At 67.2% G+C, this 57,671-nt stretch carries 50 protein-coding genes (1 of these 50 running past the window's edge); 41 read left to right on the top strand and 9 right to left on the bottom strand.

The window, feature by feature from the left end; genetic code table 11:
- The 6 genes from treY to glgX all read right to left on the bottom strand — a co-directional run.
- Positions 1–2,233 carry the 5' portion of a malto-oligosyltrehalose synthase gene (gene treY / locus BUC15_RS03720; protein ID WP_073186202.1) on the bottom strand. 305 nt of this gene lie to the left of the window's left edge, so only the first 2,233 of its 2,538 coding nucleotides appear in the window; its start codon is at positions 2,231–2,233; its stop codon lies off the left edge, out of view.
- Positions 2,234–2,253: 20 nt separating this feature from the next.
- A complete protein-coding gene (locus BUC15_RS03715) occupies positions 2,254–3,051 on the bottom strand; it encodes an NUDIX hydrolase (protein ID WP_073186201.1) in 798 nt (265 codons plus the stop codon).
- The gene (glgB, locus tag BUC15_RS03710; RefSeq protein WP_073186200.1) at positions 3,024–4,922 is read right to left on the bottom strand and encodes a 1,4-alpha-glucan branching protein GlgB; all 1,899 of its coding nucleotides are present in this window, start codon (positions 4,920–4,922) and stop codon (positions 3,024–3,026) included. The genes BUC15_RS03715 and glgB overlap by 28 nt, the downstream gene beginning before the upstream one ends.
- Positions 4,923–4,924: 2 nt before the next feature.
- Entirely contained in the window at positions 4,925–6,097 is a 1,173-nt protein-coding gene (locus tag BUC15_RS03705; protein ID WP_073186199.1) for a phosphotransferase, read from the bottom strand.
- On the bottom strand, positions 6,094–8,100 hold the full coding sequence (locus BUC15_RS03700; RefSeq protein ID WP_073186198.1) for an alpha-1,4-glucan--maltose-1-phosphate maltosyltransferase: 2,007 nt from the start codon (positions 8,098–8,100) through the stop codon (positions 6,094–6,096). The genes BUC15_RS03705 and BUC15_RS03700 overlap by 4 nt, the downstream gene beginning before the upstream one ends.
- A 91-nt stretch (positions 8,101–8,191) precedes the next feature.
- The gene (glgX, locus tag BUC15_RS03695; protein ID WP_073186197.1) at positions 8,192–10,339 is read right to left on the bottom strand and encodes a glycogen debranching protein GlgX; all 2,148 of its coding nucleotides are present in this window, start codon (positions 10,337–10,339) and stop codon (positions 8,192–8,194) included.
- Between the two features lie 87 nt (positions 10,340–10,426).
- On the opposite strand from glgX, the gene BUC15_RS03690 reads away from it, so the two are divergent.
- From BUC15_RS03690 to BUC15_RS03650, 9 genes are all read left to right on the top strand, one after another.
- Positions 10,427–11,542: a cysteine desulfurase family protein gene (locus BUC15_RS03690; RefSeq protein WP_073186196.1), complete on the top strand. Its 1,116-nt coding sequence runs from the start codon at positions 10,427–10,429 to the stop codon at positions 11,540–11,542.
- A 51-nt stretch (positions 11,543–11,593) separates the two neighbouring features.
- Positions 11,594–12,667, top strand: a complete 1,074-nt coding sequence (gene mnmA, locus BUC15_RS03685) for a tRNA 2-thiouridine(34) synthase MnmA (protein WP_217652100.1) — start codon at positions 11,594–11,596, stop codon at positions 12,665–12,667.
- Positions 12,664–13,617: a uroporphyrinogen decarboxylase/cobalamine-independent methonine synthase family protein gene (locus BUC15_RS03680; RefSeq protein ID WP_073186194.1), complete on the top strand. Its 954-nt coding sequence runs from the start codon at positions 12,664–12,666 to the stop codon at positions 13,615–13,617. Before mnmA ends, BUC15_RS03680 begins: the two co-directional genes overlap by 4 nt.
- Positions 13,618–13,634: 17 nt before the next feature.
- The gene (locus BUC15_RS03675) at positions 13,635–13,838 is read left to right on the top strand and encodes a hypothetical protein (RefSeq protein WP_139280080.1); all 204 of its coding nucleotides are present in this window, start codon (positions 13,635–13,637) and stop codon (positions 13,836–13,838) included.
- Positions 13,839–13,921: 83 nt separating this feature from the next.
- Positions 13,922–14,215: an Asp-tRNA(Asn)/Glu-tRNA(Gln) amidotransferase subunit GatC gene (gene gatC, locus BUC15_RS03670; protein ID WP_073186235.1), complete on the top strand. Its 294-nt coding sequence runs from the start codon at positions 13,922–13,924 to the stop codon at positions 14,213–14,215.
- 3 nt (positions 14,216–14,218) lie between these two features.
- Positions 14,219–15,727, top strand: a complete 1,509-nt coding sequence (gene gatA, locus BUC15_RS03665) for an Asp-tRNA(Asn)/Glu-tRNA(Gln) amidotransferase subunit GatA (RefSeq protein ID WP_073186193.1) — start codon at positions 14,219–14,221, stop codon at positions 15,725–15,727.
- Complete coding sequence (gene gatB, locus BUC15_RS03660) at positions 15,724–17,211, top strand: Asp-tRNA(Asn)/Glu-tRNA(Gln) amidotransferase subunit GatB (protein WP_073186192.1); 1,488 nt, start codon at positions 15,724–15,726, stop codon at positions 17,209–17,211. Before gatA ends, gatB begins: the two co-directional genes overlap by 4 nt.
- A gap of 41 nt (positions 17,212–17,252) precedes the next feature.
- Complete coding sequence (locus tag BUC15_RS03655; RefSeq protein ID WP_073186191.1) at positions 17,253–17,498, top strand: AbrB/MazE/SpoVT family DNA-binding domain-containing protein; 246 nt, start codon at positions 17,253–17,255, stop codon at positions 17,496–17,498.
- On the top strand, positions 17,495–17,860 hold the full coding sequence (locus tag BUC15_RS03650; RefSeq protein ID WP_073186190.1) for a type II toxin-antitoxin system VapC family toxin: 366 nt from the start codon (positions 17,495–17,497) through the stop codon (positions 17,858–17,860). The genes BUC15_RS03655 and BUC15_RS03650 overlap by 4 nt, the downstream gene beginning before the upstream one ends.
- A gap of 19 nt (positions 17,861–17,879) precedes the next feature.
- On the opposite strand, the gene trpB (BUC15_RS03645) is transcribed toward BUC15_RS03650, so the two are convergent.
- Both trpB (BUC15_RS03645) and BUC15_RS03640 read right to left on the bottom strand, forming a co-directional pair.
- Entirely contained in the window at positions 17,880–19,079 is a 1,200-nt protein-coding gene (trpB, locus tag BUC15_RS03645; protein ID WP_073186189.1) for a tryptophan synthase subunit beta, read from the bottom strand.
- 151 nt (positions 19,080–19,230) lie between these two features.
- Complete coding sequence (locus BUC15_RS03640; RefSeq protein ID WP_073186188.1) at positions 19,231–19,839, bottom strand: TIGR03085 family metal-binding protein; 609 nt, start codon at positions 19,837–19,839, stop codon at positions 19,231–19,233.
- A 125-nt stretch (positions 19,840–19,964) separates the two neighbouring features.
- Here BUC15_RS03640 and BUC15_RS03635 point away from each other — a divergent pair, with 125 nt between their 5' ends.
- From BUC15_RS03635 to rpiB, 12 genes are all read left to right on the top strand, one after another.
- Complete coding sequence (locus BUC15_RS03635) at positions 19,965–20,570, top strand: MOSC domain-containing protein (protein WP_217652099.1); 606 nt, start codon at positions 19,965–19,967, stop codon at positions 20,568–20,570.
- A 35-nt stretch (positions 20,571–20,605) separates the two neighbouring features.
- Positions 20,606–20,932, top strand: a complete 327-nt coding sequence (gene hisI / locus BUC15_RS03630; RefSeq protein WP_342741712.1) for a phosphoribosyl-AMP cyclohydrolase — start codon at positions 20,606–20,608, stop codon at positions 20,930–20,932.
- Positions 20,929–22,419, top strand: a complete 1,491-nt coding sequence (locus tag BUC15_RS03625; protein ID WP_073186185.1) for an anthranilate synthase component I — start codon at positions 20,929–20,931, stop codon at positions 22,417–22,419. Before hisI ends, BUC15_RS03625 begins: the two co-directional genes overlap by 4 nt.
- A complete protein-coding gene (locus tag BUC15_RS03620) occupies positions 22,416–22,817 on the top strand; it encodes a hypothetical protein (RefSeq protein WP_073186184.1) in 402 nt (133 codons plus the stop codon). Before BUC15_RS03625 ends, BUC15_RS03620 begins: the two co-directional genes overlap by 4 nt.
- A 44-nt stretch (positions 22,818–22,861) precedes the next feature.
- Entirely contained in the window at positions 22,862–23,068 is a 207-nt protein-coding gene (locus BUC15_RS03615; RefSeq protein ID WP_073186183.1) for an HGxxPAAW family protein, read from the top strand.
- Positions 23,065–23,850 (top strand): indole-3-glycerol phosphate synthase TrpC, encoded by a 786-nt coding sequence (trpC, locus tag BUC15_RS03610; protein WP_073186182.1) that lies wholly within the window; start codon positions 23,065–23,067, stop codon positions 23,848–23,850. The genes BUC15_RS03615 and trpC overlap by 4 nt, the downstream gene beginning before the upstream one ends.
- Before the next feature lie 10 nt (positions 23,851–23,860).
- Positions 23,861–25,096 (top strand): tryptophan synthase subunit beta, encoded by a 1,236-nt coding sequence (trpB, locus tag BUC15_RS03605; RefSeq protein ID WP_073186181.1) that lies wholly within the window; start codon positions 23,861–23,863, stop codon positions 25,094–25,096.
- Positions 25,093–25,941 carry a tryptophan synthase subunit alpha gene (trpA, locus tag BUC15_RS03600; protein ID WP_084189336.1) on the top strand — a complete coding sequence of 283 codons (849 nt, stop codon included), beginning with the start codon at positions 25,093–25,095 and terminating at the stop codon, positions 25,939–25,941. Before trpB (BUC15_RS03605) ends, trpA begins: the two co-directional genes overlap by 4 nt.
- The gene (locus BUC15_RS03595) at positions 25,938–26,561 is read left to right on the top strand and encodes an SCO family protein (protein WP_073186180.1); all 624 of its coding nucleotides are present in this window, start codon (positions 25,938–25,940) and stop codon (positions 26,559–26,561) included. The genes trpA and BUC15_RS03595 overlap by 4 nt, the downstream gene beginning before the upstream one ends.
- A 496-nt stretch (positions 26,562–27,057) precedes the next feature.
- On the top strand, positions 27,058–31,587 hold the full coding sequence (gene gltB, locus BUC15_RS03590) for a glutamate synthase large subunit (protein WP_073186179.1): 4,530 nt from the start codon (positions 27,058–27,060) through the stop codon (positions 31,585–31,587).
- Positions 31,580–33,046, top strand: a complete 1,467-nt coding sequence (locus tag BUC15_RS03585; RefSeq protein ID WP_073186178.1) for a glutamate synthase subunit beta — start codon at positions 31,580–31,582, stop codon at positions 33,044–33,046. The genes gltB and BUC15_RS03585 overlap by 8 nt, the downstream gene beginning before the upstream one ends.
- Before the next feature lie 58 nt (positions 33,047–33,104).
- On the top strand, positions 33,105–33,584 hold the full coding sequence (gene rpiB / locus BUC15_RS03580) for a ribose 5-phosphate isomerase B (protein WP_073186177.1): 480 nt from the start codon (positions 33,105–33,107) through the stop codon (positions 33,582–33,584).
- Positions 33,585–33,658: 74 nt separating this feature from the next.
- Here the strand turns inward: rpiB and phoA are convergent, their stop codons facing one another.
- Complete coding sequence (phoA, locus tag BUC15_RS03575) at positions 33,659–35,389, bottom strand: alkaline phosphatase (protein WP_281249251.1); 1,731 nt, start codon at positions 35,387–35,389, stop codon at positions 33,659–33,661.
- Between the two features lie 107 nt (positions 35,390–35,496).
- Between phoA and dnaE the strand changes: the two genes are divergently transcribed.
- The 20 genes from dnaE (at position 35,497) to BUC15_RS03475 (ending at position 57,523) form a co-directional block, all read left to right on the top strand.
- Positions 35,497–39,036, top strand: a complete 3,540-nt coding sequence (dnaE, locus tag BUC15_RS03570; RefSeq protein ID WP_073186175.1) for a DNA polymerase III subunit alpha — start codon at positions 35,497–35,499, stop codon at positions 39,034–39,036.
- Positions 39,033–39,602, top strand: coding sequence for a hypothetical protein (locus tag BUC15_RS03565; RefSeq protein ID WP_073186174.1), 570 nt, complete (start codon positions 39,033–39,035; stop codon positions 39,600–39,602). The genes dnaE and BUC15_RS03565 overlap by 4 nt, the downstream gene beginning before the upstream one ends.
- A 9-nt stretch (positions 39,603–39,611) precedes the next feature.
- Complete coding sequence (gene hisD, locus BUC15_RS03560) at positions 39,612–40,913, top strand: histidinol dehydrogenase (RefSeq protein ID WP_073186233.1); 1,302 nt, start codon at positions 39,612–39,614, stop codon at positions 40,911–40,913.
- The gene (locus BUC15_RS03555) at positions 40,910–42,001 is read left to right on the top strand and encodes a histidinol-phosphate transaminase (RefSeq protein WP_073186173.1); all 1,092 of its coding nucleotides are present in this window, start codon (positions 40,910–40,912) and stop codon (positions 41,999–42,001) included. The genes hisD and BUC15_RS03555 overlap by 4 nt, the downstream gene beginning before the upstream one ends.
- Positions 41,998–42,606, top strand: a complete 609-nt coding sequence (gene hisB, locus BUC15_RS03550; protein WP_073186172.1) for an imidazoleglycerol-phosphate dehydratase HisB — start codon at positions 41,998–42,000, stop codon at positions 42,604–42,606. The genes BUC15_RS03555 and hisB overlap by 4 nt, the downstream gene beginning before the upstream one ends.
- Before the next feature lie 8 nt (positions 42,607–42,614).
- Positions 42,615–43,217, top strand: a complete 603-nt coding sequence (gene hisH / locus BUC15_RS03545) for an imidazole glycerol phosphate synthase subunit HisH (RefSeq protein ID WP_084189332.1) — start codon at positions 42,615–42,617, stop codon at positions 43,215–43,217.
- 24 nt (positions 43,218–43,241) lie between these two features.
- On the top strand, positions 43,242–43,973 hold the full coding sequence (gene priA, locus BUC15_RS03540) for a bifunctional 1-(5-phosphoribosyl)-5-((5-phosphoribosylamino)methylideneamino)imidazole-4-carboxamide isomerase/phosphoribosylanthranilate isomerase PriA (RefSeq protein WP_073186170.1): 732 nt from the start codon (positions 43,242–43,244) through the stop codon (positions 43,971–43,973).
- Positions 43,973–46,318 (top strand): HAD-IB family phosphatase, encoded by a 2,346-nt coding sequence (locus BUC15_RS03535; protein ID WP_084189331.1) that lies wholly within the window; start codon positions 43,973–43,975, stop codon positions 46,316–46,318. The genes priA and BUC15_RS03535 overlap by 1 nt, the downstream gene beginning before the upstream one ends.
- Before the next feature lie 16 nt (positions 46,319–46,334).
- Positions 46,335–47,855: a lactate racemase domain-containing protein gene (locus tag BUC15_RS03530; protein WP_073186169.1), complete on the top strand. Its 1,521-nt coding sequence runs from the start codon at positions 46,335–46,337 to the stop codon at positions 47,853–47,855.
- Positions 47,852–48,643, top strand: coding sequence for a lysophospholipid acyltransferase family protein (locus tag BUC15_RS03525; RefSeq protein WP_073186168.1), 792 nt, complete (start codon positions 47,852–47,854; stop codon positions 48,641–48,643). The genes BUC15_RS03530 and BUC15_RS03525 overlap by 4 nt, the downstream gene beginning before the upstream one ends.
- Positions 48,640–49,599: a GNAT family N-acetyltransferase gene (locus tag BUC15_RS03520; RefSeq protein ID WP_073186167.1), complete on the top strand. Its 960-nt coding sequence runs from the start codon at positions 48,640–48,642 to the stop codon at positions 49,597–49,599. The genes BUC15_RS03525 and BUC15_RS03520 overlap by 4 nt, the downstream gene beginning before the upstream one ends.
- A 55-nt stretch (positions 49,600–49,654) precedes the next feature.
- Positions 49,655–50,428: a YebC/PmpR family DNA-binding transcriptional regulator gene (locus BUC15_RS03515; protein ID WP_073186166.1), complete on the top strand. Its 774-nt coding sequence runs from the start codon at positions 49,655–49,657 to the stop codon at positions 50,426–50,428.
- 18 nt (positions 50,429–50,446) lie between these two features.
- On the top strand, positions 50,447–50,959 hold the full coding sequence (gene ruvC, locus BUC15_RS03510; protein ID WP_217652101.1) for a crossover junction endodeoxyribonuclease RuvC: 513 nt from the start codon (positions 50,447–50,449) through the stop codon (positions 50,957–50,959).
- Positions 50,956–51,570 (top strand): Holliday junction branch migration protein RuvA, encoded by a 615-nt coding sequence (ruvA, locus tag BUC15_RS03505; protein WP_073186164.1) that lies wholly within the window; start codon positions 50,956–50,958, stop codon positions 51,568–51,570. The genes ruvC and ruvA overlap by 4 nt, the downstream gene beginning before the upstream one ends.
- 7 nt (positions 51,571–51,577) lie before the next feature.
- The gene (ruvB, locus tag BUC15_RS03500) at positions 51,578–52,606 is read left to right on the top strand and encodes a Holliday junction branch migration DNA helicase RuvB (RefSeq protein WP_073186163.1); all 1,029 of its coding nucleotides are present in this window, start codon (positions 51,578–51,580) and stop codon (positions 52,604–52,606) included.
- Positions 52,607–52,677: 71 nt separating this feature from the next.
- Positions 52,678–53,169 carry a preprotein translocase subunit YajC gene (gene yajC / locus BUC15_RS03495; RefSeq protein WP_073186162.1) on the top strand — a complete coding sequence of 164 codons (492 nt, stop codon included), beginning with the start codon at positions 52,678–52,680 and terminating at the stop codon, positions 53,167–53,169.
- A 41-nt stretch (positions 53,170–53,210) separates the two neighbouring features.
- Entirely contained in the window at positions 53,211–54,791 is a 1,581-nt protein-coding gene (gene secD / locus BUC15_RS03490; protein ID WP_073186161.1) for a protein translocase subunit SecD, read from the top strand.
- Positions 54,791–55,909, top strand: a complete 1,119-nt coding sequence (gene secF / locus BUC15_RS03485) for a protein translocase subunit SecF (RefSeq protein WP_084189330.1) — start codon at positions 54,791–54,793, stop codon at positions 55,907–55,909. The genes secD and secF overlap by 1 nt, the downstream gene beginning before the upstream one ends.
- Positions 55,906–56,433, top strand: a complete 528-nt coding sequence (locus tag BUC15_RS03480; RefSeq protein ID WP_073186159.1) for an adenine phosphoribosyltransferase — start codon at positions 55,906–55,908, stop codon at positions 56,431–56,433. Before secF ends, BUC15_RS03480 begins: the two co-directional genes overlap by 4 nt.
- A 4-nt stretch (positions 56,434–56,437) precedes the next feature.
- A complete protein-coding gene (locus BUC15_RS03475) occupies positions 56,438–57,523 on the top strand; it encodes a potassium channel family protein (RefSeq protein WP_073186158.1) in 1,086 nt (361 codons plus the stop codon).
- Positions 57,524–57,671: the final 148 nt, after the last annotated feature.

Genomic DNA, 57,671 nt, shown 5'->3' with positions numbered 1-57,671 from the left:
GGCGCAGTGCCAAGGCGTGGCGGACCACCAGCAGCTTCGCGTGGTCCAGGGGGAACTCGCCGGGATCGGCGACCACCCGGTGGCGGAGGCCGAAATCGACGGGGCGACGGTTGTCGGGGTCCACCAGCGACAGGTCGACGATCTCGTTGCCCTGGTAGACGTCCGGAATGCCAGGCATGGTCAGCTGGATCAGCTTGGAGGAGAGGATGACGCCCCTGGTGGCCTCCCACGAGGCCTCGACGAAGGCGTCGAGAGCCGCGGCGCACCCGGCATCGGTCAGAGCGGCGTCGCCGAGCGCCAGTACGGCCGCCTCATAGGCGTGGTTGGGGTCGGTCCACCTGGTGAACGTGCGGGCCTCGCGCATGGCCTTGGTTAGGTAGTCACGAAGCCGCGGCGCCGGAATCGGCTCACGCCCGGCCGCGGTGCCTGGAAGCCGCCAGGTGCCGAGCACCGTCTGCCAAAGCAGCAGTTCGGTGGGGCCGTCGACGAGCGGGGACCTGACTGACTCGGTGGCGCCACGCAATTCGCTGAGACAGGCCTGCCACTGTCTCGCGTGCTCGAGCATCGCGGTGAGCCGGGCCCGGACATCCTCTGACCGCTTGGTGTCGTGGGTAGACATGGTCGTCATGGTCGCAGGCCACGCGGTGCTGAGCTGGGCGCAGAAGTCGTGGAACGAATCGGTCGAGCCGCCGATCAGCGTCGGCTCCGAGCCGACCTCGTTGACAGCCAGGAACCTGTTCCAGCGGTAGAACGCGGTGTCCTCCTTCGCCTTTGCCATCACCGGGCCGCACGTCTGCGCGAACCGGATCATGAACTCGGCACGCAGCGAGTCGATCCGGTCGACCGTGGTGTCGCGGTGCTGCGCAGGAGTCGGCAGGCTCTCCGAGTCTTTGCCGTCGCCGGTGGGGGAGTCGCCGAGAACGAGCCGCACGATGAGGTCGAGCGTCGAGCGTTCGTCGTCGTCCAGTTCGGGGCGGACCCGCGCCGCGGCTTCCGCGATCACCTGCCGTTCGGCCTGTGGAGTGACACGCCCCGGCTCGACGTAGGCCCGGTAGCGGTCCATCCTCACCAGCAGCCCCGCGATGGTGCGACCCAGCTCACGCCGGGTGTGGTCGAAGAGCGCGAGATCCGATTCGCAGATGGCGACGGCGATGGAGGTCAGGTGGTTGACCTCGGTGAACAACAGGTCGCGCACCACCTCGCGCTTCGCGGCGAGTAGCGCCTGCGGGAATGCGCCCGCGTCGCCCCCTCCGCAGCCAGACCAGACTTCGTCCAGCGCAGGCAGCTGGTTCGGGTCGTGGAACAGCCCGGCGACCCGCATCAGGGCGTCGTATCCGGTGGTACCGGCGCACCGGGCACCCTCGGGTAACTGCTCATGGGGTTCGAGGATCTTCTCGACGACGACCCATGCGCCGCCGGTGGCGCGGTGGAGGCGCTGGAGGTAGCCGCGGGGGGTGGCCAGGCCATCGGGATGGTCGATCCGGAAGCCGTCGATCAGGCCGTCGCGGTAGAGGTCGAGCAGCAGGTCGTGAGTGGCATCGAACACATCGTCGTCCTCCACCCGGAGCGCCGCGAGGGTGTCGACGTCGAAGAAACGTCGGTAGTTCAGTTCCTCGTTGGCGACCTTCCAGTAGGCCAGCCGGTACCACTGCCGCTCGAGCAGGTCCGCGACCGGGAGGTGCTCCGTTCCGGGGCGGATGGGGAAGACGTGGTCGAAGTAGACGATCACGTGTTCGTGCCGACCGTCCAGGCGACGTTCCTCCACCCGGAGGTTGCCGGCCGCCAACTCGTCTCCGATGCGTCGCCCCAGCACTGGCATCACCACCGCCCTGGAAGAGGTGAGGTCGAGATCGAACCAGTTTGCGCAGGGCGACAGGTGGCCGTTGCGGAGCACGTCCCAGAGCGCCGCGTTGCGCCACAGCGGGGTCGGGACTGCCATGTGGTTCGGCACCACATCGACGATGACCCCGAGGCCGTGGCTGTGTGCGGTCTCCGCCAGCCGACGGAACCCGGCCTCGCCGCCGCACTCCGCGGAGATGCGGGAGTGATCGACCACGTCGTAGCCGTGCATCGACCCCGGGACGGCCTGCAGGATGGGAGAGCAGAACACATGGCTGACACCGAGTTGGGCCAGGTAGGGAACCTGCTTCGTGGCGTCGTCGAAGGTGAACTGCTGGTTGAGCTGGAGCCGGTAGGTTGAGGTGGGCAGGACGGGAGTGGGTCGTTGCTGCACTAAGCCACTCTAACGTGCGCTCAGAGCAGGTAGCCCGCCTCGGAGTAGCCGCGGCCGCCGGCCACCAGCAACGCCATCCGCCTGGCCGACAGCCCTGTCACGTGCTCACCGACCAGGGAGGGCTCGACCCAGTGCACCGCTCTGATCTCCCTGTCAGTGGGTATCAGACGGGTGGCCGTGTCCGGGTCGAGCACGCCGCCGTCGAAGATGAACTCGACAGCGTCGGACCAGCCGAGGTAGGGCGGCATCCAGTCGGCCAGCAGGGGTTGGCCGAGCGTCACGGCCAGGCCGATCTCCTCCAGGATCTCCCGTTCGGCAGCAACCTTCGGCGATTCGCCAGGCTCGACGACGCCGCCGGGTAGTTCCCAGTCGGGCTTGTAGGTCGTCTCGAGGAGCAGGATGCGGCCCCGCCGATCCCGGAAGAGAGCGTGCGCGATGATGCGCTTGGTGGGCAGGATCGAGTCGAGCACGCCGGTGGTGCCATGTCCACCGTAGACCGGGTCAACCGCCAGCCGAGCGTAGATCAGCGCGTCGTGGAACTCGTCGGGGGCCCGTTCGAGCGCTGCCCGCAGACGTCCCTCCAACCGGAAACCGCAGCGATGCAGCGCGGTGCGCGCCGCGGTGTCCCATTCGGGGATCTCCACCTGGAGGCGACGCAGGCCGCGGCCGACGAGCACGTCGTCGGCCGCCAGCGAGATCGCGCGTTGCAGAGTTTCGGTGTCAACCTGCTGCGCTTCCCAGCGCAGGATACCGACGGTGCCCGAGACGTCGACGTGGACCTCGAACTGCGTCACGAAACCTGATTGCGGCGCAACCAGATCGAGCCGAGCGGCGGAACGGTGACGCGGGCCCTCGCCGGGAAGTGACCCCAGGGCTCGGGTGTGGCCTGTACCTCACCGAGGTTGCCGAACTCACCGGACCCGTCGTAGATGGGGGAGTCGGTGTTGAGGATCTCCTCCCAGGCACCTGCTTGCGGCAGCCCGACCTCGTAGTCGTTGAGGGGCTCGGGGGAGAAGTTCGTGATGCAGGCGACGTGGTTTCCTTCCGAGTCGTTGCGCACCCATGCCAGGGTGTTGTGTGCACGGTCGTCGCCGTTGATCCAGGTGAACCCGGCCGGCTCACTGTCCAGCTCGTAGAGGGCCGAGTTGTCGCGGTAGATGTGGTTGAGGTCGCGGAACAGCCGCTGAAGCCCGCCGTGGCCCCAGAGCTCCGTCACCCACCATTCCAGGCTGACCGATTCGTTGAACTCGGGGCGCTGCCCGAACTCGCATCCCATGAACACAAGCTGCTTGCCGGGGAAGGACCACATGAAGGAGTAGTAGGCGCGCAGCGACGCGAACTTGCGCCAGTCGTCCTGAGGCACCTTGTTGACCATCGAGCCCTTGCCGTGCACGACCTCGTCGTGGCTGATCGGCAGCACGAAGTTCTCCGAGTACTGGTAAACCATCGCGAACGTGAGCAGGTTGTGCTCGTACTGGCGGTAGATCGGGTCCAGCTGAAGGTAGCGGAGAGTGTCGTTCATCCAGCCCATGTTCCACTTGAAGCCGAACCCGAGACCGCCCTCATGCACCGGCTTGGTGACCCCGGCGAAGCTGGTCGACTCCTCCGCGATCATCACCACACCGGGAGCGCGTTCGTAGAGATGACGGTTGACGTAGCGCAGGAAATCGATCGCCTCGAGGTTCTCGCGGCCTCCGTACTGGTTCGGGATCCACTCACCCTCTTCGCGGGAGTAGTCGAGGTAGAGCATTGAGGCGACCGCATCGACGCGCAGGCCGTCGATGTGGAACTCGTCGATCCAGTAGAGCGCGTTGCTGACGAGGAAGCTCTTCACCTCGTTGCGGCCGTAGTTGAAGATGTAGGTGCCCCAGTCGACATGCTCGCCCTGGCGAGGGTCGGCGTGCTCATACAGCGCCGTCCCGTCGAAGCGGCCCAGCGCCCATTCGTCCTTGGGGAAGTGGCCGGGCACCCAGTCCATGATCACCCCGATGCCTGCTTGGTGCAGTCGGTCGATCAGGTAACGCAGATCGTCGGGCTTGCCGAAGCGTGAAGTCGGCGAGAAGTAACCAGTCACCTGGTAGCCCCAGCTGGGTTCGAACGGGTGTTCGGCCAGGGGCATGAACTCAACGTGGGTGTAGCCCTGCCACTTGACGTAGCTGACCAGTTCCTCAGCGAGATCCAGGTAGCTCTTGCCGCGTCGCCACCCGCCGAGGTGGACTTCATAGACGCTCATCGGTTCGGCGTGCGCCCTGGCGGCGCGCCGCTGCTCGAGCCAATCATCGTCGGACCAGACGTACTTCGATTCGTAGACGATCGACGCGTTGGCCGGGGCCTGCTCACTGAACCGTGCCATCGGATCGACCTTCTCGATCCAGCGCCCGTCCTGCGTCTCGATCCGGTATTTGTAGAGGGTGCCCTCACCGAGGCCCTCGATGAATGCGCCCCACACCCCGCTGCCCGGGATGATGTGCATCGCATCGCCGGTCCACCAGTTGAAGTCGCCGATCACCTGCACCGACTTGGCGTTCGGGGCCCAGACCGCGAACCGGACCCCCGCGATGTCGCCGCGTTCGTCGTCGCTCTCGTGGACGACGTGGGAGCCGAGCCGTTTCCACAGTTCGGTGTCACCACCGTTGTGGAACCCTTCGAGGTCCCAGCCGGTGAGTTCTCCGAACTGGTCGTGTGCCATGGTCATGCTCCTTCAGGAAGTGTTGACAGAAAATCTAGCGGTACTCGGACAAGATGGGGTCGATAGGCGGACTCATACGCAACTTCGTAGCCCGCTTTGTCCGTTTCGTATCCCGCGAGCAGCGGATTCGGGGCTGTCGGATCGATGCCGTACCCGGAAAGGAACGCATGGCGGGCCGATCTCAGCCAGCCGGCGTCGGCGTCGCCTGCGGCCCGGGCGTAGCCGAATGAACGCAGCATCCCCGCCACGTCACGCAGCGGGGAATCGGGCATCCGGCGCTCGGCCAGCGACTTCAGCGGCTCACCCTCGAAATCGACGTAGAGCCATCGCCCCTGCGTCAGGAGCACCTGGCCGAGGTGACAGTCGCCGTGGACCCGTTGCACGGGGATCTCTGAATCGGCCACCTCGTCGAAGACGCGCTCGGCAGCGGCCCTGAACGGTCGTACCTGCGGGAACTCCGACGCCACGCCATCGAACCTTGCCCGCATCCCGTCGGCGACCTCGGCACCCAGTAGGAGCCCGGTGCCGAGTCGTTCGGCGAGGATGCGGTGAACGGTGGCCAGCGAGTCCCCAAGGGCGTGGGCCTGCCCCGAGAAGTCGCGACCCCCGGCGGCATATTCCGTGGCCAGCACGTAGCCGTCCGTCGGGTCGGGCAGTGTTTCGAGGAATACCGCCAGGTCGGTGCCGTCGACGCTCCACGAACCGTAGAGCTCGGCGACCACGCCGCTTCCCCGCAGGGCCCGATGGAGTTCTACATCGACGTTGCTGCCCGGTTCGATGCGGCGGAAGACCTTGGCGAGCAACGCGTCACCGAAGAAGATGCTCGTGTTGGACTGCTCCCCCGTGTAGCGGCGTGCCGGCAGGTTGTCGGGTACAGGACGCAACCGCTCAAACCCCGGTGCCCCGTCTCGCAGCAGGTCAAGCAGGATCCCGGCGTCGTCGCAGGCGTCGATGGGTGGGCCGTCGCCGCGGTACAGCAGCGGGATCAGGTAACGCTCCTGCCTGCCGTCTGGGAACTCCACCGCCAGGAAGGCGGGTCTGAGGCCGGGACCGGGCACGGGTGCCGAGGCCCAGTCGCCGAGTTCGACGCCGACGGGACGCCCGGCCCTGCCGGAGAACCAGCGCTGGCCCAGCGCCAGCGTCCAGAGTTCCCCGGTGAGGTCAGGTCGCGTCATGGAAGGGTGACGTGCATGATGTGCGCGGGCTTGCCCGGATAGAGCCTGAGGTACGCGGTGGGTTCCCAGAGGTACTCCTCGCCGGTCAGTTCGTCGCGGACCTGTAGCTGCTCGGCGCCCGGGAATCCCAGCGCTTGCGTGTCGAGGAACAGTTGCGACTCGACCGTGTTGTCCGGATCGAGCGAACACACGACCAGGACGGTGTCGTCACCGTCCGTCTTCGAGAAGGCGATCACCGAATCGTGGGGTGCGTGGTGGAAGTGGACGTCACGGAGCTGTTGCAGCGCGGGGTGGGCGTCCCGGATGGCGTTGAGGCTGCCCAGCAGCAGGTTCAGGTTCGGCTCCGCGTTGTAGTCCCGGGGGCGGAACTGGAACTTCTCGGAGTCGCGGTATTCCTCCTTGCCCGGGGCGAGGGGCTCATGCTCGAAGAGTTCGAAGCCCGAGTAGACGCCCCACGACGGCGACATGGTCGACGCCAGGATCGCCCGGATCGCGAAGGCCGCCTGGTTTCCAGACTGCAGGAAGAACGGGTTGATGTCCGGGGTGTTGACGAAGAAATTGGGTCGGTAATATGCGGCGGTCTCGGTGGACAACTCCGTCAGGTACTCCGTGAGCTCCCACTTCACGTTGCGCCACGTGAAGTACGTGTAACTCTGCTGGAAGCCGACCTTGCCGAGCGCCCCCATCATCTGGGGCTTGGTGAATGCCTCAGCCAGGAAGATCACCTCGGGGTGGGATTCGGCGACCCGGCTCATCAGCCAGTCCCAGAACTCCACCGGCTTGGTGTGCGGATTGTCGATGCGGAAGATGCTGACGCCGTGACCGATCCAGAACTCGATGATCCGCAACACTTCGTGGTAGATGCCGACCGGATCGTTGTCGAAGTTGATCGGGTAGATGTCCTGGTACTTCTTCGGGGGGTTCTCCGCGTAGGCGATCGTCCCGTCGAACCGCTTCGTGAACCACTCGGGGTGGTCCTCGACCCACGGGTGGTCGGGTGAGGCCTGCAAGGCGATGTCCAGGGCGATCTCCAGGTTCAGCGACCTGGCCTTCGCGACGAAATCGTCGAAGTCCTCGAACGTGCCGAGGTCGGGGTGGATGGCGTCGTGGCCGCCCTCCTCCGAGCCGATCGCCCAAGGCGATCCGGGGTCCTGAGGCCCTGGGGTTAGGGTGTTGTTCGGCCCCTTCCTGAAGGCTCGGCCGATGGGATGGATCGGTGGCAGGTAGACCACGTTGAAGCCCATGGCGGCCGCGGCTTCGAGGCGTTCATGGGACGCCGCGAAAGTGCCGGAATGCCAGTTGCCCTGGTCGTCGCACCAGGCGCCCTGCGAGCGGGGGAAGAACTCGTACCAGGAGGAATACAGTGCCCGTCGACGCTCCACGCGCACCGGATACTCGGGCGTCGGCGAGACCAGCTCCCGAGGGCCGAACCGGGCCATCGCGCGGGTGATCGGGGCGGAGTCGACCAGTTCCAAGAGTTCGTCGATCTCGACGCCCGGCGTGAGGGACTCGGCGGCGGCGTGCAGCAGCCCGGCCGCCCCCGAACTCTGCATCGCGTCGGCCTGCCTTGCGGCCCGCTCAAGCAGGTCGCGACCCTCAAGCCGGACCAGGTCGACGTCGACGCCTGCGGGCAGCTTCTTCTCGGCGTTGTGGGTCCAGGTATGCCACGGATCCGACCAGCCCTCGACCCGGAACGTCCAGTCGCCCGGCTCGGCCATCCGGACGTGGGCCTGCCAGATGTCGAGCCCGGCAGGCTCCACCTGGGCCATGTCGATGCGTCGCTGCGTGCCGTTCGGCGAGGTGAGGATCACTGAAGCGTTGACGGCGTCATGGCCCTCTCGGAAGACGTTGGCCTGCACGAGGAGCCGCTCGTGGGTGACCGCTTTCACGGGGTAGGCACCATTCTCAATCACCGGGGTCACCCCCGTGACGGGGATTCGGCCGAAGCCCCCTTCGGTGCGGACGATACGCCTATCGGCGCTGGCTGGGATCTGCTCGGTCACGGCCTCAGCCTAGCCGTCCGCGCGCCCCGAGTCAGAACGAACTGCGGTTTCCGGAGCCGCCGATTCGGAAATGCCGGAACGGGCCGACCTGTCAGGTCATGCCGGAGGACGGCGTCGGCCCGGCCTCCAATGCCCGTAGTTCCAGAAGTTCTGGGGCGCTCTTGGGCACATCCACGCGCATCACGGTGACGCTGCGGCCCGGTACCAGGAGTCGTGCCTTGGCTGGCAGCCGTACCCCGAGCGGCAGTTCCGACTCCTCGGCGCTGTGCCAGACGGTCTGGAATCCGTACCCCCAGGGCAGCCCCGGCAGCTTCACCGCGACAGAATCGGGCGACGAGTTGAACCAGGTGAGGAACGCCTCGTCCTCGTCCGAGACGTACATTCCCAGGAGTCGCCGGGAGCCGTCGTGCCAGGCGTCCTCGCCCATCTGGCCGTTGGTGCCGTCCATCCAGGTGAGATCGACGCGCTGCAGGTTCTCGCCGTTGGGGCCCAGCACCTCGGTGTGATACGCGAACTGGTCCAGGCGCAGCGTCGGGTGCTCGCGGCGCAGCGTGATGAGGGCGGCGACGCGCTCAAGTATCTGACTCCATTCGGGCGAGGCCGCCCAGTCGACCCACGAGATGGAGGAATCCTGGCAGTAGGCGTTGTTGTTGCCCCTCTGGGTACGGCCGAACTCATCGCCTGCCAGCAGCATCGGGGTGCCGGCCGCCAGTAGTTGTGTGGCCATCATGTTCAGCACCTGGCGGCGTCTAGTGGCGTTTATCTGCGGGTCGGTGGTCTCGCCCTCCCAGCCGTGGTTCCAGGACCGGTTGTTGTCGGAGCCGTCCCGGTTGGCCTCGCCGTTGGCCAGGTTGTGTTTGACGTCGTAGCTGACGAGGTCGCGCATGGTGAAACCATCGTGCGCGGTGACGAAGTTGATGCTGGCCTGCGGGGTCCGGCCAGGACGGTCGAACAGATCGGGGGATCCAGCCAGGCGGGTCGCGAGCTCCTGCACGCCATGGACCGAGCCGCGCCAGTAGTCGCGGACGTGGTCGCGGAACCGGTCGTTCCACTCGCTCCAGTCGGGTCCCCAGGCGCCCACCTGGTAACCGTAGGGGCCGATGTCCCATGGTTCGGCGATCATTTTGATCCCCTCGAATGCCGGATCGGAGGCCAAGGTCTGCTTGAACTGGTGTTGATGGTCGACGTTGTGATACCAGTCCCTGATGAGTGTCGTCGCGAGGTCGAACCGGAACCCGTCGACGCCCATCTCGCGCACCCAGTACCGCAGGGAATCGAGCACGAAGCGACGCACCATCGGGTGTGCCGTGTTGACCGAATTGCCGCAGCCCGTGACGTCGTAATCGTCACGGCGGTCGCTGGTGAGGCGGTAGTAGGCGTTCTGGTCGATGCCCCGCATGGATAGGGTGGGGCCCTCCTGGCCCCCCTCGCCGGTGTGGTTGTAGACCACATCCAGGATCACCTCAATGTCGGCCTCGTGCAGGGCCGAGACCATCTGCTTGAACTCCTCGACCTGGTTTCCGACGGTGCCGCGGGTGGCGTAGGCCGCGTGCGGCGCGAAAAAGCCGAGCGTGTTGTATCCCCAGTAGTTGCGCAGGCCCTTCTGCGCGATGAACGGCTCGCTCACGAAATGCTGCAATGGCAGGAACTGCACCGCGGTGACCCCGAGGCGGTGCAGGTGGTCGATGACCGCAGGCTCGGCCATGCCCAGGTACGAACCGAGCAACTCCTCGGGCACATCGGGGTGCAGTTTGGTGAAACCCCTCAGATGTGTCTCGTAGATGATCGTCTCTGACATCGGTCTGCGCCTGGCGATCGGAGTCGGCGGTGGGGTGTCCTCCACAACGACCGACACGGGGACCGCACCGAACGAATCCTCCATCGACATCACGTCGGGGCTGCCAGGCAGATGGTCGAGGATCGGGCCATGGAAGTCGATGCCGCCGGCGATGGCGCGCGCATACGGGTCGAGCAGCAACCTGGCCGGATTGAACCGCGAACCGTCGGAGGGGTCCCATTCGCCGTGTGCCCGGAATCCGTATTGCTGCCCGGCGCGGACGCCCGGCACCTCGATCGACCAGATGCCGTCGGCGTCCTTGGTCATGCGGAGGTTCTTCTGGGCGTTGCGCGAGTCGATGAGGACGAGGTCAACCCTGTCCGCACGTGGCGCCCACACTGCGAAGGCGGCGCCACGGGCTGTGACGTGGGCACCGAGGGCGCTTGTGTCGGGAGTGTGCATTTGGGCTCTCTGGGTCTGATCTGCGCGACAATTGTGCCACGACTTCGGCAGAAGTCCTGAAAGCGCGCCTGGCTAGACTCGAGATTCATGAGTGTCTACCTCGATCACGCCGCCTCGTCGCCCATGCGTCCGGAGGCGGTTGAGGCGTTCGTCGAGGCGTCCGCGGTGGTCGGGAACCCGGCGTCGTTGCACCGCTCGGGACAGCGGGCCCGCTCGGTGTTGGAGGAGGCCCGCGAGGGCTTGGCAGAGGCGCTCGGGGCGCAGCCGAGCGAGGTGATCTTCACCTCAGGCGGGTCTGAGGCCGACTCGATCGCCGTTCTGGGTGGGCTTGCGGCACGTGAGAGCGAGGGGCGACACCGAATGTTGGTGTCCGCGATCGAGCATCCCGCCGTGATCGGGGCCGTCGGGCACGGGGCCGAACTCCTCGCTGTCACCCGCGACGGCGTCGTGGACGCCACCGCGGCAGCCGGGATGATCGATGCGACGGTCGCGGTCGTGTCGGTGATGGCAGTGAACAACGAGACCGGGGTGCTCCAGCCCGTGGAGGAGATCCGCCGCCTGGCTGCGCGATCCGGCGCCTGGATGCACAGCGACGCGGTGCAGGCGCTCGGCCATGTGCCGGTCGACTTCGGGGCCAGCCACCTCGACCTGATGAGCTTGTCGGCTCACAAGATCGGTGGCCCGGTGGGCATCGGGGCGCTGCTTGCCGGCCGGGCGATCACGCCTGCCGCCATCGGGCTCGGAGGAGGCCAGGAGCGTGGAGTGCGCTCCGGCACGGCCGCGGTGGCGCTGGCAGCCTCCTTTGCGTGTGCGACGCGGCTGGCCGTGCAGGAGTTGGAGGCCGAAGCCTTGCGTCTCGGCGAGTTGAGGGACCGGGTCGCCGCTGCCGCAGTCGCGGCGGGTGCCCGGCTCAATTCCCGCGTCGATGGTGCCCCGCACATCGTCAACGCCACATTCGGCGGCATCCGCGCCGACGCACTGCTGTTCCTGCTCGACCAGCGGGGGGTGCACGCCTCCGTCGGGTCGGCGTGCCGGGCAGGGGTGCATCAGCCGAGCGAGGTACTGCTCGCCATGGGACGCACCGTCGATGAAGCGGGTCAGTCGCTCCGGTTCTCCCTCGGGCACACCACCACCGATCTGGACATCACCAGGCTGGAGTCTGTCCTGCCCCTCGCCGTTGAGCAGGCCCGCGCCGTCCGCTGAACGCTGAGATCGACATAGACTGGTCCGGCTCACGCATCAGAGGAGGACAACGTGCGGGTACTTGCGGCCATGTCGGGCGGCGTCGACTCCGCCGTCGCCGCGGCGCGCCTCGTGGCGCAGGGCCACGACGTTACAGGGGTCCATCTGGCGCTCTCGAAGAACCCGGCCTCTTACCGGACAGGTGCCCGCGGCTGCTGCTCGCTCGAAGATTCACACGACGCACGCCGAGTCGCAGACAAGTTGGACATCCCCTTCTACGTCTGGGACTTCGCCGAGGAGTTCCACGAGGCGGTCGTCGAGGACTTCGTCGCCGAGTACCGGGCCGGGCGCACCCCGAACCCGTGCCTGCGCTGCAACGAGAAGATCAAGTTCGCGGCCGTCCTCGACCGTGGTATCGCGCTCGGGTTCGACGCGGTGGCCACCGGCCACTACGCCGACCTACGGCGCCACGATGACGGCAGCGTCACGCTGCACCGAGCCGCCGACGGGGCAAAGGACCAGTCGTACGTGCTCGGCATGCTCGACCAGACCCAACTTTCCCACTGTCTGTTCCCGCTCTTCGACGTCGAGAAGCCTGTCGTGCGGGCTGAGGCCAGGGCGCTCGGGTTCGGGGTGGCGAAGAAGCCCGACTCGCACGACATCTGTTTCATCGCCGACGGCGACACCCAAGGCTTCCTGCAGCGCTACATCGACGATGCCCCAGGCGACATCGTCGACGCCGACGGCACGGTCCTCGGACGACATCGGGGGACGCACCGCTACACCGTCGGGCAGCGCAAGGGCCTCGACCTGCGCGTCCCCTCACCGTCGGGCGACCCCCGCTACGTGCTCAGCATCGAGCCGGTCTCGCACACCGTCGTGGTCGGGCCCCGCGACGACCTTGCGGTGCGTCGGCTCACCGGCATCCGGCCGACCTGGACCGGCTCGCCCGTGGAGGGTGCCTTCCGGGGCCGCGCGCAGTACCGCGCGCACGGCGCCGCCCAGGAGGCCACCATCGAGGCGCGTGACGGCGGACTCCTCGTGTCGCTGGACGAGCCGGCCTCCGGTGTCGCCCCAGGTCAGACGGTGGTCGTCTACGCAGGCGACAAGGTGCTGGGAAGTGCCGTCATCGCCTCGGCCGCATGAGGATCACCGCCGCCGGGTCGCTGCCCGGGGACGACTTCCGGGGGGCGCTCTCGGCGATGAGTGAGTTGCTGCCCGACGTGCTGCCTCTCCCCGAGCTTCCTGCTAGGGGAATCGTGTCTCAGATGGTCGGGCGGGCGCTCGGCCTGGTGGAAGGCCTGGGGTTCGACCTCCAGCCCGCAGGCTGGCGTCTGACACCTCATTCGACCGTCGAGCACCGCCGCGCCCGGGCGCAGTGGCGTCGAGACCTCGACGATGCCGAGGAACTGCTGCATGGCTTCGACCGGGTCCTCAAGGTGGGGCTGGCAGGTCCCTGGACGTTGGCAGCCGCGGTCGAACGGCCCACCGGTGACCGGCTGCTCGCCGACCACGGCGCACGGCGCGAACTCGCCCAGGCCCTCGCGGAGGGGGTCGCTGAGTTGCGTGCCGAGGTCGCCAGGCGACTGCCCGGGGCGCGCCTGCTGCTGCAGGTCGACGAGCCGGCCCTGAACGCCGTCGCACAGGGTGCGGTCCCGACCGCGTCCGGGTTCTCGCGGCACCGAGGCGTCGACTTGCCGGAACTGGTGGGCGCGCTGGTCCCCTTCGCCGACGGCGCCTGGCTGCACTGCTGCGCGCCCGGCCGTTGGCTGGACGTGGCCCGGCGGGCCGGATTCGCCGGTGTCGCCGTCGACTCGAGGCTCGTCGACCTCGACGAGTTGGCTCAGTGGTGCGACGAGTCGCGGGAAGTCGCGCTCGGGGTCGTGCGCACCGACGACCGGACGGCGCAGGGCGTCGACGACCTCGTCCGCGAGTCGCTGCGCGTCCTGCGCGCGATCCAGGCCGACCCGTATCCCGGGCTGGTGCTCGGCACCGCCTGCGGCCTGTCCGGTTGGCAGCTGAGAGACGTGAAGCCTCAGCTGACGGCCCTCGGGAGGGCGGCCAACCTGGTCGAGGAGGCGTTGGCGCGCGGCTGACGCATAGACTGGCGGCCATGCGCGTGTTCTCCGACCTCAACCTGGATGGCCAGGCGCCGACGCGGGCGCAGCCCGGGCGTGGCGGCTGGGGGGCGGCAGGCGTGCCGTCGACACGCTGGAAGAAGATCCAACGGATCATCGTTCCTGTCATCGTCATCGGGATCGCCGTGGCCCTGTTCTTCCTGGGCCGCATGTTCTACCTGCTGCTGACCGGCGCCTGAGGCGGTTGCGAGGCACCCGGGGAACGGGCCCTAAGATGGGCACCGCCGCCACCGCGGTGCGCAACCGACCAAGGAGCGAAGAAGTGGGTCTCACCGCCGACGACGTGGCTCGCCTGGCAGCCCTGGCACGAATCCAGCTCACCGAGCAGGATTGTGCGGAGCTTGCCCCAGAGCTGGACGTCATCCTGGAATCCGTAGCGAGTGTCTCGGAGGTCGCACGACCGGACGTGCCGCTCGCAACCCATGCGATCCCGATGAGCAACGTGTTCCGCGCGGATGTCGTGACCGCATCCCTCACCCAGACGCAGGCGCTCTCGGGCGCCCCTGAGGAAGAGGATGGCCGGTTCCGTGTCCCCCAGATCCTGAGTGAGGACTGAGCGATGAGCATCCTGACGCGTTCCGCCGCAGACCTCGGCCGCGCCATGGCGGCCGGTGAACTGACCTCGGAGCAGGTCACGCTGGCGTGCCTTGACCAGATCGCGGCCCTCAACCCCGTTCTCAATGCGTTCCTGAGCGTGGACGGCGACGCCGCGCTCGTGCAGGCCCGCGCCATCGACGCCCACCGCGCCGCGGGCGAGGAGCTCGGCCCCCTTGCGGGCATCCCGATCGGCGTGAAGGACAACTTCTGCACCACCGACTTCCCGACCACCTGCGGCTCCAGGATGCTCGACGGTTGGGTGCCACCCTATGACTCCACCGTCGTTGCCAGGCTCCGCGAGGCGGGACTGGTGATCGTCGGCAAGACCAACATGGACGAGTTCGCCATGGGCAGCTCGACCGAGACGTCGTTCTTCGGCCCGACCCGCAACCCATGGGACACCGACCGGATCCCCGGAGGCTCGGGTGGCGGCTCGGCGGCCGCGGTCGCCGCGTTCATGGTGCCGCTCGCCGTCGGCTCCGACACGGGCGGCTCGATCCGGCAGCCCGGCTCGGTAACCGGCACCGTCGGGGTGAAGCCCACCTACGGCGGCGTGTCACGCTACGGCCTGGTCGCCATGGCGTCCAGCCTCGATCAGCCCGGCCCGGTCGCTCGGAGCACGGAGGACGCCGCCCTGCTGCAGCAGGTGATCGGCGGCTACGACCGGCACGATTCCGCCTCTATCAACCAGCCGGTGCCCGACCTCGTCGAGGCGTCGCGCGCCACCGACCTGGCCGGGGTGCGTGTCGGTATCGTCTCCGAGTTCAAGGGCGAAGGCTACGAACCCGGGGTGCTCGACCGGTTCGAGGAGGCCGTCGAGGTCCTGCGCGGTGCAGGGGCCGAGATCGTAGAGGTCTCGTGCCCGTCGTTCACCTACGCCCTTCCCGCCTACTACCTGATCCAGCCGGCCGAGCTCAGCTCCAACCTGGCCCGCTTCGACGGCATGCGCTACGGGCTGCGCGCTGGCGATGACGGCACCAAGTCCGCCGAGCAGGTCATGAACCTCACCCGGGAGGAGGGCTTCGGGCGCGAGGCGAAACGGCGCATCATTATCGGCACCTACGCCCTGTCGGCCGGATACTACGACGCCTACTACGGCTCGGCCCAGAAGGTCCGCAGTCTCATCCAGCAGGACTTCGACAAGGCGTTCGAACAGGTCGACGTGCTGGTCTCGCCGACCACCCCCACCGTCGCGTTCCGGCTCGGGGAACGCACGGCCGACCCGATGAGCATGTACCTCGCCGACCTGTGTACCATCCCCAGCAACATGGCGGGCAACGCCGCGGCGTCATTCCCCGCCGGGCTGAGTGAGGGGCTACCTGTGGGGCTGCAGGTAATGGCGCCCCCGATGGAGGACGCCCGCCTCTACCGCGTCGGGGGTGTGCTCGAACGCACCCTCGAGGAACGGTGGGGCGGCCCACTCCTGGCCACGACGGAACGGCTCGACGGAACGAAGGCGGTGACCGCATGAGTGAGACGGTCGACTACGACGAACTGCTCACCCGCTACGAGCCGGCGCTCGGGCTCGAGGTGCACGTCGAGCTGAACACCAGCTCCAAGATGTTCTGTGGCTGCGTCAACGAGTTCGGCGGCGAGCCGAACACGCACGTCTGTCCGGTGTGCCTCGGCCTGCCGGGTTCGCTGCCGGTGATCAACGGCAAGGCGGTCGAATCCGCCATCCGGATCGGGCTGGCGCTCAACTGTTCGATCGCGCCGTGGTGCCGGATGGCGAGGAAGAACTATTTCTACCCGGACATGACGAAGAACTTCCAGACCTCGCAGTATGACGAACCGATCGCGTTCGACGGCTGGGTCGACCTGGAGGTGGACGGGCAGACCTACCGTGTCGAGGTAGAACGCGCCCACATGGAGGAGGACGCGGGCAAGGCCACGCATGTCGGCGGGTCGGGCCGCATCCAGGGCGCCGACTACTCGCTGATCGACTACAACCGGGCGGGCGTCCCGCTCATCGAGATCGTCACCAAACCCATCCGTGGTACCGGCGCGAAGGCGCCCGAGGTCGCCAGGGCATACGTCGCACACCTGCGGGAACTGATGAAGGCGCTGGGGGTCTCCGACGTGAAGATGGAGCAGGGGTCGCTGCGCTGCGACGCCAACATCTCGTTGGCGCCGCTCGGGTCCGAGACTCTCGGCACGCGCACCGAGACCAAGAACGTCAACTCGCTGCGATCCGTCGAGCGCGCAATCCGGTTCGAGATGACCCGCCAGGCCGCGGTCCTCGACGGCGGCGGCAAGATCAAGCAGGAGACGCGACACTTCCACGAGAGCGACGGCACCACCTCGGCGGGGCGCTCGAAGGAGGAGGCGGAGGACTACCGCTACTTCGCCGAACCCGACCTGATGCCGATTGCCCCTGGCAGGGCGTGGGTCGAGGAGCTCCGTGCCACCCTTCCCGAGCCTCCCGCCGAACGACGCGCGAGGCTGCAGAGCGAATGGGGCTTCACTGACATCGACTTCGCCGCGGTCGTCAACTCCGGCGCACTCGCACTGGTGGAGGAGACCGTGGCGGCAGGGGCGAGCCCGGCTGCTGCCCGCAAGTGGTGGGTAACCGAGCTGGCCAGGCGCGCGAACGAGGAGGGGGTCGACCTGGACGAGCTGGCGATCACGCCGTCCCAGGTCGCCGCCGTCCAGGCCCTGATCGACGCAGGCACCGTCAATGACAAGCTTGCCCGCCAGGTGATCGACGGGGTGCTCGCAGGGGAGGGTGAACCTGCAGAGGTCGTCGAGTCGCGCGGGCTGGTGGTCGTCTCCGACGAGGGGGCGTTGGGTGCCGCCGTCGATGAGGTGATCGCGGCCAACCCGGATGTCGCAGATAAGATCCGTGCGGGCAAGGTACAGGCCGCCGGGGCGCTGATCGGTCAGGTGATGAAGGCGATGCGTGGTCAGGCCGACGCGGGCAAGGTCCGCGAACTGATCCTCGCCAAGCTCACCTGACCTGAGGCCCACCGCGTACTGCGCGGTGGTACGTTGGTGGTATGAGTACCACGTTTTCCGCGCCGCTGGGGGACAGGGGACGCTTGGTGGTCCCGGCGGAGCTGCGGGCCAGGCAGGGGTGGAAGCAGGGGCAGCCGCTCCTCTTCGTGGAGACCCCGGATGGGGTCGTGGTGATGACGCGGGAACAGGCGAAGGCGTCGCTGCGGGCCCAGCTTGCGGGGGAGTCCCTTGTCGACGAACTCCTGGCCGAGCGTCGCGCGAACGCCCATCGTGAAGACGACGCGTGATCGTTCTTGACGCCTCGGCAGTTCTCGCGCTTCTCCAGGGCGAGCCTGGCGCGCCCCGGGTGGAAGAAGCCCTTGAGGAGGGCGTCATCGGCGCGGCGAACTGGTCCGAGGTGAGCCAGAAGGTCCTCTCCCGAGGTGCAGACTGGGGCCAGGCGAGGGAGCTGCTGCTCAGCTACGGCCTGCGCGTCGAGCCGGTCACGGAGGCAGATGCAGAGCTCGCGGCGTCGCTGTGGCGGCCCGGGGCCGGGCTGTCCCTCGGGGATCGGTTGTGCCTTGCGCTTGGGCGTCGGCTGGGGTGTTCGACCCTCACCGCCGATCGCGCGTGGGGTTCGACGGCGAGGGTTGAACAGCTTCGTGACTGAACTCGGCTCCGGCAGGGGCCTACTCCATCCCGAGGCGCTCCGCCACGAAGTCGATGTCCTTGTCGCCGCGGCCTGAAAGGTTGACGATGATCGTGTCGTCGGCTCCAAGCGTCGGGGCCAGTTTCATCGCGTAGGCGAGCGCGTGGCTTGACTCGATGGCCGGGATGATGCCCTCGGTGCGGCACAGCACCTGGAAGGCGTCGAGCGTCTCGTCGTCGGTGGCGGTCACGTAGTCGACCCGGCCCATGTCTTTCAGGTGGGCGTGCTGCGGACCGACGCCGGGGTAGTCGAGCCCGGAGGCGATCGAATGCACGGGCCACGGTTCACCGGCCTCGTCCTGCAGGACTATCGTGCGCATGCCGTGGATCGTGCCGGGGGTGCCGAGTGTCATGGTGGCCGCGTGGTCGCCCGGATTCTCCAGGCCCCGCCCCGCCGGCTCCACACCGTAGATGGCCACGGCGGCGTCCTCCAGGAAAGCCTGGAATAGGCCGAGGGAGTTCGAACCGCCGCCGACCGAGGCGACCAGTGCGGTGGGCAGCCTGCCCTCCTTCTCCAGAATTTGGCGGCGGGCCTCCCGTCCGACGACCGCCTGGAAGTCGCGCACCATCGATGGGAACGGATCCGGGCCGACCACCGAGCCGATCGCGAACATCGTCTCGCCGAAATCTGCGGCCCACACCGCGAAGGCGGAGTCGACGGCGTCCTTCAGGCAGCGTCCACCACTTTCCACCGGGACCACCTTGGCTCCGAGCAGCCGCATCCGCACCACGTTCGGGTGCTGCTTCTCGATGTCGATGGCGCCCATGTGGATCTCGCACTCGAGCCCGAGCAGAGCCGCGGCGGTGGCGAGCGCGACGCCGTGCTGACCGGCCCCGGTTTCGGCGATCACCTTCTTCTTGCCCATCCGCTGGGCGAGCAGGACTTCACCGAGGGTGTGGTTGATCTTGTGGGCACCCGTGTGGTTCAGGTCCTCGCGCTTCAGGTAGATCTTCGCGCCGCCGAGTTCCGCCGTCAGTCGCTGTGCGAGGAACAGGGGTGAGGGTCGGCCGACGTAGTCGGCGAGCAGGGCCTCGTACCTGGCTTGGAAGTCCGGGTCGTCCTTTGCATCGGCGTAGGCGGCGGCGACCTCGGCCATGGGGGCCTCAAGGTGCGGGGGAAGGATGCGTCCGCCGTGGGCTCCGAAGAATCCGGCCTCGTCGGCGTAGGTGAGCGATGTCATGGCCGGATGCTATCGGCCCCAGTGCCCCGGTGCCATCGGCGAGGGGCTGTGGTTGCGTCGGGCGTTGAGCACTATTCGGGGTTCGATGGGGATTTGAACGCGAAAACAGGCCATTTCGGCTATCGAGTCCGGGATAGTGCTCATGGCCGGGCTAGAGCGAAGCGACCGATCCCTCCCACCGGTCGAGGACCGGCGGGTCGGCGATCAGTTCGACGTCGGACTGCCTGCCGGTCAGGTGCAGGAGCAACTCCGACGGCAGACCCCGCAGGTGGGCGATCCTGCTCCCAGTCCCGATCTGCTTCTCTTCGCCCGTGTCGAGCCGACCGAGCCGGAGTTGGATGCCTGCCTTGGCCTGCACCCGCCGCGCCATCACGCCCACCAACGGCCACAACTCGGCCTGTTCCTTGGGCGTCAACCGCTGCGAACGTCCGTTGGCGCGCAGGACATCCTCGTGGTGGATGAACAGCTCACTCGTGTTGACCAGCTTGTCGAGCGGGCGCATGATCCAACCTGGGGTGCGGATCTCCCGGACCAGGTCCGGGTAGTCCATCGAGTGCAGCACCTCCTGTTGGATCTGATCGGTCTTGCCTGCGAACCGCTCAAGACCGATGCCGGGCAATGCGTCCAGCCGCCGTTCCCTGATGTAGAGGTGGGCCGCGAGATCCTGGGTCTGCCACCCGTCACACTCGGTGGGTGCAAAGGGGCCGAGTTCCTCCAGGAGGTCTGCCAGGGCGGCGCGCTGCCGAGATGCGAAGCTCATGGGACTCAGCTTGTCGCCGGGTAGCCTTGCGACCCGTGAACGCGACACTTGGGTCAATCGCCGGTCTACGGGTAGGTCGGGCGGTGACGCAACCATGGGCACCGAAAGGCGTGTCCAGTGCGGCCGTGAAGGAAGAAGTCGACGGTCGTATCCACCTCGGACCGCTCGGCCTGGCAGGCGACGAACAGGCAGACACCCTGAACCACGGCGGCCCCGACAAGGCCGTCCTTGTGTTTGCCAGGCACCGGTACGACGACTGGCGTCGGCTCGGCCTCGACCTCCCGGAAGGCGGGTTCTTCGAGAACGTGACCCTCGAAGCCCCGGGGGTCGATGAGTCGACCGTGGTGCTGGGCGAGACCTGGCGGCTGGGCGGTGCCGTGGTGCAGGTGACCCAGCCGCGAAGCCCCTGCTACAAACTCGCGAGACGTTGGGGAATCGACGACATGGTCCGGCGCGCCCAACAGACCGGATGGGTCGGCTGGTACCTGAGGGTCGTCGAACCTGGCGCCGTCGCCAGGGGAGACGATGTGGAGCTGCTCGAGCGCCCTTCCGATGCGCCGAGCGTCGGTGAGGTCTCCCGCGTGCTGAACCGTGACAAGCGCGACCTCGACGGTGCCCGCAGGCTGATCGACGCTCCCGGCATGCCAGCTCGCTGGGTGGCGAAGCTCGCGCGCCGCGTGGCCGGGAGCCTCGACTCGGATGAGGCTCGGCGGCTGGGCCCGGACGCCTGAACATGGGGCGCCACCGACTTGGCACAATGGGGGCCATGCTCGACATCGCCTACAACTCCGATGGGCTAGTGCCTGCCATTGCCCAGGACGAAGCATCCGGGGAGGTGCTCATGCTCGCCTGGATGAACGATGAGGCGCTGCGCCGCACCCTCGCCACCGGCCAGGCGACCTACTGGTCGAGGTCCAGGCAGGAGTATTGGGTAAAGGGGGAGACCTCGGGACATCACCAGCAGGTGGTCGGTGTCGCCGTCGACTGCGACGCGGACACGATCCTGCTAACCGTGAGGCAGACGGGTGCCGCCTGTCACACCGGCAACCGCACCTGCTTCTTCACCCAACTCACGGCTGAGAGTCTGTCGTGATCGTCGAACCCGGTCTCGAGGAGTTCGCCCGGCTGGCCGGGAACCGGCGCGTGATCAGCGTCTACGCCAGGTTGCGGGCCGACGACCTGACCCCGGTGAGCGTCTACCAGGCGCTTTGCGGGGGCCGCGAATCCACCTTCCTGTTCGAGTCCGCCGATGCCGGCGTGTGGTCCCGCTGGTCATTCATCGGGGTGCGCACCGCGTCGACCCTGACGGAGCGCGGCGGTCGCGCGGTATGGCTCGGACGCGAACTGGTAGGGGTGCCGGACGACGGCGACCCGCTCCAGGTGCTGAGCCAGACCCTCGCGGAACTGGCGACCGAGACGATGCCGGGGCTTCCCCCGTTCCACTCGGGCATGGTCGGCTACCTCGGCTACGACGTGGTGCGGCGCCTCGAAAGGCTGCCAAACTCGGTCGAGGACGACCTCCAGGTTCCCGAACTGGTGATGATGCTCGCCAGCGAGCTTGCCGTCTTCGACCACCACCGCGGTGAGCTGTGGCTGATCGCCAACGCGATCAACTTCGACGGCACTGACGAGGGAATTGAGCGGGCCTACCATGACGCCGCGGCCTCGATCGAGGCAATGGCCGCCCAGTTGGCCAAGCCGAGGGCCTCGTTGGCCTGCCAGGAGGGAGCGCAGTCGACACCCGAGATCATCCGGCAGCGCACCTCAGACGAGTACATGGCCATGGTCGAGGCCGCGAAAGAGGAGATTCGCTCGGGCGAGGCCTTCCAGATCGTGGTCTCGCAGCGTTTCGACATCCGCACCGATGTGGACGCCCTCGAGCTCTACCGGGCATTGCGCCTGACCAACCCGAGCCCGTACCTCTACCTGCTGCGGCTTCCCGGCTTCGCCATCGTCGGCTCGAGTCCCGAGGCCCTCGTGACGGTATCGGATGGAGTCGCGACCACGCGGCCGATCGCCGGGTCGCGCCCGCGCGGCGCCACGCCGGAAGAGGATCGGAGGTTGGCCGAGGAACTGGTCGCCGACCCGAAGGAGAAGGCCGAGCACCTGATGCTGGTCGACCTCGGGCGAAACGACCTCGGCAGGATCAGCACACCCGGCACCGTCACCGTCCACGAGTTCGCCAAGGTGGGCCGCTACTCGCACATCATGCACCTCGAGGCCGAGGTGTCGGGCCGAATCGCTCCGGGACACAGCGCGCTCGACGCGGTGCTCTCCTGCTTCCCGGCCGGCACTCTGTCAGGCGCCCCGAAGGTGCGCGCCATGCAGATCATCGACGACCTGGAGGCCACGCGCCGCGGCGTGTACGGCGGCGTGATCGGCTACTTCGATCTCGCAGGCAACGCCGATGTGGCGATCGCGATCCGCACGGCGGTCCTGAAGGACGGTGTGGCGCACGTGCAGGCCGGTGCCGGGATCGTCGCCGACTCGGATCCCGCCACCGAGGACGCCGAGTGCCAGCACAAGGCGCGCGCGGTGATCACCGCGGTCGCCCGGGCCGAGGGGATGACCGGACGGTGAAGGGACGCTGGCCGGTCACGCTGGCGGCCGCCTTCGGCGCGCTGTTGGCTGGCGGTGCGGCTCAGGTCGGCGGATCGCCGCTGGCCTCGCTCGGCTGGGCGCTCGCAGCAGGGGTGGGGTTGTCCCTCATGCTGCGGGGGTTCGGGTTGCGCATCGTCGGAGTGCTGCTGAGCGTCCTCGCGGTCGTCGGCGCCGGTTGGGCCATCCATGAGGGCCAGTGGGTCGCGTCGGGTGGATTCGTGCTCGTCGTGGTGGCGGCCCTCGGGATCCTCGTGTGGGGACCGAATTGGAGGCAGTCCCATTCCGGACGGGAAGCGGCGCGCGAAGACCCGTGGAAGGCGATGGACCGGGGTCTCGACCCGACCGCTGAACAGGTGCCATCAGTTGATGAGGATTGACGGTAGGCTTTGCCGGACTAGACCACTCCCGGAAGGCTGAACCAATGGCGCGAACCTCGAAGTTCTACCATCATGGGCGGAGCCCTGCCGCCTGGACGGGCTCGGTCATCGCGGCCGTCGGCTTCGTGCTGGGCGCCATCGGTTCCGTGACGGGCCCGAACTGGCCAATCGCTATCGCGGGCGGCGCCGTCGTGCTCGTCGGCCTGTTGACGACCATGGTCATGAAGGCCATGGGCCTCGGCCAGCCGTGAGCGTCCTCGACGACATCATCGCCGGAGTCCGACTCGACCTCGACCGCAGGACGGCCATTCGCGGCCTCGACCAGTTGATCGAGGCCGCCGCTTCTGCTCCGCTCGCGCTTGACCCCATGCCGCGGTTCAGGGCAGTTGAGTTGGCCGTCATCTCCGAGGTCAAGCGGAGGTCGCCGTCAAAGGGGCACCTGGCCGACATCGCCGATCCGGCGGAGTTGGCCTCGGCCTACGCGACCGGCGGGGCCGCCGCGATCTCGGTGCTTACCGAGGAACGACGCTTCAGCGGCACCCTGGAAGATCTCGACGCGGTGCGCGCCGCGGTCGATGTCCCGGTGCTGCGCAAGGACTTCATGGTCGAGGAGTACCAGTTCTACGAGGCCCGCGCGCACGGCGCCGACATCGTGCTGCTGATCGTCGCGGCGCTCGACGACGCCAAGCTGGGCCGGTTCCTGGAACTGACCTCCGACCTCGGAATGACCGCGTTGGTCGAGACCCACACCGCCCCTGAGGTCGACCGTGCACTTGGGCTTGGCGCACAACTGATCGGGGTCAACAACCGCAACCTGAAGACCCTTGAGGTTGATCTCGGCACCTTCGGGGCGCTCGCCGAACGCATCGGCGACCGGGCCGTCAAGGTAGCCGAGTCGGGAATCCTCGGCACCGCGGACGTCGCACGGGTCGCCGCCGAAGGGGCCGACGTCATCCTCGTAGGCGAGGCCCTCGTCAAGCACGGCGATCCCCGCTCTGCCATCGGCGACTTCATGTCCGCCGCAGAAAGGTAAAGAAGAAGGCATGGAACTGCCAGACTCGGCCGGACACTTCGGTCGCTTCGGGGGACGTTTCGTCCCAGAGGCGCTCCACGCGGCCCTCAGAGAACTCACCGACGCCTTCGACGAGGCGATGGCCGACCCGTCGTTCCACGCCGAGTTGGCCCGGCTGCAGCGCGACTACGCTGGCCGGCCGACGCCGATCACCGACGTGACCAGGTTCTCCGAGCGTTGCGGAAATGCCCGGGTGCTCCTCAAACGCGAGGATCTGAACCACACCGGCGCCCACAAGATCAACAATGTCCTCGGCCAGGCGCTGCTCACCAAACGGATGGGCAAGACCAGAGTGATCGCCGAGACGGGCGCAGGCCAGCACGGCGTCGCGACCGCGACCGCCGCCGCGCTGCTCGGGCTCGAATGCCGCGTCTACATGGGCGAGGTGGACACCAAGCGCCAGGCGCTCAACGTCGCCCGCATGCAGCTGCTCGGGGCCGAGGTCTACGCGGTCGCCGCCGGTTCGAGGACGCTGAAAGACGCCATGAACGAGGCGATGCGCGACTGGGTGACCACCGTCGAAAACACGCACTACCTGATCGGCACCGTCAGCGGCCCGCACCCGTTCCCCTACCTGGTGCGCGAACTGCAACGGATCATCTCAACCGAGGCCCGCCAGCAGATGCTCGACGCGTACGGCCAGTTGCCAGACTACGTGGCGGCCTGCGTTGGCGGCGGGTCCAACGCCATCGGCATGTTCGCCGACTTCGTGCCCGACGCCGACGTCGAACTCTACGGGTTCGAGGCCGCCGGAGAAGGGGTGGAGACCGGACGACACGCCGCCACCATCACAGCGGGATCCACGGGCGTGCTGCACGGCACCCGGACCTTCGTGCTGCAGGACGAGGACGGCCAGACCATCGAATCGCACTCGATCTCTGCGGGGCTCGACTATCCAGGGGTCGGGCCGGAGCACGCCTGGCTGGCCGAGACCGGACGCGCACACTACGAGCCGGTCACCGACGCCGAGGCGATGGACGCCTTCCAACTCCTCACCCGCACCGAAGGCATCATCCCCGCGATCGAATCCGCGCACGCGCTCGCCGGCGCGCGCCGCCTCGGGCTGCGGATCGCAGACGCCGACCCGGACGCACGGCCCACCATCCTGGTGTGCCTCTCAGGCCGCGGGGACAAGGACGTGGCAACCGCGTTCGAGTACTTCGGCCTCCCGGGCGAGCCTGACAAGACAGTCGGAGGGCTCCAATGAACACATTCACCGACCAGGAGCGTCTCGGCATCTCAGGCAGGGTCGTGGCCTCCTGTCTCGCCGCGGGGCGCCCGGCTCTCGTCGGATACCTTCCCGTCGGTTACCCGGATGTCAGCGGATCAGTCGAGGCCGTCCGTGCCATCACCGAGGGGATCGACGGTAACGGCGTCGACATCGTCGAGATCGGGATGCCGTACTCCGACCCGCTGATGGACGGCCTGGTCATCCAGCACGCGACCACCCGCGCCCGGGAGCGGGGGGTGCGCATCAGGGATGCGTTCACCGCGGTCGAGGCCGTCGCGGCGACCTCGGCCACCCCGATGGTGATGACCTATTGGAACCTGATTGAGGCCTACGGCCCCGACCGCTTCGCCCGCGACCTGGCCGCGGCTGGCGGGGCGGGCGTGATCACCCCCGATCTCCCGCCGGACGACTGCCCCGAGTGGTTCGAGGCGACCGACGCACATGGGCTCGACCGAGTCTTCCTGATCGCGCCGTCGTCGACGGATGAGCGGATCAAGCTCACCATGGAGTCATGTCGCGGCTGGGTGTACGCGTCGAGTGTCATGGGGGTGACGGGTACCCGATCCGACACCTCCGATGCGGCCCCCGTCATCGTGGAGCGCGCCCGCAAGGTCGACCCGGGGCTGCCGGTCGGGATCGGCCTTGGCGTCAGCAACGGGGCCCAGGCGGCCGAGATCGGTGCTTTCGCAGACCTCGTGATCGTCGGTTCCGCCCTGCTGAAGTGCCTCGATTCTGACGGTGCTGACCTGCCAGGCGACCTCGTGAGGCTCCGCACGTTGGCAGGTGAATTGGCCGACGGTGTGGCGAGGTCGCGCAGGTGATCCGGCGCCGGTCGTTCCTGAGCCTTGGCGCCATCGGCGTGCTTGCGGGCTGTGGGGCGCCGTCGCCAGGGCCCGCAGCCAGCGTCGGCACCTTGCAGGATGACTGGCACGGCACCTATCTCGAGGGTGGAGGGGCGCCCCTGCCCGACCTCACCCTCACCGACCAGGCAGGCCAGCCCTTCAACCTCGCAACCGACCCGACCACGAAGGCGGTCGCGCTCTTCTTCGGCTACACCAACTGCCCGGATGTGTGCCCAGGGATCATGGCGGACATGGCGACCGCGAAGCGGCGGTTGCCCCCCGACCTCGTCGACGACATCAGCCTCATCCTGGTCACGACCGACCCGGCGAGGGACACCCCCGAGGTGCTGCGGGACTATCTCGCGCGGATCGACGACGCCTTCATCGGGTTGACCGGCGACCTCGAGGCGATCAAGCCTGCTGCCCTCAGCCTCGGGATCGACATCGCGCAGGGCACTCAACTCCCATCCGGGGGTTATGAGGTTGACCACGGCACCTACGTCCTGGGATTCGGTGAGCCGCGCACCATGCAGGTGATCTGGAACGCCACCTCGGCCGGCGACATGAAGGACGACTTCGAACGTCTCATCGCCAGCTAGCTCAAGGCCGTCCGCGGGGGCTGTGGTCGCGTCGGGCCTTGAGCACTATTCGGGGTTCGATGGGGATTTGAACGTGACAACGGGTCTCTTGGGGCATCCAGTCCGGGATAGTGCTCAACGTCACGACCGCGCCGAGCGGCACGAGCCGGCGAGCGAGGTCGACGGCGCCGTCGACTCGGTGTTGCGAGCGGCTTTCGGTGCCACCCGCGGATCTCGTCGTCACCAGCGTTGTGCGGCGGTTACCAACGGTCAGTCTGGATACCTGCCGTATACCGCTGGTGTCGAGGGTTATCGCTGGTGACGGGGACATTCCGCTGGTGTCGAGGGTTATCGCTGGTGTCGCAGCGTGCTGGCCACGCTGGCCATGTTTCGGCCGCGTAACAATTGTGCGAAGAGATTTCGCACGCCGTGGAACTGGCTGGCGACGTCGATTCCACGACCGTACTGTTTTCCCCGCTGGCGCCCGTGCGCCCACAGATCACAGGAGGTCAAGCCGATGGCTAAGAGCGTCTTTCCGCACCGCGAACAGGTGGGGCTCTACGACCCTTCATACGAGCACGACGCCTGCGGTGTCGCCTTTATCGCACATCTCGACGGCAACCCGCGCCACGGGATCGTGGAGAAGGGCCTTGAGGCCCTGCGGAACCTCGACCACCGCGGTGCCACCGGTGCCGACGAGGCGGCTGGCGACGGCGCTGGCATCCTGATCCAGGTGCCCGACGCCTTCCTACGTGCCGTCGTCGATTCCAAGCTGCCGGATGCGGGAGAGTATGCGGCGGGAATGGCGTTCCTGCCGGTCGATGAGCAGGAACGTGCCCGGGTGAAGGCCGAGGTCGAGGCCATCGCCGACGAGGTCGACCTTGACGTGCTGGCCTGGCGTGACGTCCCAGTCGAGACCTCGACGCTTTCGCCCGTCTCCCTTGGTGCCATGCCGCATTTCGCGCACCTGGTGGTCGCGGGCAGGAACGGCCAGTCGGGCATCGATCTCGACCGGTTCGCCTTCGTCCTGCGCCGTCGCGCGCAGCACGAGGCGGGGCTCTATTTCGCCTCGCTCTCATCGCGCACCATGGTCTACAAGGGCATGCTCACCACCGCCCAGTTGGAGGAGGTGTTCCCCGAACTGCACGACGAGCGGGTCGAGTCCGCGCTCGCTCTGGTCCACTCGCGGTTCTCCACCAACACCTTCCCAGCCTGGGAACTGGCGCATCCCTACCGCATGATCGCCCACAACGGCGAGATCAACACCGTGCGCGGCAACCGCAACTGGATGCGCGCCCGTGAGGCGCTGCTGACCTCGAAGAAGTTCCCGGGAGCGCTGGAGAAGCTGTTTCCGATCTGTTCGCCGGGCGGCTCCGACTCGGCGTCGTTCGACGAGGTGCTCGAACTGTTGCACCTGGGCGGACGGTCACTGCCGCACGCGGTGCTCATGATGATCCCCGAGGCGTGGGAGGGCCATGCCGAGATGGATCCGAAGCGTCGGGCGTTCTACGAGTTCCACTCCATGATCATGGAGCCGTGGGACGGGCCGGCCTGCATGACGTTTACCGACGGCTCGCTCATCGGGGCCTGCCTCGACCGGAACGGGCTGCGCCCAGGCCGCTACTGGGTGACCCGCGACGGTCTCGTGGTGTTCGCCTCCGAAGCCGGGGTGTTGCCCGTGCCCGTCTCCGACGTGGTCACCAAGGGCCGACTTCAGCCGGGCCGCATGTTCCTGATCGATCTGGTCAAGCATCAGATCCTCTCCGACGACGAGGTCAAGGGCACGCTCGCCGCCCAACAGCCCTACGAGAGGTGGGTGGCCGAGCAGAAGATCGAACTCGACCAACTCCCTAGCCGGGCACACATCGTCCACTCGCACAGCTCAGTCACCCGGCGACAGCAGACCTTCGGGTACACGCACGAGGAACTGCGCCTGATCGTCGCCCCGATGGCCAACGACGGTGCCGAAGCGATCGGGTCGATGGGCACCGACACCCCGGAGGCGATCCTCTCCGCGCGGCCGAGGCTGATCTTCGACTACTTCAAGCAACTGTTCGCGCAGGTCACCAACCCGCCGCTCGACGCCATCCGGGAGCAGCTCGTCACCAGCCTCACGGCCAAGATCGGCCCGGAGCACAACCTGCTGGAACCCGGCCCGGAAGCGGCCAGGATGATCACCATGAGCGGCCCGATCCTCGACTCCGAGCAGCTGGCCAAGATCGTGCGGCTCAACCGCGACGGTGAGCTGCCGGGCTACTCGACCCACGTCGTCAAGGGGCTGTACAAGGTCGCCGGTGGTGGTCGGGCGCTCGCCTCCAAGCTCGAAGAGCTCTGCCAGGAGGTGTCCTCGGCGATCCGCGGCGGTGCGCGCGCCATCGTGCTTTCCGACCGGCACTCCACCGCGGAGTTGGCGCCGATCCCATCGCTGCTGCTGACCGCGGCGATCCACCACCACCTGGTTCGGGAGAAGACCCGCACCCAGGTCGGTCTCGTCGTGGAGGCGGGCGATGTCCGCGAGGTGCACCACGTCGCGCTGCTGCTCGGCTACGGCGCGGCCGCCGTCAACCCCTACCTGGTGTTCGAGTCGGCCGAGGACCTCGCAAGACGCGAGATGTATGTCGACGTGCCCCCGGAGAAGGCCATCGCCAACGTGGCGAAGGCGTTCAACAAGGGCGTGCTGAAGGTCATGAGCAAGATGGGGGTCTCCACCGTCGCCTCCTACACCGGTGCCCAGATCTTCGAGTGCGTCGGGTTGAGCGGGGACGTGGTCGATGCCTACTTCACGGGAACCTCGAGCCGGCTCGGTGGCCTGACGCTCAGCCAGTTGGCGGAGGAGATCAGCCAGCGACACCTGACCGCCTACCCGAGCGACGGTATCCCGCTGGCGCACCGCGATCTCATGGGCGGCGGCGAGTACCAGTGGCGCAGGGAGGGGGAACAACACCTGTTCGATCCTGAGACGGTGTTCCGGCTGCAGCACTCGACGCAGACCGGCGACTACCAGGCCTTCAAGAAATACAGTGCGCTCGTCAACGACAATTCGCGACGCGTCATGACACTTCGTTCCATGATGCAATTTGGTGAGCGGCAGCCCATTGACATCGATGAGGTCGAGCCTGCAACCGAGATCGTGAAGCGGTTCTCGACTGGTGCGATGAGCTACGGCTCGATCTCCATGGAGGCGCACCAGACCCTCGCCGTGGCCATGAACCGGATCGGTGGCAAGTCGAACACCGGTGAGGGTGGTGAGGACCCGGAGCGGCTGCACGACCCGGCCCGCCGCTCGGCGATCAAGCAGGTCGCCTCGGGACGCTTCGGGGTCACGTCGGAGTACCTGACCTACGCAGACGACATCCAGATCAAGATGGCTCAGGGAGCCAAGCCAGGCGAAGGGGGGCAGTTGCCGGGCCCGAAGGTGTATCCGTGGGTCGCACGGACCAGACACTCGACGCCGGGCGTCGGGCTCATTTCCCCGCCGCCTCACCACGACATCTATTCGATCGAAGACCTCAAGCAGCTCATCCACGACCTGAAGTGCGCAAATCCATCCGCGCGGGTCCACGTGAAGCTGGTCTCCGAGATCGGCGTCGGAACCGTGGCGGCCGGTGTCAGCAAGGCGAAGGCGGATGTCGTGCTCATCTCCGGGCACGACGGAGGCACCGGCGCCGCGCCTCTCACGTCGATCAAGCACGCGGGCACGCCGTGGGAACTCGGCCTCGCAGAGACGCAGCAGACGCTGCTTCTCAACGGGCTGCGCGACCGGATCGTCGTCCAGTGCGACGGCCAGCTCAAGACCGGCCGTGATGTCGTCGTCGCGGCGTTGCTCGGGGCCGAGGAGTTCGGTTTCGCGACCGCGCCGCTGGTCGTGTCCGGCTGCATCATGATGCGCGTGTGCCACAAGGACACGTGCCCGGTCGGGGTCGCCACGCAGAACCCGGAGCTGCGGGGCAAGTTCCACGGCGACCCGGACCACGTCGTCAACTTCTTTATGTTCATCGCCGAGGAGGTTCGCGAACTGCTGGCCCAACTCGGTTTCCGGACCCTGGAGGAGGCGGTGGGGCACGTCGAACTCCTGGACGTGAGCGAAGCGGTCGGCCACTGGAAGACCGGCGGGCTCGACCTGACTCCGATCCTCACCCGCGTGGAGGTGCCCGTCGGAGCCGAGCGCTTCCACACCACCACGCAGGACCACGGGTTGGCCGACAAGCTCGACGTCGAACTGATCCGGCTCGCGGAGCCCGCCCTTGCCCGGGGTGAGAAGGTGAGCCACACGCTGGAGGTGCGAAACGTCGACCGCACCGTCGGCACCATGCTCGGCCACGAGGTGACAAAGGTCACCGATGGCCGCGGCCTTGAGCCCGGCACGATCGAGTTCACCCTGAACGGAACCGGTGGGCAGAGCTTCGGGGCCTTCCTGCCCGGCGGCGTGACGCTCCGGCTGATCGGCGACTCGAACGACTACTTCGGCAAGGGACTCTCGGGCGGTCGACTCGTGGTCACCCCGCATCCCGAATCCGGGTTCGACCCGGCGACACAGATCGTGGCCGGCAACGTGATCGGCTACGGCGCGACGTCTGGCCAGATGTTCCTCCGGGGCCTCGTCGGCGAACGCTTCTGTGTGCGTAACTCGGGTGCCACCGCGGTCGTCGAGGGGGTCGGCGACCACGGAGCCGAGTACATGACCGGCGGTGAGGTGTTGGTCCTCGGCCCGACGGGCCGCAACTTCGCCGCAGGCATGTCCGGCGGGGTCGCGTGGGTCCTAGACCTGAACCCGCTGCGGTTGAACAACGAACTCGCCGACCCCGTCGAGATGACGCCCGGTGACCTGATCCGGGTTCGGGACCTGATGGGCGAGCACCGGGAGGAGACCGGGTCGCTCATCGCCGACGCGCTGCTGAAGCTGAACGATGAGGAACTCTCGCGTCGCTTCACCAAGGTGCTGCCGCGCGACTATGCCCGGGTGGTGGCCGTCCAGGAGATGTCCGCAGCCGACGGGCTCGAAGAGTTTGAAACCACCAAGCTGATGATGGAGGCCGCTCATGGCTGATCCGAAGGGGTTCATGACAACGCCGCGTGAGGTGGCGACCCGGCGACCCGTCGAAGAGCGGGTCCACGACTGGCGTGAGGTCTATCCCGGGACCCCCGGGCGTGCGCTGTTGCCCATCATCTCGAAGCAGGCGGGTCGGTGCATGGATTGCGGCATCCCGTTCTGCAACAACGGCTGCCCGCTCGGTAACCTCATCCCCGAATGGAACGACCTGGTCTGGCGAGGGGAGTGGCAACCGGCGTTGGAGAGGCTGCACGCCACCAACAACTTCCCCGAGTTCACCGGGCGGCTCTGCCCCGCGCCGTGCGAGACTGCGTGTGTCGTGGGCATCAACCGCGACCCGGTCACCATCAAGAACGTCGAGGTCTCGATCATCGACAAGGCGTGGGACGACTCCCGCGTCACGCCCCAGCAGCCCGCGTGGCACACCACGAAGACCGTGGCAGTCGTCGGCTCAGGCCCTGCGGGGCTGGCGGTGGCGCAGCAGCTGACCAGGGCCGGACACACCGTCGTCGTCTACGAACGGGCCGACGCGATCGGAGGGCTCCTGCGATACGGCATCCCCGAGTTCAAGATGGAAAAGGCGGTCCTGAACCGGCGCCTGAAGCAGATGGTGTTGGAGGGCACCCAGTTCAAGACCGGGGTTAACATCGGAGAGCACCTCACCGGAGAGGACCTGCGCGAGCAGTACGAGGCGGTGGTGCTGGCCATCGGGTCGACCCTGCCGAGGGACCTACCCGTTCCCGGGCGCGAGCTCGGCGGGATCCACCAGGCGATGGAGTTCCTGCCACAGGCAAACCGTGTCGCGCTCGGGGAGGAGGTCGTCGACCAGATCACAGCAGCGGGTAAGGACGTCGTGATCATCGGCGGCGGAGACACCGGGGCCGACTGCCTGGGGACCTCGATCCGTCAGGGTGCCCGTTCCATCACCCAACTGGAGATCATGCCGATGCCCCCCGAGGAGCGCCCGGGAGGCCAGCCATGGCCCACGTACCCGATGACCTTCAAGGTCACCTCGGCGCACGAGGAGGGCGGCGACCGGGTCTACGCAGTGTCCACCAACCGTTTCGTTGACGACGGCGAGGGCCGGGTCAAGGGGCTCGACATCGTCGAGGTCCGCTTCGAAGCGGGGCGGTTCACCCCGGTCGAAGGGAGTGAACGGCACATCCCGGCGCAACTGGTGCTGCTGGCGATGGGGTTCTCCGGGCCGCAGCGGGCCGGGCTGGTCGAGGAACTCGGTTGCGAGCTCGACGCCCGCGGCAACATCGCCCGCGACGACAACTTCGCCACGAGCGTGCCAGGCGTGTTCGCGTGCGGCGATGCGGGGCGTGGACAGTCGCTGATCGTGTGGGCGATCGCGGAGGGCCGCAGCTGCGCGCAGGGCGTCGACGCCTTCCTCAGCGGGGAGTCGAAGCTGCCAAGGCCGATCGGGCCAGAGGTGCGTCAGTTGCTGGCCTGACGGGGCCTCCTGCTTCCGGGTAAGGTAGCTGGCGGAACCATCTCCCGGAAGGAACGCCGTGCGAATCGTCATTGCCTCTGATCATGCCGCCATCGGGTTCCGGCGTGAACTCGCCGACGCGGTGCGGGCCCTCGGCCACGACGTCACAGACCTCGGTACGAACGATCCGGATCGGGCGGACTACCCGTATTTCGGGCAGCAGGCCGCTGAGGCCGTCGCCGCAGGCCGGTTCGACCGCGGGATCCTGATCTGCGGATCAGGCGTGGGCATCTCGATCGCGGCGAACAAGACGCACGGGATCCGCTGCGTGGTGTGCTCGGAGCCGTACTCGGCGGTGCTTTCGCGCAACCACAACGACACCAACATGCTTGCGCTCGGCGCCCGCGTCATCGGAGTCGAGTTGGGCAAGATGATCACCGCGATGTGGTTGGAGGCCGAGTTCGAAGGGGGGCGCCATCAGCGCCGCGTCAATCAATTGGGAGCCATCGACGACGGGATAGAGGTCGAGGACCAGGTCGACCCCGGGAGTCGTTGCTGAACAACCGGCCGAGCGGGCGCAGAACGCGGGATTCGGGGGCCGTCTTTCGACGGCCCCCGATTCTGCTTTATGGATCAGGCCAGCTTGAACAGGACCTGGTTGTTGAACACCCACTGCTTGCTGGTGGAGTACGTCCAGGCGCCCGCCGCGTTTCGCTCAGCCGCCACGACGTCGGTCTTGATGAAGCTGCGGCACGCGTTGGAGCCAGAGGATGCGGTGTCGCACTCGGTGCGCCACTGCCGACCTTCCGAGGTGAACTCGCCGGTGTTGGCGATCGGGTTGGTGCCCCACTGGGCCCTTGTCATCTCGGGAAGGTATGTCAGGTTGTTGAAGTGCCAACCGGTCACCTGCTTGTAGGCCGCACCGTCACGGACGACCACGGTGGACCAGATGTTGGTGAGGCACCTGGTGGTCTTCGAGTACGACTCACAGGTGGTCTGCCAGCGGCGGCCGTTGACATCGTGTGTGCCGGGCGTGGTGTAGACGTTCACGGTCGAAGGGGCAGTGGGTGTGGCAGTTGGCTCGACTGAGGCGCTGGGTGTGGCGGTCGCGCTGGGTTTCGTCCCATCCCAGTTGGTCATCGCGTCGGAGGCGACATAGAACAGGTCGGTCTGGTCGATCAGGCCGACGACGTTTGCAGCGCCGGGCCCGTAGGCCGCCACCCGGATCTGCGTGCCGGTGTGCTGCTGCGAACCGCCGGCCGCAGAGGTGTTGTAGCCGACAACCATCTCGGAGCCGTCGTGCGTGGTGACCCGGCTGTTGAGGCCGGGGCCTTCCGTGTCGATGATCTGTGAGGTGTGCGCGTGGTCTGCCGTGACGACGACCAGCGTGTTGCCATCCGCCTTGGCGAAGTCGAGGGCCGACTTCACGGCCTCGTCCATCTGCTCGGTCTCACCGATCTGGCCACACACGTCGGCGGCGTGGTCCTTCTTGTCGATGGAGGCCGATTCGACCTGCAGGAAGAATCCGTTCTTCTTGCCCGCCTTGCTTTCGGACAGCAGCTCGATGCTCTTGTCCGTCATCTCCTTCAGGGTGGGCACCTCGGCGAAGTCCGGGTTGACGGTGCACTCCTGCGTCGTCGCCTTTCCTGGCTGTGCGATGTACGGGTTGAACCGCACGGGCATGTTGCCTGTGGAGAAGAGGCCGAGCACTGGGCTGTCCTGGCTCGCGGCGGTGATCGAGTCGAGATCGGCCTTGTCCGTCAGGTACTGGAAGCCACGCTCCTTGGCCTGTGCTTCGAGGGTTTTGCCGGCCCAATCTCCGGCGGTCGCCTCCTCGGCGAAGGTCGCTGAGCCGCCCGCGAGGGTGACGTCGGGACGAGTCTCGATGAGCTGTTCGCTGATGGAGCCGGCGCCACCGTTCTCGAGGGCGTTGCCCGAGCACTGGGCCGTGGTCGTCGAAGGACCGTAGCAGCGACGGCTCGTCACGCTGGCGATCTGCACGGCGGGGGTGGCGTCCTGCACCTCGGAGGTGCTCACGTTACCGGTGGCGCGACCGGTCTCCTTCGCCACCTTCAGCAGCGACTTGAGCGGCTGGCCCGTGCGGTCGACCGAGATGGCCCCGTCGTAGGACTTGCTGCCGGTGGCCCAGGCGGTGCCGGTGGCGGCGGAGTCGGGCGTGTAGTCGGGCAGGCCGTTCTTCGTCACCGAGTAGGTGGTCATCTGGCCGGTGAGCGGAAGCGCGTCGAGGCCCTCAAGGAAGCCGCCCGCCCCCTTGAGGTAGTTGCGGGCGATGGTGATCTCGGAGTCGCCCATGCCGTCACCGATGACGATGATGACGTTGCGGCCCGCGCTCTCGGAGCTGATCGAGTTGGCGATGATAGTGCTTAGGCAACACCGGATGAACGATGGGTGATCCCCGTCGGCGGAAGGTAAGGTGGGGCGTCGTCATCCCGTGCCCCAGGAGGTTTCAGTTGTCGGACTCGTTTGTGCACCTGCACACCCACACCGAGTTCTCGATGCTGGACGGTGCGGCACGGATCAAGGATCTCTTCCAAGGCGCCGAGCGGACGGGCATGCCCGCGCTGGCCATCACCGACCACGGCAACCTGTACGGCGCCTACGAGTTCTACAAGGCGTCCAAGAACTTCGACGTCAAGCCCATCATCGGGCTCGAGGCCTACCTGACCCCCCGTACCCACCGGTCGGAGCGCAAACGCGTCCAGTTTGGCGACGGCACCGGCGACGACGTCGCCTCGAAAGGCGCCTACACCCACATGACCATGTGGGCCGCGAACCCCGAAGGGATGCACAACCTCTTCAAGCTGAGCACCAGGTCTTCACTCGAGGGGTTCTTCTACAAGCCCCGTGCCGACCGGGAACTGCTGGGTGAGTACGGCAAGGGACTGATCGCGACGACGGGTTGCCCCTCGGGTGAGGTGCAGACCTTCCTGCGGCTCGGGCAGTACGACAACGCCGTGGCCGCTGCGGCCGAGTTCCGAGACATCTTCGGCGATGGCAACTTCTACGTCGAGTTGATGGACCACGGGCTGGACATCGAGACCAAGGTCAGGAAGGACCTGCTCCGGCTGTCGAAGGACCTCGGCCTGCCGCTGGTGGCGTCGAACGACCTGCACTACGTGCACGCAGACGACGCCGACTCCCACGACACCCTGCTGTGCGTCTCCTCTGGCTCCAGGAAGGCACAGACCGACCGGTTCAAGTTCGACGGCAACGGCTACTACCTCAAATCCCCGGAGGAGATGCGCGCGCTGTTTCGCGAGTTGCCAGAGGCGTGTGACAACACCTTGGCGATCGCCGAACGTATCGAGACGGTTTTCGAAGAGGGCACCGGCACCTACATGCCCCGCTTCGACGTGCCTGATGGGGAGACGGAGGACTCCTGGTTCCGCAAGGAGGTCGCGCGTGGGCTCGACTACCGCTACCCACGCGGTGTCAGCGACGCGGTGCGGGAACGCGCGGAGTTCGAGATGGGGATCATCGTCCAGATGGGGTTCTCCGGCTACTTCCTCGTCGTGGCCGACTTCATCAACTGGGCAAAGCGCAACGGGGTCCGCGTCGGCCCGGGGCGTGGCTCGGGTGCCGGTTCGATGTGTGCGTACGCGATGCGCATCACCGACCTCGATCCGCTTGAACACGGCCTGATCTTCGAACGCTTCCTCAACCCGGAGCGTGTCTCGATGCCCGATTTCGACATCGACTTCGACGACCGCCGCCGCGGTGAGGTGATCAACTACGTCACGGAGAAGTACGGCAAGGAGTACGTCGCGCAGATCATCACCTACGGCTCCATCAAGGCGAAGGCGGCGGTGAAGGATTCGGCACGGGTGCTCGACATGCCGTTCGCGATTGGAGAGCAGATCACCAAGGCCATGCCGCCCGACGTGATGGGCAAGGGTGTCCCGCTCGGAGACCTGTTCAACGAGCAGCACAAGCGCTACGCGGAGGGCGCCGAGTTCCGTGAGCTGTACCAGTCCTCGCCGGACGTGCGCACCGTCGTCGACACCGCAAGGGGCATCGAGGGGCTCAAGCGGCAATGGGGCGTGCATGCCGCAGGCGTGATCATGAGCCGGGCCCCCATCGCAGATGTCGTGCCCCTGATGAAACGTGAGGCTGACGGGGCCATCATCACGCAGTTCGACTACCCGGGCTGCGAGAGCCTCGGGCTCATCAAGATGGACTTCCTCGGGCTGCGGAACCTGACCGTGCTCGCCGATGCGCTGGCCAACATCAAACTGAACAAGGGCATCGACGTCGACCTCGAGACGCTCACGCTCGACGATCCGCTGACGTTCGACCTGCTCCAGCGCGGTGACACGCTCGGCGTGTTCCAGCTCGACGGGGGCCCGATGCGGGCGCTGCTGCGCTCGATGCAGCCCGACTGTTTCGACGACATCTCGGCCGTAGGTGCGTTGTACCGACCTGGCCCGATGGGCGCCGACTCCCACAACAAGTATGCGCGCCGCAAGACTGGGCGCGAGCCCGTCGAACCGATCCATCCGGATCTGGCGGAGGCGCTCGAACCGATCCTCGGTGAGACGTACGGCCTGATCGTCTACCAGGAGCAGGTGATGGCGATCGCGCAGCAACTGGCCGGCTACACGCTCGGTGGGGCCGACATGTTGCGCCGCGCCATGGGCAAGAAGAAGAAGGCCGAACTGGACGCCCAGTACGAGGTCTTCTCCTCCGGCATGCTGGAGCGCGGCTACTCGATGGATTCGGTCAAGACGCTGTGGGACATCCTGCTGCCGTTCTCCGACTACGCGTTCAACAAGGCTCACTCCGCGGCTTACGGCGTCGTCTCCTACTGGACCGCCTGGCTGAAGGCCAACCACCCTGTTGAGTACATGGCCGCCCTGTTGCAGTCGGTGCGCGACGACAAGGACAAGTCGGCGCTCTATCTGGCCGAATGCCGTCACATGGGAATCGAGGTGCTGCCGCCCGATGTGAACTCCTCCGAGGTGATGTTCACCCCGGTCGACGACCACATCCGCTTCGGGTTGGGCGCGGTGCGCAACGTCGGCGACAAGGTCGTTACGGCCTGGATTGAGGAACGCGAGAAGTTGGGGCCGGGGGCCGACTTCTACGACTTCCTCGACAAGGCACCGCTGCCGATGTGTAACAAGCGGGTCATCGAGTCGCTGATCAAGGCCGGGGCATTCGATGAACTGGGCCACACCCGGCGTTCGCTGATGGCGGTGTTCGAGAATGCCGTCGATGCGATCATCGACCTCAAACGCAACGCGGAGAACGGGCAGGACGGCTTCGATTTCGGCTTCGACACGGGGGAGCTCGACGAGGACGCGGGTCCGACCCGCGGTCAGGTGCCCGAGGTCGAGGAATGGGACCGTCGCACGAAGTTGGCATTCGAACGCGAAATGCTCGGCCTCTACGTCTCCGACCATCCCCTCAACGGCCTCGAACATGTGCTCCACGCCAACGGAGACCATTCGATCGCGGCGGCCGTCGCCGAGGACGGCTACCGCGGCCCGGCCAAGCTATGCGGGCTGATCACCTCGGTCAACCGGCGGGTGAACAAGGCTGGCAACATCTGGGCCCAGGTGGTCCTTGAGGACCTGACCAACTCGATCGAGGTGACGGTGTTTCCCCGCGTCTACGACCAGGTCGCACAACACCTCGCGCCGGACACGATCGTGTCGGTTGATGGCATCGTCGAGCAGGGTGAGGACCGGGGTCGGGTGCGTGCTCAGGGCGTCACCGTGCCGCATCTGAGCGCGGAGGGCAACATCGGGCCCTTGGCGCTGATGCTGCCGGCCGTCAGGTGTACGCCCGGTGTGGTGGGGGAGCTCAAGCGGATCCTCGCGCTGTACCCCGGCTCCGCCGAGGTCCACCTGAACCTGCGCACCGGTGAACAGGTCAAGACCTTCCGGTTGGGCGACGGGTTCCGGGTCGAACTGACCTCCGCGCTGTTCGCCGACCTGAAGGCCGTGCTGGGGCCCTCCTCCGTCGGACTCGAGAGGGAGACCCAATGACCGCACCCAAACTGGCGATCCCCTCCAGCGGGCAACTGGCCGCTCTCTGGGAGCGGAGGATCTGGAAGGTCGCCGTGTTCCTCGGCGGGGCAGTACTGCTCGGGGCGGTGGGCGGGCTCGTCTGGGCCCTCACCACGCACCTGCCCTCGTACGTAGTCCGCGAAGACCTGTCGGCCACCATGTCGGAACTCGAACTGGCCGACATCATCGGTGCCGATGCCAGTTTCACCCTGATCACCGGGATCGTCGGGCTGGTGATCGGCGTGGGCGGTTGGATGGTGCTGCACAGGGCCGGTTGGGTGGTCACGATCGTGCCTCCTGCCGCGGCGCTAGGGGCCTCGTTGATGGCATGGAGGCTCGGGACCATCGTGGGCTCCTCCGGATTCACCCAGCGGCTCGCGGTCGCCTCGGCCGGAGACACGGTCCAGGTCGACCTGCAGCTGAGGGCCCTATCCGCGCTTCTGGTCGGTCCATTCGCCGCGGTGACGCCCATCATGCTCCTGGCCGCCTTCTGGCCTGAGCCGCCCAATGATCAGGCAGAGGGCGAGCCTGCGGGTAACCGATAGACTCGGATGGTGCTCCAGACTCTTGACTTCACCGGGATAGACGGCGGATACCGGTCGCGTCTCCCGCGTGGCCGGTTCGACGTCGACGCGGCCCTTGACGTGGTCCGCCCGATCGTGGCAGATGTCGCCCACCGGGGCGTACCGGCCATCATCGAGTACTCCGAGCGGTTCGACGGGGTCGCACCTGCGGCCGTCCGGGTGCCCGTGGCGGAGTTGCGCAGGGCGGCAGATGAGCTCGATCCCGAGTTGCTTGCCGCGTTCTCCGAGTCCATCCGGCGCCGCCGACAGGTCGCGGAGGAGCTTGAAGTCGATGCCGATCAGGCCCCCGCGGTCCTGGCCGACGGGGCCTACGTCTCGCTCCGCAACGTGCCGGTGGACCGGGTAGGGCTGTATGTGCCTGGCGGGTTGGCGCCGTTGGCGTCAAGCGTCATCATGAACGTGGTGCCCGCGCAGGTCGCGGGGGTCGAATCCATCGCGATCGCATCTCCTCCGCAGCGCGAGTTTGGTGGGTTGCCGCACCCCAACATCCTGGCCCTTTGTCACCTGCTGGGCGTGGACGAGGTCTATGCCGTGGGTGGTTCGCAGGCGATCGCCATGTTCGCCTACGGGGTGGAGGGGTTGTGCGAGCCGGTTTCTTTGGTCACCGGTCCCGGCAACATCTATGTGGTCGCCGCGAAGCGTCTCGTCCGCGGAATCGTCGGCATCGACTCCGAGGCCGGGCCGACCGAGATCGCCATCGTCGCCGACGAGACAGCCAACCCCGCCTTCGTGGCCGCCGACCTCATCTCACAGGCCGAGCACGACCCACTCGCCGCATCAGTGTTGATCACCACCTCGGCAGAACTCGCGGCCGAGGTCAGAGCGGAGGTCGAGAGGCAGGTGGCCTCCACCCTCCACTCGGAACGGATCCGGACGGCGCTCGGCGGCGAGCAGTCCGCCGTCGTGCTGGTCCGCGACATCGACCAGGCGGTGCGCGTCGCCGATGCCTACGCGGCCGAACACCTGGAGATCCAGACCGCGGACGCGGCGGCGGTTGCCGCGCGGGTCCGTAACGCCGGTGCGGTGTTCGTCGGCGACTACTCGCCGGTCTCGGTCGGCGACTACTCGGCCGGGTCGACCCACGTGCTGCCGACCGCAGGGGCCGGGGCGCATTCCTCAGGGCTGACCGTCCGCTCGTTCGTGAGGACCATGCACGTCATCGCCTACGACGAGGAGGGCCTACTCGGCCTGGCAGACGGCGTCGAACGGTTCGCGTTGGCCGAGAATCTGCCGGGCCACGCCGCTGCGGTGGCCGTCAGGCGGCGCCCATGATCCGGCTCTCCGACCTGCCGCTACGCGAAGACCTGATCGGTCAGGAACCCTACGGGGCGCCACAGCTGGACGTGCCCGTCGTGCTCAACGTCAACGAGAATCCCTACCCCCCGTCGCCCGCGATCCGCCACGAAATGGCCGCGGCCGTGGTCTCGCTGGCCGGTGGCCTGAACCGCTACCCAGACCGCGAGGCGACGGCGCTGCGCAGCGACCTCGCCCACTACCTCGGTCACGGCCTGACCGCTGCCGACATCTGGGTCGCCAACGGTTCCAACGAGGTGATGTCCCATCTGCTCACCGCCTTCGGTGGCCCGGGTAGGAAGGTGCTGACGTTCACGCCCACCTACTCGATGTACCCCGAGTACGCCCGCAACACCTGCACGGGCTATGTCACCGTCCCCCGCCGCGCCGACTACACCGTGGACACCGAGCTGGTGCTGCGCGCCATCGCCGAGCACGATCCGACGCTGGTTCTGATCACCACACCGAACAACCCGACGGGTACGGCGGTCGATCTGGACACGATCGAAGCGATCGCGCAAGGCACCGACAAGCTGATCGTGGTCGACGAGGCATACCAGGAGTTCTCCAGCCGGCCGAGCGCGCTGGAGTTGCTCGACCGGTACCCGAGGCTGATCGTGTCGCGCACCATGTCGAAGGCGTTTGCCCTGGCCGGTGGCCGCATCGGCTACCTCGCCGCGGCCCCGGCGATCGTCGACGCCTGCCGGATCGTGCGGCTCCCGTACCACCTCAGCGCTCAGACCCAGGCCATCGCCCGCGTGGCGCTCGCGCACTCCGACGAGCTGCTCGCACAGGTCCGGGCCCTGGCGGGCGAGGCTAGGGCGTTCGAGGCGTGGGCCCGTGGCCGCCGATACGACGTCGTCGACTCCGAGGCGAACTTCTCGCTGATCGGCCGGTTCCCGGACCGGCACATGGTCTGGCAGGATCTCCTGGACCGGGGAATCCTGATCCGCGAGACCGGACCGGCCGGCTACCTGCGCGTCTCCGCGGGCACCCCGCACGAGATGGCGATACTGCGTTCCGCGCTAGACGAACTCTCACCCAAGCTCGAAGGGAACCCCGCATGAGCCGCACCGCGACCGTCAGCCGATCCACCAGCGAGTCGACGATCACCGTGACCGTCGACCTGGACGGTACCGGCGCCTCCGACGTGACCACCGGCGTGGGTTTCTACGACCACATGCTCACCGCGCTGTCGAAACACTCCCTGATCGACCTGAGCGTAAGCGCTGAAGGCGATCTGCACATCGACGGCCACCACACGGTGGAGGACACCGCCATCTGCATCGGCCAGGCGCTGAAGGCCGCGCTCGGGGACAAGGCGGGCATCCGGCGCTACGGGCACGCGGTCATCCCGCTCGACGAGGCGATCGCCGATGTCGTCGTCGATGTTGCAGGCCGCCCCTACGTCACCTGCACAGGGGAGCCGGAGGGGCAGCCCTATGCGCTCATCGGTGGCAGCGGGGTGCCCTACGCCGGTTCCATGACCTACCACGTCTTCGAGGCGCTGGCGCTCAACGCGGGTATCTGCTTGCATCTCCGGCTGCTTGCCGGCCGCGATCCGCACCACATCGTCGAGGCCGAGTTCAAGGCGCTGGCCCGGGCGTTGCGCGAGGCCGTCGAGATCGACCCGCGCCAGCAGGGGATCCCGAGCACAAAGGGTGCGCTCTGAACAGGCGGGTGGGACTGCTCGACTACGGATCGGGAAACCTGCACTCGGCGGCCCGTGCGTTCGAGGACGCCGGGGCTCGCGTCAGCGTGACGTCCGACCTTGGTCTCCTACGTCGACAGGACGCGCTGGTCGTGCCGGGGGTCGGCGCTTTCGAGGCGTGCGTGCGTGGGCTGACCGCAGCCGGGGGAGTGGAGCTCATCCGGGACTGGGTTGCGGCAGACCGTCCGCTGATCGGCATCTGCGTCGGGCATCAGGTCCTCTTCGACGGGGGCACCGAACACGGTGTGGCGACCCCAGGGCTCGGCCTGTTCGAGGGGCAGGTCGAGGAGTTGCCCGCCAGGAGGCTGCCCCACATGGGCTGGAACACCGTCGAGGCGCCCGCCGGAACACGACTGCTCGACGGGTTGTCCGGGCAACGGTTCTACTTCGTGCACTCGTATGCCGCCTTGAACGCACCCAAGGGATGCCTCACGTCCGTCGCCGAGCACGAGGGGGGCCGGTTCGTCGCAGCGGTCGAGCGCGGCAACCTGTCCTCGACCCAGTTCCACCCCGAGAAGTCGGGAAGGGCCGGTGCGCGACTCATCGCGAACTGGCTGCACATGATTGGTTGACCGATTCGGATAGGGTGTGGCGTCGTGGAGACTTTGCAATTGTTGCCTGCGGTTGACGTGCAGGGCGGGCAGGCCGTCCAACTGGTTCAGGGGGTGGCCGGAACCCAGAAGGAGTTCGGCGACCCGCTACAGGCGGCGCTGCGCTGGCAGGACGGCGGCGCGAGCTGGCTCCACCTCGTGGACCTCGACGCCGCATTCGGCCGCGGCTCGAACGCGGAACTGCTCCGAGACATCGTCGGTCGGCTCGACATCCAGGTCGAACTCTCCGGCGGCATCCGCGACGAATCCTCGCTGGAGCGGGCGCTCGCCACGGGTGCCAGGAGGATCAACATCGGGACGGCGGCCCTAGAAAATCCCGACTGGTGCGACGAGGTCGTCGCCCGCTACGGCGACCGGGTCGCCGTCGGGCTCGATGTGCGCGGTGAGAACCTGGCCGCCCGAGGTTGGACGACCGAGGGTGGAGCCTGGACCGAGACCCTCGACAGGCTGGTGGCCGCTGGATGCGAGCGCTTCGTCGTCACGGACGTCAACTCGGACGGCATGCTGACCGGCCCCAACGTCGACCTGCTCACCGCCGTGGCAGAGCGCAGTGGCCGACCCGTCATTGCCTCAGGGGGCATCGCGACGTTGCAGGACCTGGCCGACCTCCGGGCGCTGGTCCCCCAGGGGATCGAAGGAGCCATCATCGGCACCGCGCTCTACGTCGGCAGGTTCACCATCGAGGAGGCGCTCCAGGTGGCTGGGGGGCGGCTCTGATGGTCAACGCCCCAGCCAGCACGTTCGGGACCGGCTCGACCACCACCCACGTGCCACCCCTGCTCGACGGGCGCATCGCCGACCTGCTGGCAGGCAAGAAGATCGTGATGACCGGGGTTACCGGGTTCATCGGCGAGCAGATCCTCTGGAAGGTGCTCACCCAATGCCCCGACACGGTGACGGCGGTGCTCGTGCGCCGCAAGGGTTCGGTGACCGCTGAGCAGCGGGTGGCGGGCCTACTGAAGAAGAAGATCTTCGCGGACGTGGTGCGTGCCGCGGGGGGTGTTGAGGAGCTGATGCGCACCCGCGTCGCCGTGATCGAAGGCGACCTGCCGCAGGTGCCCGATCTTCCTCGTGACCTCGATGTGCTCCTGCACTGCGCAGGTGACGTCTCGTTCGACCCACCCATCGACCAGGCGTTCATGACCAACGTCGTGGGCACCAAGGCGCTCCTGGCGAAGCTGAGGGAGGCCTGTTCGGACGAGGATGGCAACCTGGTGCGGGTCCCGCACTATCTGCACGTTTCCACCGCCTACACGGCAGGGCGGCGGCGCGGTGCGATCCCGGAGGCCGGGCACATCCACAACATCGACTACGAGGCCGAGACCCGTGCCGCGTTGGCGATGAAGGAGCACATCGAAGCACGGTCCCGTAGCGCCGAGCAACTGACCGCGTTGCGTGAGGAGGCGGAGGCCCTGCACCGGCAGGCGGGGTACCTGACGACCTCCGAAGACACCGAGCGCCGCCGCCTGGAGTGGGTAAAGCGTGAACTCGTGGCGGCGGGCACCGAACGGGCTAGGTCCCTCGGCTGGACCGACGTGTACACCTTCGCCAAGGCCTTGGCCGAACGGGTGGTGGCCGACCTCTGCGGCGACTTCCGGGCCTCGATCGTGCGTCCCGCCATCGTCGAGTCTTCGCTGAAAGACCCGTACCCGGGCTGGATCGAGGGCTTCAAGATGGCCGACCCGATCATCCTCGCCTACGGGCGCGGGCAACTGCCCGAGTTCCCGGCTTCGCCGGACGCGGTGATCGACATCATCCCGTGCGACTTCGTCGTCAACGCGATCGTCGCGGTCTGCGCCACGCAGCCGGAGGTCGGCAAACCCGAGTACTACCACTGCAGCTCCGGCGCAAGGAACCCGCTGACCTTCCGCGGCATCTACGAACACGTCCGCAACTACTTCAGCCAACACCCCTACGCCACGGGCCTCGGGTCGACGGCGCCAGCCACCTGGAATTTCCCGGGGGCGGAGCCGGTGGAGACGTTCCTGAAGGTCGCGGACAAGGGGGTCAAACTCGGGAACCTGGCGCTCAGCTTCGCGTGGCGGGGAAAGCGGACGCGGCAGTTGGCCACCTCACTGGACAAGGCCAGAAAGCAGCTGGACTTCCTAGGCAAGTACCTCTCCCTCTACGGCGAGTACCTGCAGTCGGAACTCCACTTCGTCGACGACTGCACCCTGGCGCTGCACAACAGCCTTCACGAAGACGATCGGGAACGGTTCGGGTTCGACTCCGCCAGTTTTGAGTGGACCCACTACATGGAAGAGGTCCACATCCCGGCGATCACCGATCCGGTGCGTCGCTTGGAATCCGCCCGCAAACGCCGCAAGTCGCGCTCATCGACCTTCCGTGACCTGAAACAGGCCGAGCCGGGGACCGTACTCGCCGCGTTCGACCTGGACGGCACCGTCATGGCGACCAACGTCGTTGAGACCTACCTGTGGGCCAGGCTGCCGGAACTCTCCCCGCTGAAGCGGGTAGGTGAGGTCGCAGGCCTGGCGCTGCGGTTGCCCGTCTATCTCGCCGCGGAGAGACGCGACCGTGGTGTCTTCCTCCGGTCCATCTACCGGCGCTACGCCGGCGCAAATCTGGCCGCGCTCGAGGAATGCGTCGACGAGAAGCTCGCCCCGCTGATCCTCGACCGCATGTCCCCGGAAGCCATCCGCCGGATCAGGGAGCACCGGAACGCCGGTCACACCACGATCCTGATGACGGGGGTGATCCGCCCACTGACCCGGCCCTTCGAAGGACTGTTCGACACGATCGTCGCAGCCGAACTCGCCACCGACGAGGATGGGGTGTGTACGGGGTTCCTGAGTGGGCCCCCCATGGTCGGCGAGTCCCGTTCCGCCTGGCTCAACCACTACTCGCAGTTGCACGGCATCGACCTTGCCGCGTCGTATGCCTATGCTGACAGCCACGTGGACCTGCCGATGCTGGGGGCGGTGGGAAACCCGGTGGCCGTGAGCCCGGACATCGGGCTCATGCGCGCCGCCAAGTCCAGGGGCTGGTCAATCGTCGAGTGGCCGGAAATGTCTCCGCTGCCCCGTCTAATCATGTCGTGAACGGAAAGGACCACTGATGCCTCGTCCCGGGTTCGTCTTGGAGGTCGACGATAAGACCCCACACCTCTTGACGATGTCCGGCGCCCAGCTTCGGCTTGAGCGCTTCGGCATCGGCACCCAGGTGGTCTACACCGCCGATGCCGAAGAATCTTCAGATCCGGTCGGGCTGATCGAGGCGGCGGTGGGGGCCCCGACCGGTGGCGCGCCGCTGGCGGAGCAGCTCAGCCCGGGGATGAAACTGACCCTGGTCATCATCGATCAGGACGCGCCCCTTCCTCGCCCCCACTTCGATCCGCGCCGGGCACTCACCGAGCGGGTCCTGGAGATCGCGGCCCGCAGGGGCGTCGATGATGTGGAACTGGTCGTCGCCAACGGGCTGAAGCAACGTTGGTCGACCCAGCAGGTCAGCAGGGCGCTCGGCGACCGGGTCGCGACATCTTTCCTGCCGGACTCCCTGATCAGCAGCCACGACGTCACCAGCGACGACCTCGTCAGCATCGGTGAGGTGCAGGGCTTCCCGGTGCTGCTGAACCGGCGCGTCGCACAATCGGATGTGGTGGTCGTCATCGGCGTGCGCGCCGACGCCTCGGAACACGATCCGCTCGCGGTCGGGTTGACCGACCTGGCCACGCTGGACCGGCTACTCGGCTTCGACCCTGCCCCCGGGTTCGCAGAGGGCGTGAGCGACCTGATCCGTGGGGCCGTCGAGCCTTTCGCGCTGTTCGCCGTCCTCGGCCAGCCGCTGCTCGCATGGAGCCTGCGTTTCCTGGCGACCCGTGAATGGGAGTGGAAGCTCACCGACCGGCTCGCGCTGGCCGGGTCGCGCCAGATCATCGCGGCGCTGCCGAGGCAGGGGGCGCAACTGGTCAACGGGAATCCTCGCGCCGACTACGCGGTCATCGACGTGGTGGGCGGCGGGTACGCCTCATCGTTGTCCGACTCTCTCGGGGTGTGGCAGGCCGCGAACTCCGTTGAGGTGAACGGCTCCGCCGATGTCCTCGTCACATCCGTGTGGGGACCCGCGGTCGATGCCGTCGACTCGATCGGCTCACCACTCGACGTGGCCCATCACGCGCTCGTCAGGCGCGCAGGAAGCCACCTGGCAAAGCCCCTCGCGCGTGAGGGTGGCGCGCTGATCGCCTTCCATCCGCTGCGCAACCGGTTCTCCAACCGCCGCCAGTCCGCCGCCGCGGACTTCTTCGCCAAGGTGCTGACCGAGACCACCGACGCCGGGGAAATCGCGGCCCGCTTCCAGGCACGCGCGATGGACGATGAGTGGTACCTGGACCTCTACCGCAAGAACTTCGCGGACCATCCGCTGCGCGTCTACCAGCTCTGGTATGAGACGGCCAGGGCGGCCGAGCAGTTCTCGGAGATCATCTGGGTCGGTGGCGACCGTCGGTGCGCCGCCCTCCTCGGCCACCGGTCGGCCACCACCTATGCCGACGCATTGGAGATCGCTTCCGGCACAGTAGGCATGCATCCCAGCATCACGATGCTGCGGGGCCCGGGGCTTGTCCTCGGTGACGTCCGATGAGCAGGGACCTCCCGTCCTGGGCGCAGAGCACCAAGAAGAAGAAACGTCCCAGGCTGACCCTCCTGAACGATCTCCTCGACGCGCTGAGCGCAACCCTGCAGCGGCGTCGGCCGGGGGGAGTGCCCCCGAACCCGGTTCCGGCCCGCCAACTGTGGCCCCGCGCTGAGCGGCCGGGAAGGCACCTGACGCTGCGCCTGCTGGCCCTGCGGTTCGACATCGAGCTTGTGGGAGACGATTCCCTGACCGGGCTGCGCCGCCCATTCGTGCTCGCTGCGAACGAGCAGGGGGTGCTTGACCTGCAGCTTCTCAGAATGGCGATGCCTTCACAGCTCCGTCCGACGAACATCGCGCTGTCGCGTGCGCTGGCCAGGGGTCGCAACGTGATCGTCTTCACGGACGAGCCAGCCGCTGGACGGCAGGTCGGGGAGTTCTCCGACGTGGCGGCAGGCCTTGCCAGCCAACATAACGTGGCGGTCGTCCCGGTCGGGCTCGTCGGTACCTTCAAGCTGAAGGAACTGCTGAAGCTGCCGCTGCGGGCACGGCCGAAGGTGTCGATCAGGTTCGGTGCCCCCCTCTATCCACGCGGGAGGGGGCTGCAGGACGCGACAGCCGAGCTGCAGCGCAACGTCGAGCAGTTGGTGCATGAGGGTGAACTGAGCTGGTGGACGGTGGAGCGTCGGCGGACCGGGTCGCCTTCACCTCACGGGGCGGAGCCTGCGCCCAGGTGGCGCAGGCTCTGGGACCAGGCCGCCCCACCGGCGGACACCCGTGCTCGGATCTGGCGGTGAGCCGGATCCAGCCCGCCGCGGAGGCATATGTGGAACCCCACCTAAGGTGGCGATTCCTCAACGCGGACGATGCGGATGAGGTGGAGCATTTCCGGGGGCAACTGGAGGCGCTGGACAATTCGGTGCTGTCCGGGCTCAGCGCCGCCGTTTTCGAGGGCGGATCCGAACAGGCCGAGGGACTTGCCGTCGGCGGCTGGGACGCCTACAACTCCCTGTCTGCGTTCAGTTCCGGTGTGGTGGTTAGCACCGATCCGCTCCGGTTGTACCTGATGGGAGGGGTGCACCCCGTCCATCGTCACATGCTGATCGGCACGGCTATGCTGAAGTGGCAGGTGGCCAGGGCCATCGCCTGGCGTGACGCGAAGCATCCGGGCGTCCCGATGTGGCTGGGCTGCTACGCCGAACTCGGTCGGCCCGGTCTGGAACGGGTCGCCGCAGCCCACGGTTTCCGGCCTGAGCGCTACTACTACGACCTGTTCAGGGATCTGACGACCAAGATCAAGGTCCCCGACGCTGACGGGATCGCGGTTGAACCATTCTGCGACAGCGATGCCGAAGAGGTCCGGGTGCTGCACAACCTGTGCTTCCGGCCGCTCGGTGGCTCGGATGTCGATGTCCCGGAGTGGGAAGGACACCTTGGCGAACCGGAGTTTCGGGCGGACTGGTCGTTCGTGGCGCGCGACGGGGAGCGGATCGTCGGATATGCGATGAGCGTTGAGGACGACGGCGAACCGGGTTGTGGTTGGACCGAACGTTTCGGGGTCCATCCCGACTATCGCCGTCGGGGAATCTCGCTCACACTCCTGGGTAAGTGTCTCCTGGCCATGCGCGGCAGTGGTTGCACCGAGGCCGGGATCGGGATCGACACCCCGGACGGCTACGGCCTGTCGAAGTTGACCGAGGCGCTCGGGTACGTCAAACGCGACGCCGTGGCGCTGCTGAGCAGGGTCGTTTAGCCCAGCACGATAAGCTTTGCCCCGAGACAACTCTGCGACGAGAAAGTGGGACCGGATGAGCGGCCATTCCAAGTGGGCAACGACGAAGCACAAGAAGGCCGTGATCGATGCCAAACGCGGCAAGCTCTTCGCGAAGCTGATCAAGAACGTCGAGGTGGCTGCCAGGCTCGGCGGTGGCGATCCTTCCGGAAACCCCACGCTCTATGACGCGATCCAGAAGGCCAAGAAGTCGTCTGTGCCCAACGACAACATCGACCGCGCGGTCAAGCGCGGCTCGGGCGCCGAATCCGGTGGCGCCGACTACGAGACGATCATGTACGAGGCCTACGGCCCGGCGGGTGTCGCCATGCTGATCGAGTGCCTCACCGACAACCGCAACCGCTCCGCCTCCGATGTCCGGGTCGCCGTCACCCGCAACGGCGGCACCATGGCCGATGTCGGCTCCGTCCAGCGGCTGTTCTCCCGCAAGGGGGTCGTCGTGGTGCCTAAGAAGCAGACATCCGGCCCTCTCTCGGAAGATACGTTGCTCGAGGTGGCGCTCGAGGCCGGGCTCGAGGAGATCTCGGACGAAGGCGACGAGTTCGAGGCATACACCGACCCGAACGACCTAGTGGAGGTCCGCAAGGCCATCGAGGCGGCAGGGCTCGACTATGACTCGTCCGAGGTTCAGTTCGTGGCCTCGTTCGACCAGGAGGTCGACTCCGTCGACGTCGCAGCCAAGATCTTCCGCATCATCGACGCCCTGGAGGATTCCGACGACGTCCAGAACGTCTACACCAATGTCGACCTCACCCCCGAGGTGGCCGGGGCGCTCGACGAAGAGGACTGACGGGCCGGGATGCGGGTCATCGGGATCGACCCCGGCCTCACGCGCTGCGGTATCGGTGTGGTCGAAGGCAAGGTCGGGCGGCCGCCGACGATGATCGCCGTCGGTGTCGTACGGACGCCGGTCATTGAAGACGTCGCGGCGAGGCTGGTCAGCCTTGAACGGGGCATCAACGAGTGGCTCGACGAGTACCAGCCGGAGGCGGTAGGCATCGAGCGGGTCTTCGCGCAGCACAACCTGAACTCGGTGATGGACACTGCCCAGGCCTCCGGGGTGGCCGCGTTGACCGCCGCACGCAGGGGGGTGCCGGTCACATTCCATACGCCGAGCGAGGTCAAGGCCGCCGTGACCGGGTCCGGTTCGGCGGACAAGGCGCAGGTGGCGGCCATGGTCACCAGGATCCTGAAACTTGGGGCCGCGCCCAGGCCGGCCGACGCGGCAGACGCCCTCGCCATCGCCATCACCCAGGTGTGGCGTGGGGCGGGAACCAACAGATATGCAGCCGCGGTGGCGGCAGCCAAGGGGAAGCGATGATCGCGCAACTTACGGGCACCGTCCTGAAGGCCGGGGCCACCTCGTGCGTACTCGACGTCGGGGGCGTCGGGTTCCTCGCTCAGGTCACAGCGTCGACCGCTGCCGGGCTGCGGCCCGGGGAACAGGCCACGCTCCACACCTCGATGGTGGTGCGCGAGGACTCGATGACGCTGTTCGGGTTCTCCGATGAGGGCGACCGGGAAGCGTTCGAGCTGGTTCAGAGCGCATCGGGGGTCGGCCCGAAGCTGGCGCTCGCCATAGTCTCGGTCCTGTCGCCGGGCGAGCTGCGTCGCGCCGTGCAATCCTCGGACCTGGCGAGGCTGTGTACCGTGCCCGGCATCGGCAGCAAAGGCGCGCAGAAGCTGGTCATCGAACTGAAGGACAAGGTGGTCGTCCTGGCCGCCGGGCAGGACGCTGCACCGTCGCAGGAGAACCCTCTGGAGCCGGAGCTCTGGCGCCTGCAGGTCTCCGAGGGCCTAACCGGGCTCGGTTGGTCCGCCCGGGATGCAGAGGCCGCGGCCGACAACGTCGCGCACCTGGTCGAGGCGGACCCGGGAATCCCTGTCGGCAAGCTGCTCCGTGCGGCACTGAACTCGCTTGCCAGGAGGTAGGCAGACGATGGAGCAGTCGGAGGTGGACCCCGAGGTGCTGGCTGAGGAACGCGACTACGAGGCGGCCCTCAGGCCCAAGCGGTTGGTCGAGTTCGAGGGACAGCCGAGGGTGAGGGAGCAGTTGGGGCTGGTGCTTGACGCCGCGAAGCACCGCGGTTCGACGCCGGATCACGTGCTGCTCTCCGGTCCTCCCGGGCTGGGCAAGACCACCCTGGCGATGATCATCGCGGCAGAGCTCGGCACGGGGCTCAGGATCTCCTCAGGCCCCGCCATCCAGCATGCCGGTGACCTGGCGGCCATCCTCAGCGGGCTCGACGAGGGCGACGTGTTGTTCCTGGACGAGATCCATCGCCTGTCCCGACCCGCCGAGGAGATGCTCTACCTGGCGATGGAGGATTTCCGCGTCGACGTGATCGTCGGTAAGGGGCCGGGTGCGACCGCGATCCCGATCGACTTGCCGCCCTTCACGCTGGTCGGGGCGACCACGAGGGCGGGGATGTTGCCCGGCCCGCTGCGCGACCGCTTCGGTTTCACCGCCCAGCTCGACTTCTACGATCCGGCGGACCTGGCCGGCATCGTGGCCGCCTCGGCAGGCAAGCTCGGGATCCGGATCGACGAGCAGGCAGAAGGCGAGATCGCCCGTCGCTCACGAGGCACCCCCCGCATCGCCAACCGGCTCCTTCGCAGGGTCCGGGATTTCGCACAGGTCAGGGGGCACGCCACCGCGCACCGCGACGTCGCCCGGGCCGCGTTGGAACTCTACGAGGTCGACGAACGCGGCCTCGACCGGCTGGACCGGTCGGTGCTCGACGCCTTGTGCAAACTCTTCGACGGCGGTCCCGTCGGCCTCTCAACCCTCGCGCTGAGCGTGGGCGAGGAGATCGAGACCGTCTCAGAAGTTGCCGAGCCTTTCCTGATCCGGGAGGGTCTGCTCGTCCGGACCCCCCGCGGAAGGGTCGCCACCAGGGCGGCCTACAGGCATCTCGGCATCCGTCCTCCAGCAACCATGCCCGCCCTCTTTGACGATGTCGAATGACGCGGTTGATGAGTACCCGCGAGCCTCCGCTATTCTGAGCGGTGGCCCTGAACTAGATCCGGAGTAACCCCATGGAAATGATCCTGCTACTGGTCGCGATGTTCGCGATCATGTACTTCCTGATGATCCGTCCGCAGCAGAAGAAGATGCGTGAGGACCAGGAGATGCGCTCGCAACTCTCTCCGGGCGACCGGGTGCTTCTCACCTCGGGTGTCTTCGCCACCGTCGCGCACATCGGCGAACGCCAGATGATCGTCGAGCTGGCTCCCGGCGTCGAGGTCACGGTCCTGAAGGGGAACGTGGCACGCAAGGTCGATGTGGCCGACGAGGAGTTCGAGTTCACCGACGATTCCGCGACGCAGCCCGCCGAGCAGGCGCAGCCGCAGTCCGACGATGCTCTGACCGCTGAATCCTTCGAGGCCATGCTGGCTACCGAGGATGAGGCCGACGAAGCTTCGGACGCGAAGACCGCGGAATCCCCCTATGAGCCCTGGCAACGCAAGGATCTCCCCAGCTTCGAGGCGCCCAAGGACGACGAGCCTCGCCCGGAGGGCGACAAGTAACCGTGGCAGCAACCGCGAAACGGCGCCGACCAGGCGTCGTGATGACAGTCTTCCTCCTGATCATCGTCGGCCTCTATGTGATCATGGGCCTTACGAAGACCTGGACCCCTAAGCTCGGCCTCGACCTCAGGGGCGGTCAGACGATCACGTTGACCGCCACCAACGAAACCGTTCCGATGGAGTCGCTAGAACTGGCCCGCGACATCATCCAGCAGCGTGTTGACGGTCTGGGCGTCGGTGAGGCATCGGTGGCGATCCAGGGCGATCAGAACATCGTCGTGTCCGCACCGAACGTCGAACGCGACGACCTGGCCGAGCTGGTCGGAACCACCGCGCAGTTGGCGTTCCGACCTGTCCTGCAGGTAGCGGCCGGCACCGGCACCAGCGCGACCCCGACCCCGGAGCCGGGAGAGACGCCCGCACCCGGGCTGCCGACCGCTCCGCCCAGCCCAACGGCGACACCGTCTGAAGGAACCTCGGGCAGCGCCGACGCCGCGCTGCTGGATATGGCCGACGTGCTGGCCTACGAGCCCACCGAGGCTGACCTGCAGGCGCTGGCCGACTTCACCTGTGGCGATCCGACGCACGAGGACCCGACCCGGACCCTCGTAGCGTGTGACGAGTCCGGTTCCGCGAAGTACCTCCTCGGCCTGACGGCGATCCGTGGTCAGGACCTGGAAACCGCATCGTTCGGGATCCCGCAGGGTGACCTCGCCTACGCGGTCACCCTGAGCTTCAACTCTGAGGGTGCCGCTCGGCTGTCCGAACTGACGGGCACGCTCGTCGGCAACCAGGACCCGCGCAACATGTTCGCGATCGTGCTCGACGGTACCGTCGAGTCTGCCGCGACGGCGCAGGACAAGATCGCCAACGGTGAGGCCATCATCCGCGGCAGCTTCGATGCGGATTCCGCGTCGGCGCTGGCCAACGTGTTGAAGTTCGGTTCGCTGCCGCTCAGCTTCGAACCGAGCCAGGTCGAGACGGTCTCCCCGACGCTCGGTGGCGAGCAGTTGCGGGTCGGCATCATTGCGGGCCTCATCGGCCTAGCGGTCGTCGCGTTGTACTCGTTCCTGTACTACCGGGCGATGGGTATCGTCGTGGTCGCCTCGCTTGCGGTGGCAGGCGCTGCCACCTACGCGATGATGGTGCTGCTGGGGTCGGTGGTCGGGTTCGCACTCAACCTGCCGGGTATCGCCGGTGCGATCGTCGGTATCGCGGTGACGGCCGACTCCTTCATCATCTATTTCGAACGGATCCGTGACCAGATCCGCGAAGGCAACTCGCTCAAGTCGGCTCTGACCTCCGGGTGGGAGAAGGCAAGGGGCACCATCGTGATCTCTGATGCGGTGTCGCTGCTTTCCGCAGGCGTGTTGTTCCTGCTGGCCGTCGGTTCGGTGCGTGGGTTCGCATTCACGCTGGGTCTTACCACTCTGATCGACCTCGCCGTGGTGTTCTTCTTCACGCGGCCCCTGGTCGAACTGTTGGGCCGGACGCGCTACTTCGGTGAGGGCAGGCGCGGTTCCGGCCTGGACGCCGCGCACATGGGTGTCACGCAGGAGGCGCTCCTGGGCCGCCGCCTGCGGCGCAAAGGCACCACTTCGACGACCCCGCAGGAGGCATGATGGCTGAGAAGAAGGTGAGTGTCGCGGAGCGGCTGTACTCCGGGCACCTGTCCTACGACTTCATGAAGGCCCGGAAGGGCTGGTTCATCTTCTCCGGGGCCCTCGTCGCGCTGACGATCCTGATCGTCGTCCTCCGAGGCTTGACGCTCGGCATCGAGTTTCGTGGCGGTACCGATTTCCAGGCTCCGATGACGATCGAGACCACCACCGTCGACGATGTGCGTTCGCACCTCAACGAGTTGACGGTCCAGGACCTGGAGGCGCAGGTGTTCTCTCTCGGCACCTCGAACATCCGGGTCCAGACCCGTTCGCTCACGCCTGACGAGATCACCACCACCCGCGCGGAGATCGCCACGCTTGCGGGTGTCGAGCCTGCAGAGGTCACCTACAACTCCATCGGAGCCTCCTGGGGCAAGCAGATCACCGAGCGCGCCGCGGTTGCACTCGTGGTGTTCCTGGGCCTGGTGATGCTGCTGATCGCGGTCTACTTCCGGGATTGGAAGATGTCGATATCGGCGATCGTGGCGGTGCTGCACGACCTCGTCGTGACCGTCGGTGTTTACGCAGCGGTCGGTTTCACCGTCACCCCGGCCACGGTCATCGCGGTGCTGACGATCCTCGGGTACTCGCTGTACGACACCGTCGTGGTGTTCGACAAGATTCGCGAGAACACCGCCGGGCTTGAGCAGACCGACCGCACGTATTCCTACGAGGCCAACCGGGCCGTCAACCAGGTTCTGGTGCGGTCGCTGAACACGACCGTCATCGGTGTCATCCCGGTGCTGGCCCTGTTCATCGCAGGCACCTCGCTGCAGAGCGATCCGCTTGCAGATCTCGGTCTCGCGCTGCTGGTCGGCATGATCGCGGGCGCCTACTCCTCGCTCTTCATCGCCGCCCCGCTGCTGGCCTGGCTGCGTGAGCGTGAACCGAAGATGGTCGAACACCGCGCCCAGATCGAGCACCGACGTGCCAGGGCGGCAGCGAAGGCGGCCTACCGGGATAGCGTTGCGGCCGCGGCCGGACCGGTCGCCGAGCGTGCAGCCGTCGTGGGGGAGCCGGGGGCACGCCAGCCTCGACGGACGAATGTGAGCCGCGCCGACCGGAAGAAGGGGAAGTGAACCGGGACCTGATCGCGAAGCTGATCTACGACGTCCCGGACTTCCCCAAACCCGGGGTGGTGTTCAAGGACATCACCCCGCTGCTCGGGTCGCCCGAGGGGTTCCGTCTGACGGTCGACGAACTCGTCGCGTCGGCACCGGAGGGTATCGACGTGGTCGTGGGGATGGAGGCCCGCGGGTTCATCTTCGCCGCACCGGTGGCTCTGGCGCTCGGGGCCGGGTTCGTCCCGGTCCGCAAGCCGGGGAAACTGCCAGGTGAGGTGCTCAGCCACTCCTTCGAGCTCGAGTACGGTTCGGAGACCCTCACCATCCACCGCGACGCGATCAGGCCGGGCGCGCGCGTGCTCGTGGTCGACGACGTCCTCGCCACGGGAGGCACCGTCGGCGCTACGGCCGAACTGTTGAGTGCGATGGGTGCCGAACTGGTCCACGTCAGCGTCGTGATGGAACTCGGTTTCCTCGGGGGGCGGGAGCGACTCTCGGCCGCAGGCATCGACAACTGCACCGCACTGGTGACAGTCTGATCGGATGGAGAAGCTCCAGAAGGGGGCGACCGTGGGCGGAATCCTGTCAACGGTCAGCCTCCCGCGGCTGGCGGTAAGCCCGTTCAGGGAGCTTGCCCGTCGGGGTTTGCTGGCGCTCGGCCTGCTGCTCGCGACCACGCTGCTGGTGTGGTTTGACCGTGGCAGCTACGTCGACAACGTCGGCCAGGATGGTGTCTCTTTCGTCGACGCCCTCTACTACGCCACCGTCACGGTGACGACCACCGGCTACGGCGACATCACACCGCTCTCCCAGCATGCGAGGCTGCTCAGCGCCCTGGTGATCACACCACTGAGGATCGCCTTCCTGGTGGTGTTGGTCGGCACGACCATCGAGGTGCTCGCGAACCAGGGCAGCCGCGCCATCAAGGACTCGATCTGGAGGAAGAAGTTGCGCAACCATGTCATCGTGATCGGCTACGGTGCCAAGGGCCGCAGCGCCGTCAACACCCTGCGCCGTCAGGGGGAGAAACCCGACCGCATCGTCGTCATCGACGAGAACCCGACGGCGGTGAGCGAGGCGAACTACGACGGCTACGCGGCCTTCCAGGGCGACGCCACCAGACGCTCGCTCCTCCGACGGGCCGAGGTCAGCAAGGCACGTCAGGTGATCATCTCGCTCGACCGTGACGACGCCTCAATACTTACCACCCTGACCGTGCGGCAACTGAACCCGACGGCAGGGGTGATCGTGTCGGTGCGCGAACAGGAGAATGTGCCTCTGGTGAGACAGTCCGGAGCCTCGGCGGTGGTCACGAGCTCGGAGACGGTCGGTCGCCTGCTCGGACTGTCCGCCGTCGGGCCGGAACTGGGCACGATCATGCAGGACATGCTCACCGGCGCCGAGGGGCTGGAGGTCCATCAGCGGCTGGCCACCGCCGATGAGGTGGGCCAACCGCCGTCCGCGGTGACGGGGGAGCGGGTCATCGGGATCATCCGCAACGGCACTCTTCGCCGCTTCTACGACAAGACGGCGACCCGGGTCGAGATCGGCGACGAACTGATCGTCGTGCGTCGGGCCCAACCACCCTCGCCGAGAGACAAGGACGTCCTTCGCTGGCGGGACGACTGACCCGGAGTCGCGATCGGGAGGGTTTGCCGCGTCGGTGACGGGGCCCTCGGTGTTTGGGTTCGTCGGGATCCGTCGGGGCGGGGTCCCGAAAATCGACCACTGGTCGATTCTGGTCTGTCTGGTGTCGAGGATCGGCCAGTGCCCGACG

The sequence above is a fragment of the Tessaracoccus bendigoensis DSM 12906 genome (assembly GCF_900141915.1).
In the GTDB taxonomy this organism is placed as follows: domain Bacteria; phylum Actinomycetota; class Actinomycetes; order Propionibacteriales; family Propionibacteriaceae; genus Arachnia; species Arachnia bendigoensis.
Note: the sequence above shows the minus strand (reverse complement) of the source record. Positions and strands in the feature narration are given on the sequence as shown.

Excerpts from the sequence above, each read along its gene's own strand:
- glgB (WP_073186200.1), bottom strand. The coding sequence starts at position 4,922 with ATGGCACACGACCAGTTCGGAGAACTCACCGGCTGGGACCTCGAAGGG.
- BUC15_RS03705 (WP_073186199.1), bottom strand. The coding sequence starts at position 6,097 with ATGACGCGACCTGACCTCACCGGGGAACTCTGGACGCTGGCGCTGGGC.
- glgX (WP_073186197.1), bottom strand. The coding sequence starts at position 10,339 with ATGCACACTCCCGACACAAGCGCCCTCGGTGCCCACGTCACAGCCCGT.
- BUC15_RS03690 (WP_073186196.1), top strand. The coding sequence starts at position 10,427 with ATGAGTGTCTACCTCGATCACGCCGCCTCGTCGCCCATGCGTCCGGAG.
- BUC15_RS03680 (WP_073186194.1), top strand. The coding sequence starts at position 12,664 with ATGAGGATCACCGCCGCCGGGTCGCTGCCCGGGGACGACTTCCGGGGG.
- BUC15_RS03675 (WP_139280080.1), top strand. The coding sequence starts at position 13,635 with ATGCGCGTGTTCTCCGACCTCAACCTGGATGGCCAGGCGCCGACGCGG.
- gatA (WP_073186193.1), top strand. The coding sequence starts at position 14,219 with ATGAGCATCCTGACGCGTTCCGCCGCAGACCTCGGCCGCGCCATGGCG.
- gatB (WP_073186192.1), top strand. The coding sequence starts at position 15,724 with ATGAGTGAGACGGTCGACTACGACGAACTGCTCACCCGCTACGAGCCG.
- BUC15_RS03655 (WP_073186191.1), top strand. The coding sequence starts at position 17,253 with ATGAGTACCACGTTTTCCGCGCCGCTGGGGGACAGGGGACGCTTGGTG.
- trpB (WP_073186189.1), bottom strand. The coding sequence starts at position 19,079 with ATGACATCGCTCACCTACGCCGACGAGGCCGGATTCTTCGGAGCCCAC.
- BUC15_RS03640 (WP_073186188.1), bottom strand. The coding sequence starts at position 19,839 with ATGAGCTTCGCATCTCGGCAGCGCGCCGCCCTGGCAGACCTCCTGGAG.
- hisI (WP_342741712.1), top strand. The coding sequence starts at position 20,606 with ATGCTCGACATCGCCTACAACTCCGATGGGCTAGTGCCTGCCATTGCC.
- BUC15_RS03615 (WP_073186183.1), top strand. The coding sequence starts at position 22,862 with ATGGCGCGAACCTCGAAGTTCTACCATCATGGGCGGAGCCCTGCCGCC.
- trpB (WP_073186181.1), top strand. The coding sequence starts at position 23,861 with ATGGAACTGCCAGACTCGGCCGGACACTTCGGTCGCTTCGGGGGACGT.
- trpA (WP_084189336.1), top strand. The coding sequence starts at position 25,093 with ATGAACACATTCACCGACCAGGAGCGTCTCGGCATCTCAGGCAGGGTC.
- gltB (WP_073186179.1), top strand. The coding sequence starts at position 27,058 with ATGGCTAAGAGCGTCTTTCCGCACCGCGAACAGGTGGGGCTCTACGAC.
- BUC15_RS03585 (WP_073186178.1), top strand. The coding sequence starts at position 31,580 with ATGGCTGATCCGAAGGGGTTCATGACAACGCCGCGTGAGGTGGCGACC.
- BUC15_RS03565 (WP_073186174.1), top strand. The coding sequence starts at position 39,033 with ATGACCGCACCCAAACTGGCGATCCCCTCCAGCGGGCAACTGGCCGCT.
- BUC15_RS03555 (WP_073186173.1), top strand. The coding sequence starts at position 40,910 with ATGATCCGGCTCTCCGACCTGCCGCTACGCGAAGACCTGATCGGTCAG.
- hisB (WP_073186172.1), top strand. The coding sequence starts at position 41,998 with ATGAGCCGCACCGCGACCGTCAGCCGATCCACCAGCGAGTCGACGATC.
- BUC15_RS03535 (WP_084189331.1), top strand. The coding sequence starts at position 43,973 with ATGGTCAACGCCCCAGCCAGCACGTTCGGGACCGGCTCGACCACCACC.
- BUC15_RS03530 (WP_073186169.1), top strand. The coding sequence starts at position 46,335 with ATGCCTCGTCCCGGGTTCGTCTTGGAGGTCGACGATAAGACCCCACAC.
- BUC15_RS03525 (WP_073186168.1), top strand. The coding sequence starts at position 47,852 with ATGAGCAGGGACCTCCCGTCCTGGGCGCAGAGCACCAAGAAGAAGAAA.
- BUC15_RS03515 (WP_073186166.1), top strand. The coding sequence starts at position 49,655 with ATGAGCGGCCATTCCAAGTGGGCAACGACGAAGCACAAGAAGGCCGTG.
- ruvA (WP_073186164.1), top strand. The coding sequence starts at position 50,956 with ATGATCGCGCAACTTACGGGCACCGTCCTGAAGGCCGGGGCCACCTCG.
- ruvB (WP_073186163.1), top strand. The coding sequence starts at position 51,578 with ATGGAGCAGTCGGAGGTGGACCCCGAGGTGCTGGCTGAGGAACGCGAC.
- yajC (WP_073186162.1), top strand. The coding sequence starts at position 52,678 with ATGGAAATGATCCTGCTACTGGTCGCGATGTTCGCGATCATGTACTTC.
- secD (WP_073186161.1), top strand. The coding sequence starts at position 53,211 with ATGACAGTCTTCCTCCTGATCATCGTCGGCCTCTATGTGATCATGGGC.
- secF (WP_084189330.1), top strand. The coding sequence starts at position 54,791 with ATGGCTGAGAAGAAGGTGAGTGTCGCGGAGCGGCTGTACTCCGGGCAC.
- BUC15_RS03475 (WP_073186158.1), top strand. The coding sequence starts at position 56,438 with ATGGAGAAGCTCCAGAAGGGGGCGACCGTGGGCGGAATCCTGTCAACG.